53 protein-coding genes (2 of these 53 running past the window's edge) are annotated in these 55,641 nt (G+C 70.7%); 23 read left to right on the forward strand and 30 right to left on the reverse strand.

Going from position 1 to position 55,641, the window contains the following annotated elements; genetic code table 11:
• From ABD366_RS25330 to ABD366_RS25345, 4 genes are all read left to right on the forward strand, one after another.
• Positions 1–1,702, forward strand: the 3' portion of a protein-coding gene (locus ABD366_RS25330; RefSeq protein WP_324775238.1) for a nitrate- and nitrite sensing domain-containing protein. 1,517 nt of this gene lie to the left of the window's left edge; the window shows 1,702 of its 3,219 coding nt (coding positions 1,518–3,219); its start codon lies off the left edge, out of view; its stop codon occupies positions 1,700–1,702.
• Positions 1,703–1,785: 83 nt separating this feature from the next.
• A complete protein-coding gene (locus tag ABD366_RS25335) occupies positions 1,786–2,199 on the forward strand; it encodes a roadblock/LC7 domain-containing protein (RefSeq protein ID WP_026057603.1) in 414 nt (137 codons plus the stop codon).
• 93 nt (positions 2,200–2,292) lie between these two features.
• Entirely contained in the window at positions 2,293–2,871 is a 579-nt protein-coding gene (locus ABD366_RS25340) for a DUF742 domain-containing protein (RefSeq protein ID WP_324775242.1), read from the forward strand.
• On the forward strand, positions 2,852–3,442 hold the full coding sequence (locus tag ABD366_RS25345; protein ID WP_324775244.1) for a GTP-binding protein: 591 nt from the start codon (positions 2,852–2,854) through the stop codon (positions 3,440–3,442). Before ABD366_RS25340 ends, ABD366_RS25345 begins: the two co-directional genes overlap by 20 nt.
• A gap of 722 nt (positions 3,443–4,164) precedes the next feature.
• Here ABD366_RS25345 and ABD366_RS25350 read toward each other — a convergent pair.
• Complete coding sequence (locus tag ABD366_RS25350) at positions 4,165–4,602, reverse strand: ATP-binding protein (RefSeq protein ID WP_324775246.1); 438 nt, start codon at positions 4,600–4,602, stop codon at positions 4,165–4,167.
• Positions 4,603–4,775: 173 nt separating this feature from the next.
• Here ABD366_RS25350 and ABD366_RS25355 point away from each other — a divergent pair, with 173 nt between their 5' ends.
• Genes ABD366_RS25355 through ABD366_RS25365 form a run of 3 tightly spaced genes read left to right on the forward strand, consistent with a single transcriptional unit; the run spans position 4,776 to position 6,117 of the window.
• Positions 4,776–5,633 carry a helix-turn-helix domain-containing protein gene (locus ABD366_RS25355; protein WP_324775248.1) on the forward strand — a complete coding sequence of 286 codons (858 nt, stop codon included), beginning with the start codon at positions 4,776–4,778 and terminating at the stop codon, positions 5,631–5,633.
• A complete protein-coding gene (locus ABD366_RS25360) occupies positions 5,633–5,863 on the forward strand; it encodes a DUF397 domain-containing protein (protein ID WP_324775301.1) in 231 nt (76 codons plus the stop codon). Before ABD366_RS25355 ends, ABD366_RS25360 begins: the two co-directional genes overlap by 1 nt.
• Positions 5,860–6,117 carry a DUF397 domain-containing protein gene (locus ABD366_RS25365; RefSeq protein WP_324775250.1) on the forward strand — a complete coding sequence of 86 codons (258 nt, stop codon included), beginning with the start codon at positions 5,860–5,862 and terminating at the stop codon, positions 6,115–6,117. The genes ABD366_RS25360 and ABD366_RS25365 overlap by 4 nt, the downstream gene beginning before the upstream one ends.
• A gap of 143 nt (positions 6,118–6,260) precedes the next feature.
• On the opposite strand, the gene ABD366_RS25370 is transcribed toward ABD366_RS25365, so the two are convergent.
• The 3 genes from ABD366_RS25370 to eno form a co-directional block, all read right to left on the reverse strand.
• Positions 6,261–6,452 carry an acyl-CoA carboxylase subunit epsilon gene (locus ABD366_RS25370; protein WP_324775252.1) on the reverse strand — a complete coding sequence of 64 codons (192 nt, stop codon included), beginning with the start codon at positions 6,450–6,452 and terminating at the stop codon, positions 6,261–6,263.
• A 28-nt stretch (positions 6,453–6,480) separates the two neighbouring features.
• A complete protein-coding gene (locus ABD366_RS25375; protein WP_324775254.1) occupies positions 6,481–8,076 on the reverse strand; it encodes an acyl-CoA carboxylase subunit beta in 1,596 nt (531 codons plus the stop codon).
• 170 nt (positions 8,077–8,246) lie between these two features.
• Complete coding sequence (gene eno, locus ABD366_RS25380; RefSeq protein WP_324775256.1) at positions 8,247–9,542, reverse strand: phosphopyruvate hydratase; 1,296 nt, start codon at positions 9,540–9,542, stop codon at positions 8,247–8,249.
• Between the two features lie 190 nt (positions 9,543–9,732).
• On the opposite strand from eno, the gene ABD366_RS25385 reads away from it, so the two are divergent.
• Positions 9,733–10,155 (forward strand): MarR family winged helix-turn-helix transcriptional regulator, encoded by a 423-nt coding sequence (locus tag ABD366_RS25385; protein ID WP_324775258.1) that lies wholly within the window; start codon positions 9,733–9,735, stop codon positions 10,153–10,155.
• Between the two features lie 18 nt (positions 10,156–10,173).
• On the opposite strand, the gene ABD366_RS25390 is transcribed toward ABD366_RS25385, so the two are convergent.
• On the reverse strand, positions 10,174–10,683 hold the full coding sequence (locus ABD366_RS25390) for a hypothetical protein (RefSeq protein WP_324775260.1): 510 nt from the start codon (positions 10,681–10,683) through the stop codon (positions 10,174–10,176).
• A 253-nt stretch (positions 10,684–10,936) separates the two neighbouring features.
• Between ABD366_RS25390 and ABD366_RS25395 the strand changes: the two genes are divergently transcribed.
• Positions 10,937–11,563, forward strand: coding sequence for a YceI family protein (locus ABD366_RS25395; protein ID WP_324775262.1), 627 nt, complete (start codon positions 10,937–10,939; stop codon positions 11,561–11,563).
• A gap of 73 nt (positions 11,564–11,636) precedes the next feature.
• Here ABD366_RS25395 and ABD366_RS25400 read toward each other — a convergent pair whose 3' ends face one another.
• Genes ABD366_RS25400 through ABD366_RS25415 form a run of 4 tightly spaced genes read right to left on the reverse strand, consistent with a single transcriptional unit; the run spans position 11,637 to position 14,441 of the window.
• Positions 11,637–12,068, reverse strand: coding sequence for a lasso peptide biosynthesis B2 protein (locus ABD366_RS25400; protein ID WP_324775264.1), 432 nt, complete (start codon positions 12,066–12,068; stop codon positions 11,637–11,639).
• Positions 12,065–12,316, reverse strand: coding sequence for a lasso peptide biosynthesis PqqD family chaperone (locus ABD366_RS25405; RefSeq protein ID WP_324775266.1), 252 nt, complete (start codon positions 12,314–12,316; stop codon positions 12,065–12,067). Before ABD366_RS25405 ends, ABD366_RS25400 begins: the two co-directional genes overlap by 4 nt.
• Positions 12,313–14,250, reverse strand: coding sequence for an asparagine synthase-related protein (locus ABD366_RS25410; RefSeq protein WP_324775268.1), 1,938 nt, complete (start codon positions 14,248–14,250; stop codon positions 12,313–12,315). The genes ABD366_RS25405 and ABD366_RS25410 overlap by 4 nt, the downstream gene beginning before the upstream one ends.
• A 47-nt stretch (positions 14,251–14,297) precedes the next feature.
• Positions 14,298–14,441: a keywimysin-related RiPP gene (locus ABD366_RS25415; protein WP_324775270.1), complete on the reverse strand. Its 144-nt coding sequence runs from the start codon at positions 14,439–14,441 to the stop codon at positions 14,298–14,300.
• A 334-nt stretch (positions 14,442–14,775) separates the two neighbouring features.
• On the opposite strand from ABD366_RS25415, the gene qcrB reads away from it, so the two are divergent.
• Positions 14,776–16,377 (forward strand): cytochrome bc1 complex cytochrome b subunit, encoded by a 1,602-nt coding sequence (gene qcrB / locus ABD366_RS25420; RefSeq protein ID WP_324775271.1) that lies wholly within the window; start codon positions 14,776–14,778, stop codon positions 16,375–16,377.
• Here the strand turns inward: qcrB and ABD366_RS25425 are convergent.
• Positions 16,371–16,766, reverse strand: a complete 396-nt coding sequence (locus ABD366_RS25425; RefSeq protein ID WP_324775303.1) for an ATP-binding protein — start codon at positions 16,764–16,766, stop codon at positions 16,371–16,373. The two genes, qcrB and ABD366_RS25425, sit on opposite strands and share 7 nt — an antisense overlap.
• Positions 16,767–16,878: 112 nt before the next feature.
• Here ABD366_RS25425 and ABD366_RS25430 point away from each other — a divergent pair, with 112 nt between their 5' ends.
• Genes ABD366_RS25430 through ABD366_RS25440 form a run of 3 tightly spaced genes read left to right on the forward strand, consistent with a single transcriptional unit; the run spans position 16,879 to position 19,302 of the window.
• On the forward strand, positions 16,879–17,685 hold the full coding sequence (locus ABD366_RS25430; RefSeq protein ID WP_324775273.1) for a helix-turn-helix domain-containing protein: 807 nt from the start codon (positions 16,879–16,881) through the stop codon (positions 17,683–17,685).
• Positions 17,682–17,945, forward strand: a complete 264-nt coding sequence (locus ABD366_RS25435; RefSeq protein WP_324775275.1) for a DUF397 domain-containing protein — start codon at positions 17,682–17,684, stop codon at positions 17,943–17,945. Before ABD366_RS25430 ends, ABD366_RS25435 begins: the two co-directional genes overlap by 4 nt.
• On the forward strand, positions 17,929–19,302 hold the full coding sequence (locus ABD366_RS25440; RefSeq protein ID WP_324775277.1) for an oxidoreductase: 1,374 nt from the start codon (positions 17,929–17,931) through the stop codon (positions 19,300–19,302). The genes ABD366_RS25435 and ABD366_RS25440 overlap by 17 nt, the downstream gene beginning before the upstream one ends.
• Before the next feature lie 84 nt (positions 19,303–19,386).
• On the opposite strand, the gene ABD366_RS25445 is transcribed toward ABD366_RS25440, so the two are convergent.
• The 3 genes from ABD366_RS25445 to ABD366_RS25455 all read right to left on the reverse strand — a co-directional run bounded on the left by ABD366_RS25445 (position 19,387) and on the right by ABD366_RS25455 (position 23,686).
• Entirely contained in the window at positions 19,387–20,490 is a 1,104-nt protein-coding gene (locus tag ABD366_RS25445) for a cobalamin B12-binding domain-containing protein (RefSeq protein WP_324775279.1), read from the reverse strand.
• Between the two features lie 5 nt (positions 20,491–20,495).
• Positions 20,496–22,100: a PP2C family protein-serine/threonine phosphatase gene (locus ABD366_RS25450; RefSeq protein WP_324775281.1), complete on the reverse strand. Its 1,605-nt coding sequence runs from the start codon at positions 22,098–22,100 to the stop codon at positions 20,496–20,498.
• Between the two features lie 227 nt (positions 22,101–22,327).
• The gene (locus ABD366_RS25455) at positions 22,328–23,686 is read right to left on the reverse strand and encodes a hypothetical protein (RefSeq protein ID WP_324775283.1); all 1,359 of its coding nucleotides are present in this window, start codon (positions 23,684–23,686) and stop codon (positions 22,328–22,330) included.
• 108 nt (positions 23,687–23,794) lie between these two features.
• Between ABD366_RS25455 and ABD366_RS25460 the strand changes: the two genes are divergently transcribed.
• Entirely contained in the window at positions 23,795–25,708 is a 1,914-nt protein-coding gene (locus tag ABD366_RS25460; protein WP_411293868.1) for a ricin-type beta-trefoil lectin domain protein, read from the forward strand.
• Between the two features lie 102 nt (positions 25,709–25,810).
• On the opposite strand, the gene cimA is transcribed toward ABD366_RS25460, so the two are convergent.
• The 6 genes from cimA to ABD366_RS25490 all read right to left on the reverse strand — a co-directional run bounded on the left by cimA (position 25,811) and on the right by ABD366_RS25490 (position 33,029).
• Positions 25,811–27,448, reverse strand: a complete 1,638-nt coding sequence (gene cimA / locus ABD366_RS25465; RefSeq protein ID WP_324775287.1) for a citramalate synthase — start codon at positions 27,446–27,448, stop codon at positions 25,811–25,813.
• A 327-nt stretch (positions 27,449–27,775) separates the two neighbouring features.
• Entirely contained in the window at positions 27,776–29,089 is a 1,314-nt protein-coding gene (locus tag ABD366_RS25470) for an MFS transporter (protein ID WP_324775289.1), read from the reverse strand.
• 107 nt (positions 29,090–29,196) lie between these two features.
• Complete coding sequence (locus tag ABD366_RS25475) at positions 29,197–30,168, reverse strand: DUF2891 domain-containing protein (protein ID WP_324775290.1); 972 nt, start codon at positions 30,166–30,168, stop codon at positions 29,197–29,199.
• Between the two features lie 468 nt (positions 30,169–30,636).
• Positions 30,637–31,281, reverse strand: coding sequence for a pyroglutamyl-peptidase I (pcp, locus tag ABD366_RS25480; protein ID WP_324775292.1), 645 nt, complete (start codon positions 31,279–31,281; stop codon positions 30,637–30,639).
• A 42-nt stretch (positions 31,282–31,323) separates the two neighbouring features.
• Positions 31,324–32,289 carry a DUF979 domain-containing protein gene (locus tag ABD366_RS25485; RefSeq protein WP_324775294.1) on the reverse strand — a complete coding sequence of 322 codons (966 nt, stop codon included), beginning with the start codon at positions 32,287–32,289 and terminating at the stop codon, positions 31,324–31,326.
• Complete coding sequence (locus ABD366_RS25490; RefSeq protein WP_324775296.1) at positions 32,286–33,029, reverse strand: DUF969 domain-containing protein; 744 nt, start codon at positions 33,027–33,029, stop codon at positions 32,286–32,288. Before ABD366_RS25490 ends, ABD366_RS25485 begins: the two co-directional genes overlap by 4 nt.
• Before the next feature lie 255 nt (positions 33,030–33,284).
• Here ABD366_RS25490 and ABD366_RS25495 point away from each other — a divergent pair, with 255 nt between their 5' ends.
• The 3 genes from ABD366_RS25495 to ABD366_RS25505 are packed head-to-tail and all read left to right on the forward strand — an operon-like array spanning position 33,285 to position 35,607.
• Positions 33,285–34,034: a LamB/YcsF family protein gene (locus ABD366_RS25495; protein ID WP_324775305.1), complete on the forward strand. Its 750-nt coding sequence runs from the start codon at positions 33,285–33,287 to the stop codon at positions 34,032–34,034.
• Positions 34,031–34,753 carry a 5-oxoprolinase subunit B family protein gene (locus ABD366_RS25500; protein WP_324775298.1) on the forward strand — a complete coding sequence of 241 codons (723 nt, stop codon included), beginning with the start codon at positions 34,031–34,033 and terminating at the stop codon, positions 34,751–34,753. Before ABD366_RS25495 ends, ABD366_RS25500 begins: the two co-directional genes overlap by 4 nt.
• A complete protein-coding gene (locus tag ABD366_RS25505; protein WP_344442525.1) occupies positions 34,750–35,607 on the forward strand; it encodes a 5-oxoprolinase subunit C family protein in 858 nt (285 codons plus the stop codon). The genes ABD366_RS25500 and ABD366_RS25505 overlap by 4 nt, the downstream gene beginning before the upstream one ends.
• Before the next feature lie 55 nt (positions 35,608–35,662).
• Here the strand turns inward: ABD366_RS25505 and ABD366_RS25510 are convergent, their stop codons facing one another.
• From ABD366_RS25510 to ureA, 4 genes are read right to left on the reverse strand one after another with little or no spacing between them, the layout of a single operon-like run.
• Positions 35,663–36,208, reverse strand: coding sequence for a TetR/AcrR family transcriptional regulator (locus ABD366_RS25510; RefSeq protein WP_324769586.1), 546 nt, complete (start codon positions 36,206–36,208; stop codon positions 35,663–35,665).
• A gap of 55 nt (positions 36,209–36,263) precedes the next feature.
• Complete coding sequence (locus ABD366_RS25515) at positions 36,264–37,289, reverse strand: agmatine deiminase family protein (RefSeq protein WP_324769499.1); 1,026 nt, start codon at positions 37,287–37,289, stop codon at positions 36,264–36,266.
• A 7-nt stretch (positions 37,290–37,296) separates the two neighbouring features.
• On the reverse strand, positions 37,297–39,009 hold the full coding sequence (locus tag ABD366_RS25520; protein WP_324769500.1) for an urease subunit alpha: 1,713 nt from the start codon (positions 39,007–39,009) through the stop codon (positions 37,297–37,299).
• Complete coding sequence (gene ureA / locus ABD366_RS25525; protein ID WP_324769501.1) at positions 39,006–39,701, reverse strand: urease subunit gamma; 696 nt, start codon at positions 39,699–39,701, stop codon at positions 39,006–39,008. Before ureA ends, ABD366_RS25520 begins: the two co-directional genes overlap by 4 nt.
• 103 nt (positions 39,702–39,804) lie before the next feature.
• Here ureA and ABD366_RS25530 point away from each other — a divergent pair, with 103 nt between their 5' ends.
• Positions 39,805–40,512 (forward strand): TetR/AcrR family transcriptional regulator, encoded by a 708-nt coding sequence (locus ABD366_RS25530; RefSeq protein ID WP_324769502.1) that lies wholly within the window; start codon positions 39,805–39,807, stop codon positions 40,510–40,512.
• Between the two features lie 104 nt (positions 40,513–40,616).
• On the forward strand, positions 40,617–41,786 hold the full coding sequence (locus ABD366_RS25535; RefSeq protein ID WP_324769503.1) for an FAD-dependent oxidoreductase: 1,170 nt from the start codon (positions 40,617–40,619) through the stop codon (positions 41,784–41,786).
• Between the two features lie 37 nt (positions 41,787–41,823).
• Here ABD366_RS25535 and ABD366_RS25540 read toward each other — a convergent pair whose 3' ends face one another.
• Both ABD366_RS25540 and ABD366_RS25545 read right to left on the reverse strand, forming a co-directional pair.
• Entirely contained in the window at positions 41,824–42,912 is a 1,089-nt protein-coding gene (locus ABD366_RS25540; RefSeq protein ID WP_324769504.1) for a branched-chain amino acid aminotransferase, read from the reverse strand.
• 433 nt (positions 42,913–43,345) lie between these two features.
• Positions 43,346–44,386, reverse strand: coding sequence for a 3-isopropylmalate dehydrogenase (locus ABD366_RS25545; RefSeq protein ID WP_324769505.1), 1,041 nt, complete (start codon positions 44,384–44,386; stop codon positions 43,346–43,348).
• Positions 44,387–44,516: 130 nt separating this feature from the next.
• Here ABD366_RS25545 and ABD366_RS25550 point away from each other — a divergent pair, with 130 nt between their 5' ends.
• The gene (locus ABD366_RS25550) at positions 44,517–46,115 is read left to right on the forward strand and encodes a purple acid phosphatase family protein (RefSeq protein WP_324769507.1); all 1,599 of its coding nucleotides are present in this window, start codon (positions 44,517–44,519) and stop codon (positions 46,113–46,115) included.
• 16 nt (positions 46,116–46,131) lie between these two features.
• On the opposite strand, the gene ABD366_RS25555 is transcribed toward ABD366_RS25550, so the two are convergent.
• The 4 genes from ABD366_RS25555 to ABD366_RS25570 all read right to left on the reverse strand — a co-directional run bounded on the left by ABD366_RS25555 (position 46,132) and on the right by ABD366_RS25570 (position 49,784).
• Complete coding sequence (locus tag ABD366_RS25555; protein WP_324769508.1) at positions 46,132–46,275, reverse strand: hypothetical protein; 144 nt, start codon at positions 46,273–46,275, stop codon at positions 46,132–46,134.
• Positions 46,276–46,505: 230 nt separating this feature from the next.
• Positions 46,506–47,063, reverse strand: coding sequence for a GNAT family N-acetyltransferase (locus ABD366_RS25560; RefSeq protein ID WP_411293717.1), 558 nt, complete (start codon positions 47,061–47,063; stop codon positions 46,506–46,508).
• 82 nt (positions 47,064–47,145) lie between these two features.
• Positions 47,146–48,777, reverse strand: coding sequence for an L-glutamate gamma-semialdehyde dehydrogenase (gene pruA, locus ABD366_RS25565; protein WP_324769587.1), 1,632 nt, complete (start codon positions 48,775–48,777; stop codon positions 47,146–47,148).
• An 80-nt stretch (positions 48,778–48,857) separates the two neighbouring features.
• Complete coding sequence (locus ABD366_RS25570) at positions 48,858–49,784, reverse strand: proline dehydrogenase family protein (RefSeq protein WP_324769511.1); 927 nt, start codon at positions 49,782–49,784, stop codon at positions 48,858–48,860.
• Positions 49,785–49,969: 185 nt separating this feature from the next.
• Here ABD366_RS25570 and ABD366_RS25575 point away from each other — a divergent pair, with 185 nt between their 5' ends.
• Positions 49,970–51,142: a PucR family transcriptional regulator gene (locus tag ABD366_RS25575; RefSeq protein ID WP_324769512.1), complete on the forward strand. Its 1,173-nt coding sequence runs from the start codon at positions 49,970–49,972 to the stop codon at positions 51,140–51,142.
• Positions 51,143–51,154: 12 nt separating this feature from the next.
• On the opposite strand, the gene ABD366_RS25580 is transcribed toward ABD366_RS25575, so the two are convergent.
• A complete protein-coding gene (locus tag ABD366_RS25580; RefSeq protein WP_324769514.1) occupies positions 51,155–51,736 on the reverse strand; it encodes a TetR/AcrR family transcriptional regulator in 582 nt (193 codons plus the stop codon).
• Positions 51,737–51,819: 83 nt separating this feature from the next.
• On the opposite strand from ABD366_RS25580, the gene ABD366_RS25585 reads away from it, so the two are divergent.
• Positions 51,820–53,388 (forward strand): MFS transporter, encoded by a 1,569-nt coding sequence (locus ABD366_RS25585; RefSeq protein ID WP_324769515.1) that lies wholly within the window; start codon positions 51,820–51,822, stop codon positions 53,386–53,388.
• A 72-nt stretch (positions 53,389–53,460) separates the two neighbouring features.
• Positions 53,461–55,641, forward strand: partial view of a helix-turn-helix transcriptional regulator gene (locus ABD366_RS25590; RefSeq protein ID WP_324769516.1) — the 5' portion only. 780 nt of this gene lie beyond the right edge of the window; the window shows 2,181 of its 2,961 coding nt (coding positions 1–2,181); the start codon lies at positions 53,461–53,463; its stop codon lies off the right edge, out of view.

Raw genomic sequence — 55,641 nt, forward strand, 5'->3', positions numbered from 1 at the left:
CAACGAGGCGGACCCGGACCAGCTGGAGAACCTCTTCCGCCTGGACCACCTCGCGACCCGTATGCGCCGCAACGGCGAGAACCTGCTGGTCCTCGCCGGCGAGGAGCCCGGCCGCCGCTGGGACCAGCCGGTCCCGCTGGTCGACGTGCTCCGTGCCGCCTCCTCCGAGGTGGAGCAGTACGAGCGCGTCGAACTGTCCGGCGTGCCCGAGGCCGACATCCACGGCCGCGCGGTCACCGACCTCGTGCACGCGCTCGCCGAGCTGCTCGAGAACGCCACGACGTTCTCCTCCCCGCAGACCAAGGTCCGCGTCACCGCGACCCGTCTCCCCGACGGCCGCATCATGATCGAGATCCACGACAAGGGCATCGGCCTCACCGCCGAGGACTTCGCGGACATCAACCACAAGCTGGCCAACCCGCCGACCGTGGACGCCGCGATCTCCCAGCGCATGGGCCTGTTCGTGGTCGGCCGCCTCGCCGACCGGCACGGCATCCGCGTGCAGCTGCGCCCCTCGGGCGAGCAGGCGGGCACGACCTCGCTGGTCATGCTCCCGGAGAACATCACCCACGGTGGCGGCGGTCAGCAGGGCAACACCGACTTCGACCAGTTCACCGTCTCCACGATGATTCCGCAGCAGCCCGCCTTCGAGAAGGAGCCGCTGCGCACCGCGGCCGAGCTCGGCTTCGACGACAGCCGCTACGACGTCCCGGACGACGCGCGCGAACTGGACCCGGTCGGCCGCTCCCTGATGCGCGAGGAGCGTCGCGCGGCGCTCGAGGCGCAGACGACCGGCCAGGAGGGCGAGGGCGACCGCCCGCTGTTCCGCGACGAGATCGCGCAGCGGCAGTCCCAGCCCCACCAGCCTCACCAGGCGGACCAGTCACATCAGCCCCAGCAGTCGGGCTTCGCAGACCAGTCCGCGTACGACGGACAGCAGCACGGCTACGACCCGCAGCAGCAGATTTCCTACGACAATCAGGGTCAGGGCGTCTACGGCGACCAGCAGCAGGGCGCGTACGACGACCGGCAGCAGAACGGGTACGACGGCTTCGCCCCGGCGCAGTCCGCCTTCAACCCGGGTCAGCCGGCCGCCTACGAGTCGGACTACGCCCCCCAGAACGGCTATGCGGAGTCCCCCCGGGACTCCTACAACGCCTTCGAGGAGCCCGTCCGCCAGGCCGACTGGCAGGGATCGGACGGCTACCAGGGTGACTTCCGGGCTCCCTTCGCACCCGAAGCGGAATCCGCGCAGGGCACTGACGCCGCGGACCGGGAGAGCGTAGGCTTCGAACCGGGTACCCCCGCCGGTGCAGGCCTCGCGGCCGGCCCCTCCCCCTCCGTCACGCACGATCTGACCGACGCGGGCCTTCCGCGCCGCGGCCCCAGCGCCCCCCAACGCCAGGAGCCGGCCCAGGACCAGGCCGCGGAGGCCACTCCCAAAGACACCAGCTGGCGCTCGGCCAACGACGAGCGCTGGGGGCGCGCGGAGCGGCTGAAGCAGCCGAAGGCGGGCGGGGTCACCTCGTCCGGTCTGCCGCGCCGGGTGCCCAAGGCCAACCTGGTCGAGGGCACCGCGGAGTCGACGCCGCAGGGCGGCCCCCAGATCTCCCGGGCCCCCGAGGACGTACGGGGCAGACTGAGCAATCTGCGCCGGGGCGTGCAGCGCGGGCGCAGTGAAGGCAGTAGTGACCAGCAGTGACCGTAGTGACGATGAACGGCCAGGACAGCGGGTATCCCGGTGGCCCTGAAGCACCTACTTCCAGGAGCGTTAGTGTGAGCCCGATGAGCCAGGCGGCACAGAACCTGAACTGGTTGATCACGAACTTCGTGGACAACACCCCCGGGGTGTCCCACACCGTGGTGGTCTCCGCCGACGGACTCCTTCTGGCGATGTCCGAAGGGTTCCCCCGCGACCGTGCCGACCAGCTGGCGGCCGTCGCATCGGGACTGACCTCGCTGACCGCGGGCGCGTCCCGCATCTTCGAGGGCGGCGCGGTGAACCAGACGGTTGTGGAGATGGAGCGGGGATTCCTCTTCATCATGTCCATCTCCGACGGTTCTTCTCTTGCCGTCCTTGCACACCCCGAGGCGGACATTGGTCTCGTTGGGTACGAGATGGCACTTCTTGTCGACCGCGCGGGCACGGTTCTCACGCCCGACCTGCGTGCGGAGCTCCAGGGAAGCCTTCTCAACTGACAGACGGACGGTGCGTTTTCGCGTCCCGTGGCCGTAAAGTTTCGGGACGCGGCTCCACAGTGATGGTGCCCAGCGCAGTCGGAGGAGGAGTACGTGTCTGGTTCAGCAACACCCCCGAGCGGTTCGTCGGCCCACTGGCCGCCCTACGGCCCTGTCCAGGGTCAGGGCCAGCCAGGCGCGGGTGACGGCTCGCAGAACCGGTACAACTTCCCTTCCACGCCGAGCCACGCCCGGCCGACCCGGCAGCCCGGTCCCTACGACCAGCCGCCGGCGCCCCGGATCCAGCCTGTGCAGCCGCAGCCGCGTCCTGACGCGAGGCCCGCCGCCGCGAACAATCCCCTGGTGCGCCCGTACGCCATGACGGGCGGCCGCACCAGGCCGCGCTACCAGCTCGCCATCGAGGCGCTGGTGCACACCACCGCGCAGCCGCACCAGTTGCAGGGCCAACTGCCCGAGCATCAGCGGATCTGCCACCTCTGCCGAGAGATCAAGTCGGTGGCCGAGATCTCGGCCCTGCTCTCCATCCCCCTCGGCGTGGCCAGGATTCTCGTCGCCGACTTGGCGGAAGCGGGCCTGGTCGCCATCCATCAGCCCGGCGGCGACGAGAGCGCCGGCGGCCAGCCAGACGTGACACTGCTCGAAAGGGTGCTCAGTGGACTTCGCAAGCTCTAGCGGAGGGCCGGCAACTCCAAGTCGTTCCACCACGTCCGCGAAGATCGTGGTGGCCGGCGGGTTCGGCGTCGGCAAGACGACCTTCGTGGGCGCCGTGTCGGAGATCAACCCGCTGCGCACCGAGGCCGTCATGACGTCCGCGTCCGCGGGCATCGACGACCTCACCCACACCGGGGACAAGACGACCACGACGGTCGCCATGGACTTCGGCCGCATCACGCTCGACCAGGACCTGATCCTGTACCTGTTCGGCACGCCCGGCCAGGACCGCTTCTGGTTCATGTGGGACGACCTGGTGCGCGGCGCGATCGGCGCCGTCGTCCTCGTGGACACGCGCCGCCTCGCCGACTGCTTCCCGGCCGTCGACTACTTCGAGAACTCCGGCCTGCCGTTCGTCATCGCCCTCAACGGCTTCGACGGCAACCAGCCCTACGGACCCGACGAGGTCCGTGAGGCACTGCAGATCGGGCCCGACACCCCGATCATCACGACGGACGCCCGGCACCGCGCCGACGCCAAGTCGTCGCTCATCACCTTGGTCGAGCACGCTCTGATGGCGCGCCTGCGCTAGCCGGAACACGGTTCGCCCGGTACTTTCGCCCCGCTGGCACATACCGGCGGGGCGTTGTCGTTCTCGTAGGGGCGTGTTCACGGCCCGGAACACGCCGCGTCTCTCGGCCATGATGATGCGGCCCTTGCCCGACCGCCTCCACATAGCCCTCACATGCGGGTTGTCCCTCCGCACCTGCACGTACGCGCAGTAACACCTTTGGCTAAAGGTTGACTACGCCCGAGATGTCCGGCCGTGCATCTGACCGGAACCGGATACCTGCCGCTGTAATGATTTCGTTTGCACTCGCGCTCCCCTGGCCGGGGCGGGACCATATGCGATGGCCCCACTGCGGGCTGGGTGAGAGCGGACCGCACAACCGATGGCGGACCGCACCCCCCGACCGGCACGGCGGCGTCCCGCACCAAGGGCGCTCCGACCGCCCCAGGGAACTCCTGGCGGCCCATCAGCCGCCGAGGAGCCCCTCACCACCTTCCGCTCTACGTGGAAGGCGCGCCCAGGCCCCCGGCGCGGACGCACCCACCGGACATCTGGCTCGACCGAGCCGGCACACCTGTGTCCACCGGGGAGCGTCCACATCAGCGCGCCCATGGACGACCACGCAGAGGATTCGAATGCATACGCACAGACACACGGCAACGCCACCGTCGCTGCCGCCCCGAAGGACAGCTGCGGCGGTGGCGTCCCGTCCCCCCAGGGGGACCTGGGGAGCTCCGGCTTCGTCAGCCGGACACGTCCGTGTCGACGTCCGCGAGCGACAGCTCGGCCCACACGACCTTTCCGGCGGGCGTCGGGGTCATACCGACAGCGGAGGCCTGGGCGGCGACCAGGTACAGGCCGCGCCCTCCGGTCGCGAAGAGGTCCGGCGGCTCGGTGGGGATGACCACGAGCTCCGGCGACGTGTCCGCCACCTCGAGGCGGACGCCGTCCTCGGTACGGCGGATGACGAACTCGAACGTGTTGTCGCCGCAGTGCCGCACATTGCTGCACAACTCCGTCGCCACGAACGAGGTGTCGTACACCAACTTCTGCAGCCCCCAGCAGCGCAGGCGGGCGCCCACGATCCGGCGGATCTGCTCCAGGCGATGCGGGCTGTACTCCATACGGATCGCACACGGCCGATCGATCAGGTCGATCTCGTCCGTTGGCTGGTCCGGCATTACCCCTCCGGGGGTCGCGTGGCGGTCAACTCGCTTGCAGGCAAAGGGCGTTGCTCGAGCATCATGGAGCGAAAGTATTCGTTAGGCAAGTATTACGCGGAAGTACTGTGCCGGCACAGGGGGGCAGGCATATGACAGTTGTGTGGCCGGAAGGCGCGGGACATCATGTGGCCATGTCCCAGAGCGAGATGCCCACCATGCGCAGCCGCCGCCTCGGTGCCGAGCTGCGTCGACTGCGCACTGATGCCGGTCTGAAGGTCAACGACGCGGCCCTGGCACTCGAGTGCGGACAGCCGAAAATAAGTCAGATCGAGACCGGAAAACGCGGTATCCGACAGCTCGACCTGACGACCCTGCTTAATCTGTACAAGGTCACGGACGAGCAGCAGCGGGCCAACCTCAAGCGGTTGGCCAGGGATGTCCACCAGGTCGACTGGTGGTCCGGCCAAGGCCCGCTTCTCAGCGACGACTTGCGCGATTATTTGACCTTGGAATCAGATTCCTCGCTCGTACGGTCTTTCGAGCCGTGCGTGCTGCCGGGACTGCTCCAGACAGAGGCATATATGCGTGCGATATTCACCGCAGGAGCGGAAGCGGATCGGGTCGATACCCTTGTGAAGACTCGACTGAAGCGCAAGGATCTGCTCAGCGGGACAGCAGAATTCCGCCTGAGAGTGGTCATCGACACACCCGCACTGCACCGGATCCCCGGGCCGCGGGCGTTGATCCGTGAGCAGTTCGAAACCCTGATGGAAACGGGTGAGTTGCCCAATGTCACGATCCAGGTCCTGCCCCTGGACATAGCTCTGCCCCTAGCGCAGTACGCTCCGTACACGCTCTTCACCATGCGCGGAGAACCTCAGGTGCAGGTGGCATGGCTGGAGCATATGACCGGGGGCACGCTCCTCGAGCAACGCCCCGATGTGGAGATGTACACCAAGGCATGGGACGACCTGACGGCTGCCGCGCTTTCGCCGGCAGAGTCCCGCCGGTACATCAGTGACCGAATCAAGCAAGAAAGCGGGTCGTGATGCCCCCCACTTTGGCCCCCACCGCCACACTCCTCGAAATCAGGTCAGCGGTGTGGCACAAAAGCACTTTCAGCGGCGCATCCAACGGATGTGTCGAACACGCCGAACTCTCGTCGAACCGGCGGGCGATCCGCGACACGAAAACTCGTGAATCCGGCGCGATCGTCTTCGAATCCCCAGCCTGGCGAGCATTTGTCGCAGGCGTCAATTCGGGAGCTTTGCCTCTATGAGCATGCGTCTTAAGGACAGCCCCTCCTCCGGTATCGACCGGGAAAAGGAGCTGCTGTACTCCCTGGACCTCTCCGGCGTTCAATGGAGAAGCGCCCCGGGAAGCCCCGTGAACGGCCCTGTGGAGGTCGCCGCGCTCGGCGACGGCGGAGTGGCCATGCGTAATCCCGCGGACCCGCGTGGCCTGGTTCTGCGCTTCACCTCCCGGGAGTGGGAAGCGTTCAAACTCGGTGCGCTGCACGGGGAGTTCGACTGACTTCGGCTGCATTCGGCTCGGTCCGACAGGACCGAGCCGAGTGATTTGCGGCACACATGCCGTGGCAATACATGCCGCGGCACGCATGGCTGAGCCCCGCCCTCCCGGAAGGAGAGCGGGGCCTCGTTACGTACGGCGAGGGCTCAGCGCCAGCTGTGCGGCGCGCGGAAGCCGGGCTCGCGCTCCAGGCGGCGCCAGCCGGCCCGGTTCTGCCGGACCCGGTGGGCCGGGGCCTGCGGGGCGGAGGCGGCGCGTGCCAGGAGGATCGCGGTGATGGCCGCGACCTCCTCGGGGTCGGCGTGGCCCTTCTCGACACGGATGTCAGGCGTGGACATGTGGCAGGTCTCCTACGACTAGGTGCCGCTACTGCGGCGGGTTGCCGTGCTTGCGGGAGGGCAGGTCGGCGTGCTTGGTACGGAGCATCGCCAGGGAGCGGATGAGCACCTCGCGGGTCTCGGCGGGGTCGATGACGTCGTCGACCAGGCCACGCTCGGCCGCGTAGTAGGGGTGCATCAGCTCGGACTTGTACTCCTTGACCATGCGGGCGCGCATGGTCTCGGGGTCCTCGGCCTCGGCGATCTGCCGGCGGAAGATCACGTTGGCCGCGCCCTCGGCGCCCATCACGGCGATCTCGTTGGTCGGCCAGGCGTAGGTGAGGTCGGCGCCGATGGACTGGGAGTCCATGACGATGTAGGCACCTCCGTACGCCTTGCGCAGGATCAGCGAGATCCGCGGCACGGTGGCGTTGCAGTACGCGTAGAGCAGCTTGGCGCCGTGCCGGATGATCCCGCCGTGCTCCTGGTCCACACCCGGAAGGAAGCCGGGGACGTCGAGGAGCGTCACGATGGGAATATTGAAAGCGTCGCACATCTGGACGAAGCGGGCAGCCTTTTCGCTGGCCTCGATGTCCAGGACGCCGGCGAGGGCCTGCGGCTGGTTGGCGACGATGCCGACGACCTGGCCGTCGAGGCGGGCGAGCGCGCAGATGATGTTGCGGGCCCAGCGCTCGTGGATCTCCAGGTAGTCGCCGTCGTCGACGAGCTCCTCGATGACCTTGGTCATGTCGTAGGGGCGGTTGCCGTCGGCCGGGACCAGGTCGAGCAGGACGTCGCCGCGGCGGTCCGCGGGGTCGTCGCAGGCGACGGTCGGCGGGTTCTCGCGGTTGTTCTGCGGGAGCAGCGAGATGAGGTAGCGGACCTCGGCGATGCAGGTCTCTTCGTCGTCGTAGGCGAAGTGGCAGACGCCGCTCGTCTCGGCGTGCACGTCGGCGCCGCCCAGGCCGTTCTGGGTGATCTCCTCGCCGGTCACCGCCTTGACCACGTCGGGTCCGGTGATGAACATCTGCGAGGTCTCACGGACCATGAACACGAAGTCGGTCAGCGCCGGGCTGTAGGCCGCCCCGCCCGCGCACGGGCCGAGCATCACGCTGATCTGCGGGATGACGCCCGAGGCCTTGGTGTTGCGCTGGAAGATGCCGCCATAGCCGGCGAGCGCCGAGACGCCCTCCTGGATCCGGGCGCCCGCGCCGTCGTTCAGCGAGACCAGCGGGGCACCGGCCGCGATGGCCATGTCCATGATCTTGTGGATCTTCGTGGCGTGGGCCTCGCCCAAAGCGCCGCCGAAGATCCGGAAGTCGTGCGCGTAGACGAAGACCGTGCGGCCCTCGACCGTGCCCCAGCCGGTGATCACACCGTCCGTGTACGGCTTCTTCGCCTCCAGGCCGAACCCGACCGCCCGGTGCCGGCGCAGCTGCTCGACCTCGTTGAACGATCCCTCGTCGAGCAGCAGCTCGATCCGCTCGCGGGCCGTCAGCTTGCCCTTGGCGTGCTGGGCCGCGGTCGCCTTGTCGCTCGGTCCGCGCAGGGCCTGCTCACGGATCGCGTGCAGCTCGGCCACCCGCCCGCGGGCGTCGGTGGGCTCGTCCCCAGGTGCGGAGGCGGTGTCGTCCAAAACGGTCATGTAGTGACCTTACGAAGCCGACCAAGGAAAACGGACCGTCGACTTCGCACAGTCTCCGGCTCGTTTTCCTGGTAGCCCTGAACAGAACCTGGTCCGTATGCGGCCGAAGGTACTGCTCAGGGCCCCTCCCGCTTGTAGAGGTCGCACAAAGGCGGGGCGTGAGAGTCCTGTCACACTCCGCTGTGGGGGCGCCCCGCGTAGACGGCGGTCGCGCCCAGTTCCTCCTCGATGCGGATCAGCTGGTTGTACTTGGCCGTGCGGTCGGAGCGGGAGAGGGAACCCGTCTTGATCTGGCCGCAGCCCGTGGCGACCGCCAGGTCCGCGATCGTCGTGTCCTCCGTCTCGCCCGAGCGGTGCGAGATGACCGTGGCCCAGCCGGCCCGCCGGGCGGCCGCGACCGTGCCGAGCGCCTCGGTCAGGGTGCCGATCTGGTTGACCTTGACCAGCACCGCGTTGCCGACGCCCGTCCTGATGCCCTCCCTGACCAGTGCCTCGTTCGTGCAGAACACGTCGTCGCCGGTGAGCTGGCAGCGGTCCCCCACCCGGGCGGTCAGCTCCCGCCAGCCGTCGAGGTCGGTCTCCGCCATCGGGTCCTCGACGGACACCACGGGGTAGGAGTCGATCAGCTTGGCCAGGTAGTCGACCTGCTCGGCGGAGGTGCGGCGGACCCCTTCGCCGGTGTACATGTACAGCCCGTCGCGGTAGAACTCGGAGGACGCCGGGTCCATGATCAGCCCGATGTCCGTACCCGGCCGGTACCCAGTGCGTTCGATGGCGGCCATGACGAAGTCGAGCGCTTCCTCGGCCGTGCGCAGCGCGGGCGCGAAGCCGCCCTCGTCGCCGACGCCGGTGGAGTGACCGGCGGCGAGCAGGTCGCGGCGCAGGGTGTGGAAGACCTCGGAGCCCATCCGGACGGCCTCGGCGAAGGTCGCCGCGCCGACCGGCGCGATCATGAACTCCTGGAAGTCCAGCGGATTGTCGGCGTGTGCGCCGCCGTTGACGATGTTCATCATCGGCATGGGCAGGACGCGGGCGTCCGCGCCGCCGAGGTAGCGGTACAGGGGCAGGCCGTGCGCGGTGGCGGCGGCCTTGGCGGCGGCGAGGGAGACACCGAGCAGCGCGTTGGCGCCGAGCCGGGATTTGGCGGGCGTGCCGTCGAGTGCGACCAGGGCGGCGTCGAGACCCGCCTGGTCGTCGGCGTCGCGCCCGGTGACGGCGGCCGCGATCTCGCCCCGCACGTGCGCCACGGCGCGGTCGACGCCCTTGCCGTGCCAGCGCCGGGGGTCGTCGTCGCGCAGTTCGACGGCTTCCCGGGCGCCGGTGGAGGCTCCGGAGGGGACGGCGGCGCGGCCCAGGGATCCGTCGGCGAGGACGACGTCGACCTCGACGGTGGGGTTGCCCCGGCTGTCGAGAACGGCGCGGGCTGTGACGGTACGGATGGTGGGGTCGACTACCGATGCGGGCATGGGTGTTCCTTCGCCTCGTCGCGTGCCGGGCCCCGGCTGCGACGACGCTGGCGCTGAGCCCGACGCGAAAAACTCTACAGCACTGCTGTTCAGTTCAGCTGTTCAGTTGCGCTGTTCAGTTGTGCTGTTCACCCGGGCCCCGCAGGTCAGCCGCGCGGTCCCGCCGGAAACCGCCGGGTTAAAGTTCCGTATGCCCACCCCGGAATCCGCCGCCGTCGCCGCCGAACTGCGTACCGCGATGGGCAAGCTCACGCGGCGCGTGAAGCACGAGGACCGGATTCCGCTCGGGCAGGTCGCCGTGCTCGGCGTCCTGGACCGCGACGGCGCCATGACCACCAGTGACCTCGCCACGGACCAGCGCGTGCGCCCCCAGTCGATGGCCCGCGCCGTGGGCCTGCTGATGGAGCAGGGCCTGATCACGCGCCGCCCCCACCCGACGGACGGCCGGAAGTCCCTGGTGGAGCTCACCGACGCCGGGCGCGCCGCACTCGAGACGGAGCGCGGCCGCCGGGCGGGCTGGCTCGCCCAGGCCATCGAGGCTGAACTCACCGCCGAGGAACGGGAGTTGCTGGCGCGCGGCGCCGCACTGCTGGAGCGCCTCGCCGCGCGCTAGCCCTGCCCGCCGAAGTACCTAGCAGCCGCCGCAGTTGTAGTAGAGGACGTCCCAGTGGTTGCCCTCGTCGGCGTAGATGTTGCCTGAGCCGGACTTGTACTGGGGAGCGCCGTCACCGCGCAGCCCTATGTAGGTGAAGGTGTTCTTTATGTAGTTCGTGACGCAGGTGTTCTTGCCGTAGTCGAGCTTGTATCCGTTCCAGTGCGAGTACGTGCCGCTCGCGTGGCCGGTCTCGGTGCCGCCGGTGATGTTGAGGGCGCAGCCGGTGGCGCGCTTGAGGGTCTGCGCGCCCTGGGCGGTGGCCAGGTTGAGCTGGTCGAAGGACGTACAGGTGCTGTTGTTGCGGTTCGAGCAGCCGCCGGAGGACGACCAGGTGACGCCGACCGAGCTGAACATCGAGGTGGCGGTGGTGTGACTGATCTTCGTGGCGGCGGAGGCGGCGGTCGCGGTGGTGAGGACACCGAAACCGGGGGCGACGAGTGCGCCGGTGGCGAGCGCGAGCGCGGTGAGCGCCGAGCGGATGCGCATGGGGGGATTCCCTTCCTGCTGTTGACCGTGCTGACGGTGAGACGCCTGGTGCAGGTGGAGCAGGTAGATGGTCCCCGGTTCTACGCGCGTCCGGAAGAGTGCACGCGTAATCTACTCGGCGTAATTGCTTGAACACGTAGCGCTTGATGTTGAAAGTTGAACATTATCGCGCTACAGTCGGATCCAGTTGATGGTTCAACGTTCAACATAACCGTCGGCACCCACCGTGCCGACCGTCCCCAAGGAGCACGTCATGGGCATCTTCGGCCGCAAGAACGAGACCGACACCACCGCAGCGACCGCTGCCACCACCGGCGCCCCCGCCGTGGTCGACCCCGGCCTGGCCGCTGTCACCGGCGACTACACCGTCGACCCGGCGCACACGACCCTCGGCTTCGTCGCCCGGCACGCGATGGTGACGAACGTGAAGGGCGGGTTCACCGACTTCACCGGCGAGCTGCACCTGGACGGCGCGGACCCGGCCAAGTCCACGGCCTCGTTCGACGTGCAGATGGCCAGCATCGACACGGGCAACGCCGACCGCGACGGCCACCTCAAGAGCGCCGACTTCTTCAAGATCGACGAGTTCCCGACGATGACGTTCCGCTCGACGTCCGTCGAGTCGCTGGGCGGCACCGACTACCGGATCACGGGTGACCTGTCGATCCTGGGCACCACCAAGCCGCTCACCATCGACCTGGAGTACAACGGCTCCGCGAAGGACCCGTTCGGCAACGAGCGCGCCGGGTTCGAGGGCAAGGCCGAGATCCTGCGCTCCGCGTGGGGCCTGTCGTGGAACGCCGCGCTGGAGACCGGCGGCGTCCTCGTCTCCGACAAGATCAAGCTGAACTTCGACATCTCGGCGATCAAGAACGCCTGACCAGTCGGAACCGGGGTGTGCGGCAGCGAGTTGAGGCGGTCACGGTTTACGTGGCCGCCAACTCGTCGTGCGGTCAGCCCTCGGAGCGCGGCGGCACCGTGATCAGCGGCCGGTACTCCTCGGGCTGTGCCCCCTCCCCCACGATCCGGTCCTCGGCCTGTACCCAGGCGTGCGGGGCGAACGGTGGGGCGGCGCGGACGCCCGCGTGCCAGGTGGGCCAGGTGCCCGACATGCGGCACAGCAGCGCGACCGCGACCGAGCGCGGCAGGCAGCCGTACCAGCCGGCGCAGCGGCGGCTGGTGGCGACGACCGACTCGTAGGCGGCGAGCGCGGTCTCGTACGGGGCGGGGCGGGCGCCGCGCCCGACGAGGGTGAGCAGGCGCCGCAGCCGGTCGGGGCGCAGCCGCGCGACGAGCAGGGCGGCGCCGACCGCGGCCCGCACCTTCAAGCCGCCCCGCATACCGGGCCTCGTGCGCGGTCCCGGCATGGTCATCTCGGTGCTCATGGGGTGGCCATCCTGGCGTCGACGAGCTGCCGGGTGAGTTCGGCGACGTCGGCCTCGGCCTGGGCGCGGTCCACGTCGAAGGCGGCGACGAGCCGCTCGACGGCTTCCTGCGTTCCCAGCCCGTCGGCGAGGGCGGTGACGACGACGGTGCCGGATTCGTTCAACTGCCAGTAGGTACCGGCGCGTTGGTCGAGCAGTACACCGCCGAAGTCGGTACTGGTGACCGCGATGCCGTCTCTGAGTCTCACGGGGTCAGGGCCTCTCTGTGCGCGGGGGCGGCGGCGCGCAGCCACATCTCGCAGGCGACCGCCGAGTCGATGGAGTGCCGGGTGTGCAGCGGCGAGTACGGGTCGGCGGCCAGCGCGTCCAGCTGCCGTACGTCCACGAGGCCGAGGGCGGCCAGGCGGGACGCGCCCGCGTCCCACAACTCCCGCAGCTCGTCCGCGTGTTGGACGAGGCCCTGGGTGTGGTCGCCGTTCATGTGGTCCTTGGTGGTGCGGGCGAGCAGCGGCGCGGGCACGGTGTCCCGGACGGCCTCGGCGAGCAGCGGCTTGTAGCGCGCGGGGTCGATGCGGTCCGCGAGGCGTACGGCGAGGGTGGCCTCGATGACGTGGTCGGCGTACAGGGGCGCGGCCACGGGCAGCCCGAGGCCGAGCCCGTACGTCTCCATGGCCTGGAAGTGGCGGGCGCCGATGTGGACGGTGTCGAGGTCGAGATGGCGGCCGGGGCGCGGGGCGAGCGGTTCGGCCCCTTCGGCCGCCGCCGAGCGGAACGCGGAGCGTACGAGGGCGCGCGCGTCCGGGGTCAGCCAGGGCGGCAGGGTCTGCCGGACGCCCCAGGACAGTTGCGGGGTCCGGGCGGTCGGCGCGGCCTCGTCGGTCACGGCGCCGGCCAGCCAGCGGGCGAACGAGGGCCGGGTGAGCAGGGCGCGGGTGGTCGCGGCGAGGGGCCAGCCCAGTTGATGGCGGACGGCGCCGATCCGGTTCCAGGCCGCTAGCGGGTGGCGGGGGAAGAGGTCGCCGGAGGCGGCGGGCAGGCCCATGAAGAGTTCGTCGCCGCCGTAGCCGGTGAGGTGGCATTCGGAGCCGGCGGCCGCTGCGCGGGCGAGGAGCAGCCGGGCGCGGGCGCGGGCGGGCGCGACGGGCAGCGGCTCGTCGGTGAGCGCGTCGCCGGGGGCGGCGGGGGTGCTGACGCCCGCGTAGAAGAGGGGTGCCTCGTCGGCGGGGACGATGTCGTGTGTGAGCCTCGCCGGGCCGGATTCCGGATCAGGTCCCGTTTCGGCGCGGGCGAGTTCGGCGGCGTGGCGGGCCCAGGTCTCGTCCTCCGCGTGGCGCTCCCGGGAGGCGACGGTCAGCAGGGCGAGCCGTTCGGGTTGCGTGCGCCGGGCGAGGAAGGTGAGGGACGTCGAGTCGAGCCCGCCGGAGAGCTCGCAGCTGATGCGGGACCGCCCCGCGAGATGAGCACGGACGGAGCGGTCGAGCGCGTCGGCGAGGTGTGACGCCCCTTCGCTCAACGGCAGTTCGGCGCCGGGCGCATGCCACCAGCGGCGGGTCGTGGACGTTCCGTCGGCGCGCAGGACGAGTGCGTAGGCCGGATTGGTCTCGGTGATGCCGTGCCACACGGGCCGCGCGCCGAGCGGATGCGGCAGGAAGTCGAGGAGGCGCAGGGCGAGTGCCGCCTCGTCGAGCGCGGCGCCGGTGAGGCGGGCGAGTACGCCGGGCCGGTCGGAGATCAGGCGGGGCCCGGACCCGGTGGTGACGTACACCCGGCGCAGTCCGGAGGCGGTGCCGCGTACCCAAGTCTCCTTCCCCGTATGGGATGTACGGGATATGACGTGATGGAGGCCCGGGAGGCGGCGGGCCAGACGGCCGTGGAGCCCGGCGTCGTCGCGCGCGGCGCGCAGATCGGCGGCGAGCTCGCTTTCGGGTATCGCGTCGGGCCCGATGAGTACGACGGCGCGGTCCGGCCCGGCGGTGGCGGCGCTGACCCGGCGCAGCGGGGTACGGACGAGCAGCCAGGGGCGCCCGGACGGGTACCGGAACACCTGGACCCCACCGGGACCGTGACCGTCGCGGCGGAGAAGAGGTCCGGCCGCCGCCCGGCCCGCATCGGTGTCGGGCAGGACGACGAAGCAGTCGCGCTCGTGGTGCGGCGGCGCGGGCGGTGCGGGGCGGCCGGACATCTTCACTCTTCCTCGGTCGTGCGGGGCTTTCGCGGTGCTCGGACCCGTCAGGTGAAACGGCGGGTGATCCACTCCGAGTAGGCGCCGACGAAGTACCCGGCCGTGGTCTTGGTGAAGTCGCCCTGCTCGACCATGGCGGGCTTGGCGTAGCTCTTCTTCGTGTCGTGCGTCTGCTGCGTCTGCTTCTTCATGAGGCCTCTCCCTGGCGTGTACGTAACGGATGTGACTGGTGTTCAGCGTGTGCAGCGTGTGAACACCACGCCCATACATAGCCAGTTCGTGAGCAGGCATACGCGGGGAGCGACCGATTCGGATCTTTGACCTGATCACTTCAAGGTCGAATCGGACTTGTCACGACGGGACGCCGGAAGTCGGGCCGGGTAACCGCCGGTAAGACCGGCATTCGGGCCAGCGGTTGAACCCGGAACGGTCGATTCGGGTGACGTGGCTCACAAAGCGCGCCCCCGATGTCACATTTCAGCCCTCCCCGACTGTCTCGATGGTGAGCACTCACGGGAGGCAGTCATGTCCGACAGCACCACCGGCGCCGGGCGGCAGCAGGCGCCCGCGGCGGGCGAGCGGGTCGCCGGCTGGGTCGACGGGCGGCTGGGGATCTACGGCCTGGGCCGCAAGTACCTGCGGAAGGTCTTCCCCGACCACTGGTCGTTCCTGCTGGGCGAGGTCTGCCTCTACACGTTCATCATCCTGATCCTGACCGGCGTCTATCTGACGCTCTTCTTCCATCCCTCCATGAACGAGGTGGAGTATCACGGCAGTTACGTGCCGCTGAGCGGCGTGCGCATGTCGGAGGCGTACTCCTCGACGCTCGACATCAGCTTCGACGTACGCGGCGGCCTGCTCATCCGGCAGATCCACCACTGGGCGGCGCTGATCTTCGTCGCGGCGATGTTCGTGCACATGATGCGGCACTTCTTCACCGGCTCGTTCCGCAAGCCCCGCGAGCTGAACTGGGTCTTCGGCTGGCTGCTGCTCTTCCTCGCCCTGTTCGAGGGCCTGCTGGGGTACTCGCTTCCCGACGATCTGCTGTCCGGCGCGGGCATGCGGCTGATCGAGGGCATGACGCTCTCCGTCCCGATCGTCGGGACGTACCTGGTGTTCTTCCTCTTCGGCGGCGAGTTCCCGGGCGACGACATCGTGGCCCGTTTCTACTCCATCCACGTCCTGCTGCTGCCCGGCATCATGGCGGCCCTCGCCGTGACCCACCTGATCCTCGTCGTCTACCACAAGCACACCCAGTTCCCCGGGCCCGGAAAGACCGAGCGCAACGTCGTGGGCCCGCCGTTCTTCCCCGTCTACGTCGCCAAGGCCGGCGGTTTCTTCTTCCTCGTCTTCGGGGTCGTGACGGTGATCGCGGCCATCGCGTCGATCAACCCCGTCTGGGTCTACGGGCCCTACCGCCCCGACCAGGTCTCCACGGGCGCCCAGCCCGACTGGTACCTCGGCTTCGCCGAGGGGCTCGTCCGCGTCATGCCGGGCTGGGAGATCACGTTCGGCGGCCACACTCTCGTGCTCGGCGTCCTCATCCCGCTGATCGCCTTCCCGCTCTGGCTCATCCTGATCGGCGTCTATCCGTTCATCGAGTCCTGGATCACCGGAGACCGCCGCGAACACCATCTCCTGGACCGGCCTCGCAACCGGCCCGTCCGCACGGCACTCGGCGCCGCCTGGCTGACCGGCTTCTTCGTGGCCCTCGGCGCCGGCGGCAACGACATCCTGGCCACGCACTTCCATCTCTCCGTGAACACCATCACCTGGTTCGCCCGGATCGCGCTCGTCGTCGGCCCTGTCCTCGCCTTCATCGTCACCAAGCGGATCTGCCTCGGCCTCCAGCTGCGGGACCGCGACAAGGTGTTGCACGGGCGCGAGACCGGTCGCATCAAGCGGTTGCCGCACGGCGAGTACGTGGAGGTCCACGAGCCGCTCCCCGAAGGGGAGTTGTTCCGGCTGACCCAGCACGAGGAGCCAGCCGCGCTTGAGGCCCTGCCCGAGGACGAGGGGGTGCGACGTCGGGTGCGGGTCGCTCTGTCGCGGTGGATGTACGGCGAGGGGACGCGGATCCCCAAGCCCCAGCGGGAGGAACTGGAGTCCGGGTCCTCGCGTCATTGAACCCCGAACTCGCACCACACGCTCTTCCCGGGATCCCGCTCCCCCACGCCCCACTTGTCCGCCAGCGCGGCGACGAGATGCAGCCCGCGGCCTCCTTCGGCCTCGGGCTGCGGCATGTTCCGCGCGACCGTGCCGCCGCCACTGTCGTGCACCTCTATCCGGACGACCCGGTCCTCACACATCCCGATGTGCAACCGGAAACCCCGCCCAGGCGGTGCGCCGTGCAGCAGCGCGTTGGTCGCCAGCTCGCTTACGCACAGAAGTACATCGTCGAGGCGTTCGATTGCATGCCAGTCATGCAGGGCCCAGGCTGTGAACGCGCGAGCCGCGGGGATCGATTTGCGTTCGCGTCGATAGAACGCCTCGCGTTCGTATGGCAGTTGCTCCATGCGGCGACTGTCGTACGGGTGCGCTTCATGGGGGCAGCGCGACAGGTCGTACATCTGCATTTGTACGAGTCCCTGCCGGTCGGGGTGGGTTGAGGAGGGGAACGGTCCGCGTATGAAGAAGCAAGTGACTTCCTGGCATGCCATTGGGGCTCAGATCGCCAACTATCGGAAGTTCGCCGGGATGACGCAGGTCGATCTGGCTGACCGGATGCGCGTGAGCCAGGACAAGATGGCGTCCATCGAGCAGGGAAGGCGACCGGTGAGCCTGGCGTTGGCTGAGGCCCTCGACGAGCTCTTCGAGACCCGGGGGACGTTGCTGGTCGCGGTGGCCAAGATCCCGGCTCGGGAGAAGTTCCCGCTGCTCGTAGCGGACCTGGTGGAACTGGAGCAGAAGGCTCGCGCGATCCAGACCTACGAGACCCAGGTCGTGCCCGGGCTCTTGCAGACACCGGAGTACATGCGTGCTGTATTCGACTCCTGCTATCCGCCCATCGAGGACGAGACGCTGGAGGACTGGCTCGCCGGGCGTTTGGAGCGGCAGGCTCTTTGGGAGCGCGAGCACCCACCCTGGTGCAATTTCATCATCGAGGAGGTCGCGTTCCAGCGGCCCGTCGGCGACCCGGAGGTGATGAGGGCGCAGGTCCGTCGAGTTCTGGAACTCGGTGAACTCCACTGCATGGGCATCCAGATCATGCCTACTGTGCGGCGGCCGCACGCCGGACTCAGCGGCCCGATCGTGCTGGTCGAGACTGTCGACCACGACAGCGTGGCCTACCTGGAGGACCAGTGCATCAGCGGCCTCGTCGAGGACGCGGACGAGGTGCGGACGCTCCAGCTCAAGTATGGAATGCTGCGGTCACAGGCACTATCTCCAGCAGAGAGCGCACGATTGCTGGACACACTGCTAGGAGCCTCATGAACACCGCAGCACCCATGGAACTCGGCTGGTTCAAGTCCAGCTACAGCGGCGACAACGGCGGCAACTGCCTCGAAGTCGCCTGCGACTGGCGGAAGTCGACGTACAGCAGCAGCGAGGGCGGCAACTGCCTGGAGGTCGCCACCCATCCCACCGCCATCCACATCCGCGACTCCAAGAACAACCCCTCCACCGGAGCCGTGCTCACCGTCACCCCCGACACCTGGACCGCGTTCCTGCGCACCCATGTCGCCCGCCCCTGAGCGGAGCGTAGACGCCGATGTCGTCAGACGGGAGCTTCTCGATCCGGACGCCGGGTCCGACCCGTACATACTGACCGGCGTCCACATCCGCGGAGCGCTCGCCCTGGACGGGGCCGAGATCAGGCGGCTCGTGCGGTTCGAGGAGTGCCGGTTCGACGGGCCGATGACGCTGGAGGGCGCGAACACGCTCGCGTTCTCCGTGACGGACTGCGAGCTGCCCGGCTTCGTGGCGCCGACCGCGCAGATCGGCGGGCGGCTCGACCTGCGCGGGTCCACGATCACCGGCGGACCCCGGGGCGCCGTGAACGTCACGCTCACGCACATAGCGGGCGGGCTGATACTCGACCGGGCCCGTCTCGTGGCGACCGAGGGCATCGCCCTGCACGCGGGCGGGCTCGTCATGCAGGGCGGCGTCTTCTGCAAGAACGGGTTCGTCGCGCATGGCCAAGTGCTGTTTCCTGGAGCTGAGTTGCCCGGCGGGCTGTGGATGGACGGGGCGCGGATCACGGTGCCCGACCCGGCGGAGATCGCCTTCAACGGAGATGCGCTGCGGGCGTCGACGGTCCGGCTGCATCAGGGGTTCCGGGCCGAGGGGCGGGTGCGGTTGCGCGGGGCGCGGATCGACGACCTGCTGTCGTTCCATGAGGCCGAACTCAGTGGCGTAGGTACGTCATTGATGGCGGTCGGGGCTCAGGTGGAGGCGCTCGACCTGCGGTTCGCGCGGCAGCCCGCGGGCGGTGTGAACCTGAGCAACGCGCGGGCGACCCGCATCCAGGACCGGTCGGCCACCTGGCGCGCGCCGCTGGGTCTGGACGGGCTGCTGTACGACTGGATGGAGATGTCGGCGGCCACCCAGCGCGAGGACACGGCGAACCGGCTGGCGTGGCTGCGGTTGCAGTCGGCGTTCACACCGCAGCCGTACGAACAACTGGCCGCGTACTACCGCAGGTTGGGGCACGAGGACGAGGCGCGCCGGGTCCTGCTCGTGCGGGAACGCAGGCGGCGGAACACCCAGCGCCCCCTCGGCCGTGTATGGGGCTGGCTGCTCGAAGCGACCGTCGGGTACGGCTACCGGCCCTGGATCGCGGGGGTCTGGCTGGTCGTGCTCACCCTGCTGGGCTCGGTGGTCTTCCACACCCACACACCCCTGCCCAACAAGCCGGGCGAGGGCGCGCCGTTCAATCCGGTCGCGTACACCCTGGACCTGCTGATCCCCGTCGGCGGGCTCGGCCAGCGGGAAGGCTGGCACTGGGCCGAGGCCGGTGTCCAGGGGCTCGCGTACGTGATGATCGCCCTCGGCTGGGTGCTGACCACGACCGTGCTGGCCGGCGTGACACGGGCACTCAGCCGCGCCTAGGACCTGTCTTCAAACTCCCGTCTGCCCCGCGACGCCTGCCGGGCGACGACGGGAGTTTGAAGACAGGTCCTAGGCGTCAGGGCGTCAAGGGGTCACCAGGCCGTGGGCGGCGGTGAGGATGCCGACCACGCGAGGGAAGTCCTTGAGCTGGCTCAGGAGCGAGTCCAGCGCGGGAAGCAGGCACCGCGGCGGGACGTCGCGGGCCGCCAGGATGCCGGCGGTCCACGTGACGAACCTGTGGAACAGGGGCGGGTCGTCGACGTACACGGCCGTGGCGAGGTAGCTGACGATGAACTCGATGTCCTCGACGGTGCGATCCAGCTGGAATTCGCTGTACCCACCCATCTCGGGGAAGCCCATCTCGACGTCGGCGAGGGTCTGCTTGGTCAACTGCAGCCTGGACCGGCGGATCATGGTGTACTCCTGGTCGCCCAGGTGCGGCAGGTCCAGGTCGGGCGGGCGGGCCGCGGGTGCACCGGCCGCCGTCAGGTTCCTGCCGAGCACGGTGGCCGCGCCAGACGCGTCCTCGGCCCACTCGGCGCGCATCAACCGCGCATAGCGGCCCTGCGGACCGAACGCGGCTCCTCCGGCGATCACCGGCACACCGATGCCCTGACATGCGGTGATCGCGTTGTGGGCGCCGGGCAGCAGCGTCGGGATGGACGAGGACAGCAGCACCGCCTGTGCACCGGTGTGCCGCGCATGCGCGACCAGATGCTCGGTGGGCACGTGCGCCCCGAGATAGTCGACCCGCCAGCCACGCAGCCGCAGCACCTCGCTGACCAGACGCGCGGGCAGGGCATGCCACTCCCCGTCGACACACGCCACCAGGACCCGGCCGACGAACGGGCCGGACGTTGCGGTCGCGGCGGCAGCGGCGACCGCTGCGATGCACCGCTCACTGATCGCCGTGGCAGCGTGTTCCTGCCCCACCGTGATCTCGTTGGCCGCCCAGGCCAGTCCCACCCGCTCCTGGGCCGGTCCGATCAGTTCGAGCAGGACGCGCTCGCCCGCCGCACGTGTCCCTTCCGCAGCCGAAGTGCCACCGGCGGGCGCCGATCCGGGTTCTGCCGTGTCGAGCGCGCGACGCACGACGGCGACGGCTCGGGTCTCGTCGCACTCGCCGAGCGCTTGCCACAGTTGGTCACTCAACTCGGCCATGGGGTTGGTGTCGTTGCCACCGTTCACGCCGTTCACCTTCTAGGGGTCGACTCGTTCACAGTTGTCAGTCGGTTGTCATGGGGCGCGCCGATCGCCAGAACGGCCATGTCGTCATGCCGCCCCTCACCCACCCACTGGGCGACGATCATCTGCACGCGTTCGGTGACCACCTCGGCCGGCATCCCGGCACACTGGGCCAGCACGGTGCGCAGCCGGTCCTCGCCGAACATCACGTTCCCCAGCGGCCCACCACGCGCCTCGGTGATCCCGTCGGAGAACAGCAGGCAGACATCGCCCGGTTGCAGGGCGACCTCGGCGGTCTTGAACTCGATGTCGGCGAACACGCCGATCAGAGTTCCGGCGGTCCGGGCCTCTTCGACCTGGCCGGTGGCGCGCACGATGAGCGGGGCGGGGTGGCCCGCGCTCGACACGCGCAGCCGTACCCGTGCCTCCTCGCGTACGGCGGTGGCCAGGACCAGTGTCACGAAGGGCGACCGGTCCGAGGACAGCAGCACGCCGTTGAGGAGGGTCAGTAAGCGGGTGTGATCGGCGGCGAACGGCAGCAGCGCCTGAAGTGCGACGCGCATCTTGCCGGCGGTGACCGCGGCTTCCAGTCCCTTGCCGCACACGTCACCCAGCACCGCGACGGTCTCGCCTCCCGGCGTGGCGGCGGGGTACAGATCGTAGAAGTCGCCGCCGACACGTTCGCCTGCCACCGAGGCGCGGTAGCGGGCGGAGAAGCAGATGCCGTCCACCCGTCCGAGGTCGGGGGGCAGCAGGTCGTGCATCAGCACCTCGGTGATGTGCGCCTGGAGGGCGTGGCTGCGGGCGATGGACAGGGCGGCGCCGGCGCGCGCGGCGAACAGCCGGGCGAAGGACTCCTCGCCGGGGGTGAACGTCGCCTGCTGCCGGCGGCGCAGCAATATGAGGCAGCCGACCGGCACACCGTGCCCCGGCAACGGCACCACGACCACCGACCCGACATCGGCGGCGTCGTCCACGAAACCGTCGGGCATCGCCCAGGACGGCACCTGCTGGGGATCGATCCAGCGGGAGGACACCGCTGGAAGCCCCAGCAACGCCTCGGCCAGGCCGGGCAGTTGTCCGGGGTTCAGGGCGATCCGCTCCTGCTCCACCGGCCCGTGGGCGGTGCACCGCGTCACCGGGAAACTTCGTCCGTCGCCCGTACCGACGATGACCGCCGCGTCCGCCAGATTCCGCGCCGCCCGCTGCACGGTCACCGCCGTGCACCGCTCGACGTTCATCGAGGCGAGCAGATCTGAGGTGAGCTCCTGCAGCAGACCGGCTCTCGCCCGCTCGCGCGCCAGCTCCTGCGCGGCGCCCGCCGGAGCGCTGTCACCGACCAGCCACCAGGTCACCTCGCCGTCCACGACCGGCCCCGCGAGCGCCTTCACACGGCGCCCGCCGATCTGGCCGGCCGCCCACGCCGACGATCTCTCCCCCGCACCGCTGACATGCCGCAGGTGAGCCTCGACCAGCCAGGTGGGCGCGATCCCGGCCAGCTCGGCACCGACGGCTATCCGCGCCAGCACCCCACCTGCCTGGTCGTTGTGGCATACCACGATGCCGACCGCATCCACTGTCACCACTGGATACGGGTCGCCGTGCTGCGCCACGGTTCTTACACCACAGGGGCTTTTCTGCTCCGGCAAGGAGACCATCGATATGGGACCCACGGGCGCGGGATCCGCACCACCTATCCGCTCGAAGGCAGGTAAGTGCCACTTTACCGACGGCATATGACTATGGGCAGTACTTCGTCATTCCTCTGACATCCTCGGCCTGACTGCTGCACAATCCGCCCAGCACAACAGCCGCCGCCGGTACCCGGTGACGGTTCCGGTCAGAAACCGCCGCCGCCGAAGTCGCCTCCGCCGCCGCCCCCGCCGAAGTCACCGCCGCCGCCTCCGTCGCCGAACCCGCCGCCGAAGTCCGACGAGTCGAAGTCCGCCCCGGAGTAGTCGCCGCCACCGAAGTCGCTGCCGCCGCCGAAGTCGCCGTATCCGGAGCCGTAGTCCGCCGCGTAGGCCGGGCCCGCCATCATCGAGCCCAGCAGGGTGCCGACCAGCAGGCCGGGCAGGATGCCGCCGCCGAAGTAGCCGCCGGCCCAGGGTCCGTACATCGGGCCCGCGTCGTAGTACGGGCGGCGCTCGCCCGCCCCCGCGTCGACCGTGCGGACCATCGGCTCGACCCCGTCGCGCAGCCGGGTCGCGTCCGCCGCGCACACCGGGACCTCGCGGGGCGCTCCGCCGGCCGGGGTCCACTCGGCGTCCTCGACCGACGGGCCGTGGCGCGGGTCGAAGAAGCAGGGGGCCCGGCGCTCGGGCAGCGGGCGGCCCTCGCGGCGAGCGGCCAGCAGCGCGAGGGAGAACCGGCCGTCCTCCAGCGCCTGCGTGACACCCCGTACGTCCTCCGGCCGCCGGGCCGCGGCCATGTACTGCTTGGCCTTCTCGTACGAGTCGAGCGCCCGCTCGTAGTCCGCGCGCATCGCGTCGTCGGCGCCCGCCTCCGCCGGATGGAAGTCGAGCCGGTCCAGTTCCTCGCCGAACGCCGTGATGTCCTCGTCGACCACGACCCGCAGCCGGTCGAGGGCCCGGCGCTGCTCCTCCTCCTTGCGGCGCCGGTTGCGGCGGGCCAGGGCGTACGCGCCCGCGCCGCCGGCCACGACGACCGCGCCGATGCCGATCAGCGGGCCCGCGGAGACCCCGTCGTCCGTACCGCCCGCACCGTCCCAGGACGAGGGCGCCGAACCGCGGGCCGTGCGGACCGCGGTGGAGACGAAGTCGTCGAGCTGCTGCCGTCCCGACTCGCCGCGCACGCTCGTCGTCAGGTTGTGAACGGCGTCGTTGGACATGACCTGGTGGTCGGCGCGAGCGTCGAAGGCGTCACCGAGCCGCACCCCGTACACGCCGACGATCCCCGTCTTCGTACGCAGGTCGTTGAAGAGGTTCTGTTTCGGGAAGTCGGAGGGCAGGACCGCCACCATCACCGGCTTGCCCGCGTCCTTGATCCTTTTTTCGAGCGCGTCGACGTCGGCCGAGGTCAGATCCCCGGCCACGGCCGGATCGACGTACACCGGACTCTTCTCCAGGGCGTCCGCCACGGTCGAGACGTCCGACGCGGCGAAGGCGGGGGGCGTGACGGCGAACGTCGCGGCGAGAGCGAGCAGCGGAGCGGCGAGGGCCGCGAGGGAGGGCCTCATACCTCGACGCTAACCCAGGCGGGGTGTGAATGACGGGTCGGGGTGTTCGCGACGTGAAGTCTTGACGCCGCCATGGAACGCCCTTTAACTCACGTCTTGAACTAAGCCATGAGAGTTGACTGTTGGGACACAGGAGGCATCGTGCGCACCCCCACAAGACGCACCACCGTGCTTCGGCTGCTGCTGGCCGGAGCCCTGACCACCGCCGGACTCGCCGGAGCCGGCGTCACCACGGCCCATGCCGCGGGCGAGCAGGTCACCGTGTATCTGACCACCACCGACGACAGCGGCGGCCGCCATGTCACGCGGGGGCTGCAACAGCAGGCCCCGGTCTCGTTCCAGGCGGGGAACGGCGGCAGCGGTACCGCGATCACCGTCGACGAGAACACCCGCTATCAGACGTTCACGGGCGGCGGCGCGTCCTTCACGGACACCGCGGCCTGGCTGATGAACAGCAGCGGCGCCCTGTCCGGGGCCACCCGTGACGCCACGATGAAGAAGCTGTTCTCGCCGAGCGACGGCATCGGGCTCTCCTTCATCCGCAACCCCATGGGCGGCTCGGACCTCGCCCGCTTCGGATACACGTATGACGACGTACCGGCCGGGCAGACCGACCCGTCCCTGGCGAAGTTCTCGATCGCGCACGACCAGGCCGACGTGCTCCCCCTGACCAAGCAGGCCAAGCAGCTCAACCCGGCCGCCACCGTGATGGCCTCGCCGTGGACCGCGCCCGCCTGGATGAAGGACAACGGGCAGCTCAACGGCGGCTGGCTGAAGGCCGAGAACTACGGCGCCTACGCGAACTACTTCGTGAAGTACGTCCAGGCGTACCAGGCGGCCGGTGTCCCCATCGACTACGTCACCGCGCAGAACGAGCCGACGTGCTGCTCCGGCTATCCCTCGATGAGCTGGAACGGTTCCGGGCTCGCCTACTTCACCAAGAGCGAGCTGCTGCCGAAGCTGGCCGGCGCGAACCTGAAGACCAAGGTCATGGCCCACGACTGGAACTGGGACACCTACGACGCCTACGCGGCGCCGACCGTGGACGACGCGGCCGTGCGCTCCCACCCGAACTTCGGCGGGATCGCCTGGCACGGCTACGGCGGCGACATCGCCAAGCAGACCGAGATCCACAACAAGTACCCGCAGCTGGACGCCTTCCAGACCGAGCACTCCGGCGGCACCTGGATCGCCAACCAGCAGCGCGAGGACATGATGAACATCATCGACTACACCCGCAACTGGGCGAAGTCGGTGACGAAGTGGTCGCTGGCCGTCGACCAGAACCGGGGGCCGCACAACGGCGGCTGCGGGACGTGCGACGGGCTCATCACCGTCCACAATGGTGACTCGCGCAGTGGGCAGGTCGACTACAACATCGAGTACTACACGATGGGCCATCTGACGAAGTTCGTCCGGCCGGGGGCTTCGCGGATCGCCTCGACGGGGTCGAGCGCCGTGCCGAACGTCGCCTGGCGCAACACGGACGGGGCGAAGGCGGTCATCGCCTACAACGACGCGTCCGGTGCGAAGGACGTCACCCTCAACTGGGGCGGGCAGCACCTGACTTACTCCCTGCCGGGTAAGACGTCGGCGACGTTCACGTGGAGCGGGACGCAGGCCGGGGGCACGGACCGGGTGGGTGCCTTCCGTGGGCTCGGCGGGAAGTGCCTTGACGTACGGGACGGTTCCACGGCGAACGGAGCCGTCGCCCAGATCTGGTCCTGCGTCTCCGGCTCCGCGAACCAGGCATGGACCGTGAAGGCCGACGGGTCCGTGCGGGCGCTCGGCAAATGCCTTGACGTGAGCGGGGGGTCGACCGCCGACGGGGCGAAGGTGCAGCTCTACGACTGCAACGGGAGTGCGGCGCAGCAGTGGCGGTACGAGTCGTCCTCCGGGGACCTGGTCAATGTCGGTGCCGACAAGTGCCTTGATGTGACCGGGAATTCGAGCGCGGACGGGGTTGCTACGCAGGTCTGGTCGTGCACGGGGGCCGGTAACCAGAAGTGGACGCTGTCCTAGCTCAGGACACGGGACTCTGCCCCGGACCCCGCTCCTCAATCGCCGGAGGGGCTAGATTTGGGGGCTTGATCTGAGCCCGAGCCCCTCCGGCAATCTCAGCTACTACTCGACCGGCTCGACGCCCGCGCGGAGCAGGCCGTAGGTGTACGCGTCCTCCAGGGCGCCCCACGACGCGGCGATGACGTTCTCGGCGACGCCCACCGTGGCCCATTCACCGGCGCCGTCCGTCGTGGAGATCAGGACGCGGGTCGTGGAGGACGTGCCGTGCTTGCCCTCCAGGATGCGGACCTTGTAGTCGACCAGTTCCATCTTGGCGAGCTGGGGGTAGATGCGCTCCAGGCCGACGCGCAGGGCGCGGTCCAGGGCGTTGACCGGGCCGTTGCCCTCCGCCGTGGCGACGATGCGCTCGCCCTTGGCCCACAGCTTCACCGTCGCCTCGTTGGCGTGGGTGCCGTCGGGGCGGTCCTCGACGATGGCCCGCCAGGACTCGACGCGGAAGTAGCGGCGGGCCCGGCCCTCGGCCTCCTCGCGCAGGAGGAGTTCGAAGGAGGCGTCGGCGGCCTCGTACGTGTACCCCTTGAGCTCGCGCTCCTTTACGCGCTCGACGACGCGGCCGACCAGCTCGCGGTCGCCGGAGATGTCGACGCCGAGCTCCTTGCCCTTGAGCTCGATGGAGGCGCGGCCGGCCATGTCGGAGACCAGCATGCGGATGCGGTTGCCGACGAGGTCGGGGTCGATGTGCTGGTACAGGTCCGGGTCGACCTTGATCGCGGAGGCGTGCAGGCCCGCCTTGTGGGCGAACGCGGAGACGCCGACGTAGGGCTGGTGCGTCGACGGGGTGAGGTTCACGACCTCGGCGATGGCGTGCGAGATACGCGTCATCTCGCTCAGCGCGCCGTCGGGGAGGACCTTCTTGCCGTACTTGAGCTCCAGGGCCGCGACGACCGGGAAGAGGTTGGAGTTGCCGACGCGCTCGCCGTAACCGTTGGCCGTGCACTGCACGTGCGTGGCGCCCGCGTCGACGGCGGCGAGCGTGTTGGCGACGGCGCAGCCCGTGTCGTCCTGGGCGTGGATGCCGAGCCGGGCCCCGGTGTCGTCGAGGACGGTGTGCACGATCGCCTGGACCTGGGCGGGCAGCATGCCGCCGTTGGTGTCGCAGAGCACGACGACGGAGGCGCCCGCCTCGTGCGCGGTGCGTACGACCGACTTCGCGTAGGCCGGGTTGGCGCGGTAGCCGTCGAAGAAGTGCTCGCAGTCGACGAAGACCCGGCGGCCCTGGGCGACGAGGTGGGAGACCGTGTCGCGGACCATCTCCAGGTTCTCGTCGAGGGTGGTGCGCAGGGCCAGTTCGACGTGCCGGTCGTGGGACTTGGCGACCAGGCAGATCACCGGAGCACCGGAGTTGAGAAGCGCCTTGACCTGCGGGTCCTCCGAGGCCTTGGCGCCGGCGCGGCGTGTCGCGCCGAAGGCCACGAGCTGCGCGTGCCGGAAGTCGATCTCTTCCTGCGCGCGGGCGAAGAACTCCGTGTCGCGGGGGTTTGCGCCGGGCCAGCCGCCCTCGATGAAGCCCACGCCGAAGTCGTCCAGGTGCCGTGCGATGGTCAGCTTGTCCGCGACGGTGAGGTTGATGCCCTCGCGCTGCGCGCCGTCGCGCAGCGTGGTGTCGAAGACGTGGAATGAGTCGTCGAGTACGCCGGTGCGTTCGCGTTCGTCGGTACGTTCGCTGGGGCTGCTGCTCATGCTGATCTGGCTCCTGTATGGGATCTCGGTCTACCGGAATGACCGGTTCCACCGTCCGGCTATGATCCCGCGCGCGCTCTCCGCCTGGCATGGGGTGGGCCAGAAACGAGAAAAACCTCTCGCGGGTGCGAGAGGTCTGCGCGCGGGTCGAGGACGACGGTGTCCGCCCGTACGTGGTCGTACGAGACGGTCACTGCGGACCGGCGCGCCTGCTGCCAATAATCATTGCCAACGAGAGCACGCCCGCAGTCTGCCACAGCCCGGACGGGGCCCGGACCGTGGTCTCACGATGCGAACAGTGGATCTCAGCGAGCCCCGGGCAGGCTCTCAGACGGCGGGCTCCATGGTGGCGGCCTCCTGCGACTTCACCCGGTTGAGGTCGATGTCGCGGGTCTCGCGCATGCTCAGGTAGACGATCAGCGACACGGCCGCGCAGCCGGCGACGTACCAGTAGAAGCCGGACTCCATGCCGCCGTCCTTGAACCACAGGGCGACGTACTCGGCGGTCCCGCCGAACAGGGCGTTGGCGATGGCGTACGGGAGCGCGACGCCGAGGGCGCGGATGCCGGTCGGGAAGAGCTCGGCCTTCACGCACGCGTTGATGGACGTGTAGCCGGTGACGATGACGAGCGCCAGCAGCGACAGGCCGAGCGCCGGCCAGAACGAACCCGCGTGCTGCAACAACGTCATGATCGGCACCGTCAGGAAGGTCGAGCCGACGGCGAAGGTGATCAGGAGGGGGCGGCGGCCGATGCGGTCCGACAGCGCGCCCGCGAGCGGCTGGAGGCAGGCGAAGACGATGAGCGCGCAGAACGAGACGAGGGTCGCCGTCTGCTTGCTGAGCCCGGCGGAGTTGGACAGGTACTTGGTGAGGTAGGTCGTGTACGTGTAGTACGCCACGGTGCCGCCCATGGTGAGCGCGATGACGAGGAACGCCTCGCGCCTGTGCGCCCACAGGGCCTTCATGCTGCCCTTGTCGTCACCGGTCACGGGGCCGTCGTCGGCGGACTCCTCGTAGACCTCGGTCTCCAGCATGTTGCGGCGCAGATAGAAGATGACCGCCGCGCCGAGCGCGCCGACGATGAACGGGATGCGCCAGCCCCAGCCGTGCAGGGCGTCGTCGGACAGGGTGCGTTGCAGGATGATCAGGAGCCCGAGGCCGACGATCTGACCCGCCGTCATGGACACGTACTGGAAGCTGGAGGCGAAGCCGCGCCGCTTCGGGTCGGAGGCCTCGGTGAGGTAGGTGGCGCTGGCCGCGTACTCGCCGCCGACCGACAGTCCTTGCAGGAGCCGGGCGACGAGGAGTACGGCGGCGCCGCCGTACCCGGCGACCGCGTAGGTCGGCGCGATCGCGATGAGGACCGCGGACGCCGACATCAGCGTCACCGTCAGGGTCAGCGCCGCCTTGCGGCCCTTGCGGTCACCGACCCGGCCCAGCAGCCAGCCGCCGACCGGGCGCATGAAGAAGCCGACGGCGAAGATGCCCGCGGTGTTCATCAGCTGCGCGGTCGGGTTCCCGTCGGGGAAGAAGGCCCCCGCGAAGTACGTCGCGAAGCTCGCGTACACGAACCAGTCGAACCACTCGACCATGTTCCCGGCCGATCCGACCAGGACTTTCTTCCATTGCTCTCGTCCCATGGGGGGCCACGATGGGGGGTCGCCGCGGGGCGTGACAAGGGTGTACCGCGCAACGATCGCGCGTACTTGCGTTCATTGCGTTCACGGCCGGGGGTGTGCTTCTGGTGTCAGGCGGGGCGGGCCAGCTCCGCGAACGTGGCCAGCCAGTGGTCCGTGGTGAAGTCGCCGCTGTCCACGGCGGGGAGACCCGCCGCGAGGTGGGCGTCGGCGGCCTCGGTGAGACGGGTCCGCACGGGACCGTCCGGGAGGGCTCCCGCGATCGAGCGCAGGGCGGCTGCGCGGGACAGGGCCAGGCCCAGGAGGTGGCCGATCCACGGGTCGGCGTGGTCGGAGACGACCGGCACGTCGAGCAGGGCGCAGGGGGCGCCGGTGCGCAGCCCGGGCAGGAACCGGTCGAGCCAGCGCTCGAACTCCGGCGCGTCCAGGACCCTGCGCATCGCGTCGGCCTCGCTCAGCGCCGGCGACAGGAAGTCCTGGCCCGAGGGCTCCCAGTGGGCGGGCGCGTCGTGGTCGTCGGCGAACCAGGTCCGCAGGCGGTCGCGGACGCGGTCGAGGGTGGCGTCCTTCAGGCCCGCCACCGCACCCGTGTCCAGGATCAGGCCGAGGGAGAACGCGCTGTTGGTGTGGATGCCGTGCCGTACGGGATACGTGGCCTTCGGCAGCCAGTCCGTGAGCAGGCGCTCCACGGCGTCCACGGCCGGCCCGAACGCGGGGCCCCACGGGGTGTTCCGGGTCTCGGCGGCGAGCGCGGTCAGCCAGGCCCAGCCGTAGGGGCGCTCGAAACCGGGCCTGTCCAGGAGGTAGGCGGCCTCTGTGGCGAGGTTTGCGGGGGTCAGGTGCCGGTCCAGTACGGCGGTGTACGTCTTCGCCGACGCGGCGGGGAGGTTCGGGAGGGTCCGTACGAGCAGCCAGTGCATGTGTACGGAGGAGTGCCAGTCGTAGGCGCCGTAGAAGGCGGGGTGCAAAGTGCTGGGGCGGGTGTTCTCGGTGGCGGCGGTCACCAGGTGGGCGGGGAAGTTCGGGAACTCCCGGGTCACGTTGGCTGCGGCCAGCGTGGCGGTTTCCTCCGGGGTGAGCATGTGCGTGCCTCTCGGGTGGCGGGATGGGAGTACGGGGGGGTAGGGGGGCGGGCCTCTATAACCTGTCGCGCAGTTCCCCGCGCCCCTGGATGGGTTACTTACATGTGCGGCCCGGTGGGGGCTGGTCGCGCAGTTCCCCGCGCCCCTTAATAGGTCCGTTCACACGTGCGAGTCCGTCGTGGTTGCTCGCGCCGTTCCCCGCGCCCCTTATCGACCGCTCCGCCGGTGCAGGTCTCGTCGTGGCTGGTCGCGCCGTTCCCCGCGCCCCTGAAGCTTGCGGCTTCGCCTCAGCTTCATAGGCCGCGTCGCGCGTCGCTTGAGATGGCGCACGAAGTGCGCATCTCAGGGGCGCGGGGAACTGCGCGAGTGAGCCCCACCGGCCCGCAGGCGATGGAACGCCTCAGCAGGGGCGCGGACAACTGCGCAGGCTGTTCGGGGGCGCGCCCCGTTGCCCGCCTGCCCCCACGGCTAGTGAGTCGCCCCTTCGGTAACCCGCACATCCGTCACAGTCGTCGCCGCCGCAGACAGCAGGGCCCGGACTCCGACCGCCACGACCTCCGCCGGGACGGACGCCGCGGAACCGTCCGGGACCTGGGCGGGGGCCCAGGGGACGTGGACGAAGCCGCCCCGGACGCCCGGGAACTCGGTGGCGAGGAGGTGCCCGAGCCCGTACGCGACGTGGTTGCAGACGAACGTGCCGGCCGTGTTGGAGAGCGCCGTAGGAACCCCGGCCTCCCGCATCGCCGCCACGCACGCCTTCACGGGCAGCGAGGAGAAGTACGCCGCCGGGCCATCGGGAACGACGGGCTCGTCGATCGGCTGGGCACCCGCGTTGTCCGGGATCCGCGCGTCGTCGACGTTGATCGCGACGCGTTCGACGGTGACGCCGGGGCGCCCGCCCGCCTGCCCGAGGCAGACCACGAGTTCGGGCCGCACCCGCTCGACGGCAGCCCGCAGGGCGGCAAGCGACTCCCCGAAGACGCACGGGAGCTGCACCGCGGTGACGGCGAGTCCCTCCGGCGGCGCGGCGGCGACGAGCTCCGCCGCCTGCCAGGACGGGTTCACCGTCTCCCCGCCGAACGGTTCGAAGCCGGTGACCAGTACGCGGGTCATGGCTGCTCCTTCCCAGAGGTTCCAGTGGCTGCTAGATGGCTGCTAGACCGCGAAAACGGCCATGATCACGATGTTGCAGACGAGCAGCGCGAGCGCCGTCGGCAGCTGTGCCTTGATCGGCCCGTACTGATCCTTCAGTTCGAGCAGCGACGCGGGAACGATGTTGAAGTTGGCCGCCATCGGCGTGCAGAGCGTGCCGGCGAACCCGGCGAGCATGCCGATGGCGAGGACTCCGGCCTCGTTGCCGTGCATCTGCTGGATGAGCACCGGCCAGCCGATCGCCGCGGTCATCACGGGGAACGCCGCGAACGCGTTGCCCATGATCACGGTGAACAGGAACATGCCGACGCAGTAGGCGATCACGGCGAAGTACTTGGAGTTGTCGGGCAGGACATCGTTGACGATGTTGCCGACCTGGGTGCCGACCCCGGCGACCGCGAAGATCGAGCCGAGCACGGAGAGCAGCTGGGGCAGCAGCAGGGCGGAGCCCATCGCCTCCAGCATCGAGCGGCCGGAGTGGATCGGGACGGAGACCTTGCGCTCGCCCGTCACCAGCATGCCGACGATCAGCGCCACGATGCAGCCGAGGCCGAGCCCGATGAGCGTGGCCTTGCCGGTCTCGAAGAGGCCCGACTCGTCGAGGAAGGACGCGCAGATGATGGCGACGATCGGAATGGTGACGGCCGGGATGAAGAGCTTGTTCCCCAGCCGGGCAGCGGAGACCTCACGCTGTTCCTGCGTCGTCGTGACGGGGACGCCCTTGCCGATGAAGTTGAACCCGGCGAGCACGATCAGCCCGAGGACGGCGACGCCGAGCGGTTCGGCGGGCAGGGACCAGCTCGCACCGCCCTCGACGACTCCGGTGCCGTAGGGGAAGGTCAGTCCGAGCAGTCCCCAGAACGCGGCGGACGTCCACCGCTTGGGGTTGCTGGCGTCCCGCGCCATCTGGACGGCCATGACGACGAAGACGAGACCGATGAGCCAGTAGAGCCATTCGACCTTGATCACTTGGCGGACTCCTCACGGCTCTGGCCCGGCGTCTGCGGCGGCAGCGGCAGGTCGTTCTCGGCGGCGGCCAGCGCCATCTCGCGCTCCAGCTGCTTGTCGAGCAGCAGCAGGCGGGCGCCGTGGATGACGAAGGCGCAGACGGCCAACGGGATGGCCCACAGGGCGAGTTGGGTCGGCTCGAGCTGCTCGTGGTAGGTGGAGTTCACGAAGCCGGTGATCAGCAGGATCGAGCCGATCGCGATGAAGCAGTCCTCGCCGAAGAAGAGACCGACGGTGTCGGCGGAGGAGGAGTAGGAGCGGACCTTCTCACGCATCTTGTCGGGGAGCTTCGCCCCGGCGGTGCGCTCGGCGGCGGCCTCCGCCATGGGTGCGACGAGGGGGCGCACGGTCTGCGCCGGGCCGCCCAGGTTGTTCAGGCCGAAGGCGGCCGTGACCTGGCGGACCAGCAGGTAGACGGTGAGGAAGCGGCCGGCGCTGAGCTTGCCGAGCTTCCCGATGAGGGTGCGGGCCTGCTCGCGCAGTCCGTAGCGCTCGAGGAGGCCGATCACCGGCAGCACGATGGCGAAGACGGTGACGGACCGGCTGTCGGCGAACGCCTTGCCGAAGGCGGCGAGGATCTCCTGCGGGTCCATCTTGCCGAGCAGTCCGGTGGCGATGCCGGCGACACCGACCACCAGGACGGGATTGCGGCGCGTGACGAATCCGAGGATCACCACGAGCACGCCGAGAAGCACGATCATGCGGCTGCCTTCTAGAGGAGGGCACTGGAAGCACTGGGCGGCATGGAAGCGGAGAGTCCTCTTCTTCCATGGGGGATGCACGGACCCTAGGTGATCGTTGAACGATCGAACAAGAGGTTGTGGCGCATCACCCATCAAATCGGCCCCTTGTCGGATTGTTGAACGATCGCTTACGTTGAGCGGGTGATGCAGGAGATCCAAGACGACACCCCAGGCGCGAACGACCTTCCCGGCGCGAACGGCCTGCCGGGCGTCATCGACCTCAACGCCGACCTCGGCGAAGGCTTCGGCCGCTGGTCCCTCACCGACGACGAGGCCCTCCTCTCCGTGGTGACCAGCGCCAACGTCGCCTGCGGCTTCCACGCAGGCGACCCCTCCGTGATGCGCAGGGTCTGTGACCTGGCCGCCGAGCGCGGCGTGCGGATCGGTGCGCAGGTCTCCTACCAGGACCTCGCAGGGTTCGGCCGCCGCGCCATGGACGTACCGCCGGACGAGCTGGCCGCCGAGGTGGCGTACCAGATCGGGGCGCTGCGGGTCTTCGCCCAGGCGGCCGGGGCCGAGGTGACGTACGTGAAACCGCACGGCGCGCTCTACAACCGGACGGTGCACGACGACGCGCAGGCGCACGCCGTGGTGGCCGGGGTCCAGCTCGCGGGCGGCGCCCTTCCGGTGCTCGGCCTCCCCGGTTCGAAGCTGCTCGCCGCGGCGGAAGAAGCGGGCCTGGACCCGGTACGGGAAGCCTTCGCCGACCGCGCCTACACCCCTCAGGGCACGCTGGTGTCGCGCCGCGAACCGGGTGCGGTCGTCGAGGACGCGGACGCCGTGGTGCGCCGGGCCGTCGGCTTCGCCGTGGACGGCGGGGTCGACGCGATCGACGGCACGCGCGTCACGGTCGCGGCCCGCTCGCTGTGCGTGCACGGCGACACCCCGGGCGCGGCCCGGATCGCCGCGCGGGTCCGGGCGGCCCTGGCGGAGGCCGGTGTCACGGTGGGTGCGTTCACGTGAGCGCGGGCCTCGTGGCGCGTCCGGCCGGGCGGCACGCACTCCTCGTCGAACTGCCGGACGCCGAGCGCACCGGCGCCTTCCACGCGGAGCTGCTGCGTCGCCGGGCGGCGGGCACGCTGCCGCCGGTCACCGAGATCGTGCCCGGCGCCTGCACGGTACTGCTCGACGGAGTTCCCGACCCCGCCGCGCTGGCCCGGCGGCTCACCACCTGGGAACTCCCCTCGACGCCGCCGGCCGACGGCGACGTGGTGACGATCCCGGTCGAGTACGACGGCCCCGACCTCGCCGAGGTGGCCGAGCTGTGGGGCGTGTCCGAGGACGAGGTGGCGGCCCGCCACGCCTCGTACACCTACCGCGTCGCGTTCTGCGGCTTCGCCCCCGGCTTCGGCTATCTGACCGGCCTGCCGCCGGAACTGCACGTCCCGCGCCGCGCCACCCCGCGCACCCGGGTCCCGGCGGGCGCGCTGGCCCTCGCGGGCCCGTACTCGGCGGTGTACCCGAGGGCGACCCCGGGCGGCTGGCAGATAATCGGCACGATGCCGGACCCGTCCCGTCTGTGGGACACGGAGAGGGAGCAAGCGGCCCTCCTCACCCCTGGAACACGGGTGAGATTCACCCCGCCAGGGGCGCGGGGAACGGCGCGAGCAACCACACACAACGATCAGTCGGCGTCCGACGGGACCCGCCACGGCACCCAGCCGAAACCGAACGAGCGATGACGACAAAACTGCAGGTCACCCGTCCCGGCGCCCTCACCACGATCCAGGACGCCGGCCGAACCGGCCACGCCCACCTGGGGGTCCCCCGTTCAGGCGCCCTGGACGCCCCTGCGATGGACCTGGCCAACAGACTGGTCGGCAACCCGCAGGGCACCGCCGTACTGGAGACGACCCTGACGGGCTGCGCCCTGCGCCCCGACACGGACGTCACCCTCATCGTCGGCGGCGCCCCGTGCCCGGTCACCGTGGACGGCCGGCCGGCCCCCTGGGGCACCCCGGTCCACGTCCGGGCGGGAGCCACTTTGGACGCGGGCCCGGCGACATCCGGCATCCGCTCCTACGTGGCCGTCGCCGGGGGCCTGGCCGTCCCGCCCGTGCTGGGCAGCCGCTCCACCGACCTCCTCTCGGGCCTCGGCCCGGCCCCGCTCGCGCAGGGCGACCTGATCCCCGTCGGCCGGGCCGCCGAGGCCCCGGCGCTCCCCGTCGCGCCGCCCTGGCCCGCGCCGCCCGCCGAACTGGTCCTCCCGGCCCGGCTCGGCCCCCGCTCCGAGTGGTTCACCGCGGCGGCCCTGCGCACCTTCCTGACCGCCACGTACACGGTCTCGGTGCACAGCAACCGCATCGGCCTGCGGACCGAGGGCCCGGCCCTGGAACGGGCGTCGGAGGGTGAGCTGCCCAGCGAGGGCATGGTGCTCGGCGCGGTGCAGGTGCCGCCGGACGGCCGCCCGGTGGTCTTCCTGCACGACCACCCGACGACCGGCGGCTACCCGGTGATCGCCGTGGTCGCCGAGGAGGCCCTGGCCGCCGCGGCCCAGGCCGTCCCCGGCACCCCGGTGCGCTTCACCCGCGGCTGAGCCGCCTCCTCTCGTTTCAGGAGCGCTGGTTTCCGGAACCCTGGTTTCAGGAGCCCTAAGAAACCAGCCCGTCGGCCAGGAACTCCCGTACATGGACGAGGACTTGCTCCCGGTCGGCGCCGCGCAGGCCGATCGCCACGTGGATGGAGAACCCGTCGAGCAGCGCCCGCAGCCGCGCCGCGAACCGGTCCGGGTCGACCGCGCGGAACTCGCCGCGCGCGATGCCGTCGGCGAGCAGAGCCACGAGGTCACGGTGCCAGGCGTGCTCGATGGCGGACTGGCGGGCGCGGGCGGAGGTGTCGGCGGCGGCGCTCTGCGAGCGGTTCCACACCTCCAGCCAGAGCGTCCAGTGCGGGTCGCGGTGCCCGTCGGGCACGTACAGGCCGACGTAGGCGTCGAGACGCTCGCGCGCGCGCTCCTCCCGGGCGAACAACTGCCGCCGCTCCTCGCCGAGTTGCCCTTCGCTCCACTCCAGTGTCCGCAGCAGCAGTTCGTCCTTGGACCCGAAGTGGTACGCGAGATGCCCGCTGCTCATGCCGACCTCGCGGCCGAGCGCGGCCATGGTGAGCCGCTCCAGGCCGCTGTCGGCGATCATCGCCATGGTCGCGGCGAGCACGGTGTCGAGCGGCGGGGCGGGGGTGCGGCGACGGTTCACGTCAGAACCCTGCCACGGGCTGCTGCTGCGTGATGCAGTGGATGCCGCCGCCGCCCGCGAAGATCGCCCGCGCGTCGACGACGGTGACCGTGCGGGACGGGAACAGGCGGCGGAAGAGCGCCGCGGCCTCCGCGTCGCGCGGGTCGTCGAAGCCGCACAGGACGACGCCGTCGTTGCAGAGGTAGTGGTTGATGTAGGAGTGGTCGAGCCAGCCCTCGTCGTCCGCCAGCACGGTCGGGGCCGGGACCTCGACGATCTCCAGGGGCCTCCCCTGCGCGTCGGTCTGCCCGGTGAGCAGGCCGATGATCTCGCGGCTCACCTCGAAGTCCGGGTGCGCCGGGTCGCGCTGCGCGTGCACGAGCACCACACCGGGCGCGGCGAACGCGGCGACGATGTCGACGTGGCCCCGGGTGCCGAACTCGCCGTAGTCACCGGTCAGCCCGCGCGGCAGCCAGATCGCCTTCGAGGTGCCGATCCGGGCGTGGATCTCGGCCTCGACCTGCTCCTTCGTCCAGCCCGGGTTGCGGTCCGGGTCGAGCTGCACCGTCTCGGTGAGCAGGACCGTGCCCTCGCCGTCGACGTGGATGCCGCCGCCCTCGTTGACAAGGGGCGAGGAGTGCGCGGGTACACCGGTGAGGTCGGCGATGTGTCGGGCGATCTTGGAGTCGTGCTCCCAGCGGGCCCAGCCCTGGGCGCCCCAGCCGTTGAACGTCCAGTCCACGGCCGCCAGTTCACCACTGCCCCGGTCCTTCACGAAGGTCGGGCCGATGTCGCGCATCCACGCGTCGTCGAGGTCGCGCTCCACCAACTCGATGCCGGCGGCGCGGAGTTCGCGGGCCGAGTCGAGCCGGCCCGTGCCGACGACCATCGTCAGCGGCTCGTACCGGCGTACGGCGCGGGCGACCGCGGCCCAGGCGGCGCGCGCCTCGGCCAGCTCCCGTTCGTCGGCGAAGGTGGGGTTGGGGCCCGGCCACGCCATCCAGGTGCGCTCGTGCGGCGCCCACTCGGCCGGCATCAGATACGTCATGGGGTCCTCAGAGGAAGTAGAGACGGTTGAGGGAGACGGAGTCGGCGGGCTCGGAGCGCAGCGGTTCGCCGTCGAGGGTGACGAGGCCGGTGCGCTGGTCCACGTCGACCGCTCCGGTACGGGAGTTGCGGCGCAGGTCGGCCGGGCCGATGCTCCGGGTGCCGCGCACGGCGACGCGGCGCCTGCGCGTCGGCATCCCGTCGTTGCCCCGGTCGACGGCGGCCTGCGCCACGAACGCGACGGACAGCTCGGCGGCGGTGGCGCCGTAGGCCCCGAACTGGGGGCCTATGACGAGGGGTTCGCAGGTGTCGGTGGCCGCGTTCGGGTCGCCGACGACGCCGTACGCGGGGAACCCGGACTTCAGCACGAGCTGCGGCTTCGCGCCGAAGAACTCGGGGCGCCACAGCACGATGTCGGCCATCTTGCCGACCTCGACCGACCCGATCTCGTGCGAGAGGCCATGGGCGATGGCGGGGTTGATGGTCAGCTTGGCGATGTAGCGCAGGACGCGCTCGTTGTCGTGGCCGAGGCCCGGGTCGCCCAGCTCGGCCTTCATCTTCCCGGCCATCGCGAACGTACGGCGGACGGTCTCGCCCGCCCGGCCCATGCCCTGCGCGTCGGACGAGGTGATGCCGATGGCGCCCAGGTCGTGCAGGACGTCCTCGGCGCCCATCGTCCCGGCCCGGATCCGGTCGCGGGCCATGGCCGCGTCGCCGGGCAGGTCGGTCTTGAGGTCGTGAACGGAGACGATCATGCCGTAGTGCTCGGCCACGGCGTCCCGGCCGAAGGGCAGGGTGGGGTTGGTGGAGGACCCGATGACGTTCGGGACGCCCGCCATCTTCAGCACGTTCGGTACGTGACCGCCGCCGCACCCCTCGATGTGGAAGGCGTGGATGGTCCGCCCCTCAAGGACTCTCAGGGTGTCCTCGACCGACAGGCACTCGTTCAACCCGTCGCTGTGCAGGGCGACTTGGACGTCGTACTCCTCGGCGACGCGCAGCGCGGTGTCCAGCGCGCGGGTGTGCGCGCCCATGTCCTCGTGCACCTTGAACCCGCAGGCCCCGCCCTCGGCGAGCGCCTCCACCAGCGGCGCCTCGTGCGAGGACGAACCCCGGCCCAGGAAGCCGATGTTGACCGGCCAGGCGTCGAAGGCGGAGAAGGCGTGTCCGAGCGCCCAGGGCGAGTTGACGCCGACGCCCCAGACCGGGCCGAACTCCTGGCCGATGATCGTGGTGACCCCGGAGGCGAGCGAGGCCTCCATGATGCGCGGGGACAGCAGGTGGACGTGGGTGTCGACGGCGCCCGCGGTGGCGATGAGCCCTTCGCCGGAGACGATCGAGGTGCCTGTACCGACGACGACGTCCACTGCGTCGAGCGTGTCCGGGTTCCCGGCGCGGCCGATCGCGTGGATGCGGCCCTCGCGGATCCCGATGGACACCTTGCGGATGCCGAGCGCGGCGTCGATGACGACGACGTTGCTGATGACGACGTCACAGGTCTCGCGGACGGCGGCCGCCTTCAGGTGCAGCCCGTCGCGCGCGGTCTTCCCGAACCCCGCGAGGAACTCGTCCCCGTACGCCTGGGAGTCGGACTCCACCTCGATGGTGAGCCCGGAGTCGCCGAGGCGGAGCCGGTCGCCCGCGCGGGGCCCGTGCGTGCCCGCGTACTCGTACGGGGTGAGGCGGCGGGGTTCGGCGGGGTGCCCTCCGGGGCGGCTCATCGGTCTGCCTCCTTGTCCCGCACGCCCAGATAGCCGCAGGCCGCGGCGCGGCGCAGTGCCTCTTCGCGGGCGCCGGGGGCGTCCAGCGGACCGTCCACGAGCCCGGCGAAACCGATCGCGACCCGGGCGCCGCCGATCGGCACGAGCCCCACCTCGTGGCTCTCCCCCGGCCCGAACCGCACCGACGAACCGGCGGGCACCGCGAGCCGCATCCCGTACGCGGCGGCGCGCGGGAAGTCGAGGCGCGGGTTGGCCTCGAAGAAGTGGAAGTGCGAGGTGACGGAGACCGGGACGGTCGCGGTGTTGGTGACACTGAGCGTCGACTGCGGTGCGGGATCGGCGTGTTCGGGGCCGGGCAGCAACGCGCCGGGCGCCAGGTCGCCGAGACCGGCGCCGATCGGATCGCTGACCACCGCGAGCCGCGAACCGTCGTCGAAGACGGCCTCCACATGCACCTCGGTGACGACATCGGCGACCCCGGGCAGCACATCGTCCGGGCCGAGCACGGAGCGCGCCGCCTCGATCGCCTCGGCGAGCCGCCTGCCGTCCCGGGCCGCTTCGCAGACGGTGTCCGCTATCAGCGCGGTCGCCTCGGGCACGTTGAGCCGCAGCCCGCGCGCTCTGCGGGCCCTGGCCAGCTCGGCCGCGCCGAACAGCAGCAGCCGGTCGCGCTCGGTGGGGGTCAGTCGCACGCCGCGCACCTCCTCATGGTTCCAACGGTTGATTTGAACGGCGTTCTAAAAGTTTGAACGCCACTCTAAACACCTGTCCCGCGCGGCGGCTACCGTGGCCCCCGTGAACAGCGCCGACCCGACCGCCGCCCCGACCCCCGCTCCGCGCAGCCGCCGCGAGCGGCCCGCGAAACCCGCCCTGAGCAGGGACGGCATCGTCGCCGCCGCCGTGCACATCCTGCGGACCGAGGGGCTCGGCAAGGTGACCATGCGCCGCCTCGCCCGCGAGCTCGACACAGGCCCCGCCTCGCTGTACGTGTACGTCCGCAACACCGACGAGCTGCACGCCGCGGTCCTCGACGCGCTTCTCGCCGAGGTGGATCTCGCACCGGCGCGGGACACGTCGGCGCCCTGGCAGGACCGGCTGACCGCGCTGCTGACCTCGTATCTGGACATGCTGTTCCGCCACCCGTCGCTGGCCCGGTCGGCGCTGACCGTGCGCCCCGAGGGCGAGCACTATCTCGATCTGGTGGAGGCGGTGCTCTCGCTGCTCATCGCGGGCGGCGTCCCCGACGCGCGCGCCGCCTGGGGCGTGGATCTGCTCCTGATGTACGCGACGGCCACCGCGGCCGAGCACGCGGGCGGCGAGGCCGACCACATGGACGCCACCGCCGCGGCGCTCGCCACCGCCTCCCCCGCCCGGCACCCGGAGCTGGCCCGCCTCTCCTCGACGCTCGTCGCCGGCGCCCCGCAGGCGCGGCTGAGCTGGGGATTCGCCGCTCTGATAGCGGGCATCGCGGCCGCGCCCGAGCCACCCACAGCCACCTCCTGAGAGCAGCCACCGGAGACTCCCGAGCCTTCACACCGTCCAACGAACTTGTTCGTTACGAACATGTTCGTTACGGTTGAGGGACACCATGGACCGAGGAGGCCACCATGAACACCGCCGCGAACACCCCCACCCCGCACCACCCCATCGCCGTCATCGGCGCCGGACTCGGCGGCCTCACGCTCGCCCGGGTCCTGCACGTGAACGGCGTCTCCTGCACCCTCTTCGACCTCGACGCCTCGGCCGACGCCCGCCACCAGGGCGGCATGCTCGACCTGCACGAGGAGACGGCGCAGGCCGCTCTGCGCGCGGCCGGCCTGTACGAGGAGTTCCGCGCGATCGTCCTGCCCGGCGGCGAGGAGAGCCGGATGATCGACCCGGACGGCACGCTGCGCCGGCACGACACGGACGACGGCGAGGGCGGGCGCCCCGAGGTCAACCGCGCCGACCTGCGCCGCATCCTGCTCGACTCACTGCCCGAGGGCACGATCCGCTGGGGCGCGAAGGTCACCGCCGCCGAGCCCGCGGACATTCCCGGCCGCCATCTGGTCACGCTCGCCGACGGCAGCCGCTTCACCACGGACCTGCTGATCGGCGCCGACGGGGCCTGGTCCCGGGTGCGGCCGCTGCTCACCGGCGCCCGGCCCGCGTACACCGGCATCTCGTTCGTGGAGACCGACGTCATGCCGGGCACGGAGCGCTACGAGGAGCTGGCCGCGTTCATCGGCGGCGGCAGCTCCTTCACCCTCGGCGACGGCAAGGGCCTGCTCACGCACCGCGAGGGCGACGGCCGCATCCACACCTACGTCGCGGTGAAGGCACCCGAGGAGTGGCTCGGCACCCTCGACTTCACCGGCACCGGGGCCGCGCGCGCCGCCGTGCTCGCGCTCTTCGACGGCTGGGACGAGCGGCTGCGCGCGCTGATCGCGGACGCCGCGGGAGAGCTGACGCCGCGCCTGATCCACGCGCTGCCGGTCGGCGCCGACTGGGACCGGGTGCCGGGTGTCACGCTGCTCGGTGACGCGGCGCATCTGATGTCGCCGTTCGCGGGCGAGGGCGCCAACCTCGCCATGTTCGACGGCGCCGAGCTGGCCCGCGCGATCGTCGAACACCCCGGCGACCCGGAGGCGGCGCTCGCCTCGTACGAGAAGGAGCTGTTCCCGCGCGCCGCGGAGACGGCGGCCGATTCGGCGGACAACCTCACGCTGATGTTCGGCCCCGACGCGCAGCGGAAGCTGCACGACATGTTCGCGGGGTTCGACGCCGCGCAGGCCTGAGAGCCGGACTCGCAGGCCTGCGCGGCGACGGGACGGTTCAGCCCAGCTGGTGCATCCAGCCGTGCGGGTCCTTCGCCGTGCCGCGCTGGATGTCCAGGAGCGCGTTGCGCAGCTTCATGGTGACCTCGCCGGCCTCGCCGCCCGACTGCTGCCACTCGGCGCCCGCGCGCTTGACCGTACCGACGGGCGTGATGACGGCGGCCGTGCCGCAGGCGAAGACCTCGGTGAGCTCACCCGAGGCGGAGTCGGCCTGCCACTGCTCGATGGAGACGCGGCCCTCCTCGGACTTGTAGCCGAGGTCCTCGGCGACCGCGAGGAGCGAGTCGCGGGTGACGCCCGCGAGGAGCGATCCCGTGAGGCCCGGCGTGATGATGCGGTCCCCGTACACGAAGTACAGGTTCATGCCGCCCAGTTCCTCGACCCACTTGTGCTCGACGGCGTCGAGGTAGGCGACCTGGTCGCAGCCCTTGGCGGCGGCCTCGGCCTGCGCGAGCAGGGACGCGGCGTAGTTGCCGCCGGTCTTGGCGTCGCCGACGCCGCCGGGGACGGCGCGGACGCGGTCCTCGGAGAGCCAGATGGAGACGGGCTTCACGCCGCCGGGGAAGTACGCGCCGGCCGGGGAGGCGATGACGATGAAGAGGTACTCGTTCGCGGGCTTCACGCCGAGGCCCACCTCGGTCGCGATCATGAACGGGCGCAGGTAGAGGGACTCCTCGCCGCCGTGCGCGGGGACCCAGTCGCGGTCCTGCTGGACGAGGAGGTCACAGGCCTCGACGAAGGTCTCGACCGGCAGCTCGGGCATGCCCAGGCGCCAGGCCGAGTGCTGGAAGCGCTTGGCGTTCATGTCGGGGCGGAACGTGGCGACGGTGCCGTCGGGCTGGCGGTATGCCTTGAGTCCCTCGAAGATCTCCTGCGCGTAGTGCAGGACGTTCGTCGCCGGGTCGAGGGAGAGCGGACCGTAGGGCACGAGCTGCCCGTCGTGCCAGCCGCGGCCCTCGGTCCAGCGGACCGTCACCATGTGATCGGTGAAGTGGCGGCCGAATCCCGGGTTGGCCAGGATCGCCTCGCGCTCCGCGGCGGACAGCGGGGTGGCAGTGGGCTTGAGCTCGATCGTGGGCGTCGTCATGGTTGCGTGTCCTTCACCGTTGGTTGTGACGGACCGCGCTCACGCCTGCACTCCCTGTACTAGGACGTCCGAGCTTTTCTACGTACTTCGCGGCCCCACGTTCGATTATCGCGCGTGGGACGGTGTGCTCGAAACGGGCCTGGTGGGTGCGGTGTGGTGCGGCCCGGGGTCTGTCGTCCCACTCCCGTCGTCGCCCGGAGGGCGGCCCCGCGGGATCTGGTGCGTGCGACCGCAAGGCGCCGGAAAGTTCTCGTAGCGGAGCTACTAGGGCTTTTCGGCAACGCCGCGAGCGCGCGTGCCAGGTCCCGCGGGGCGGACGGGAGTGGGACGACAGACCTCATGGGCTGATAGTGGCACCCGGACCGCCAATGCAGAAGCCGCCGGGTGCGTGATGCGACCCGGCGGCTTCTGCTGTAGAGAGGTGAGCGCCGGGTCAGCCGGCTACTCGGCCGGCGAGCGCGTCGCCGATCTCCGTGGTGGAGCGGACTGCGGTGCCGCGCTCGCCGAGGTCGGCGGAGACGGCCGTCTCGATGCGCGCGGCCTCGGACTCGTAGCCGAGGTGACGCAGGAGCAGCGCGACGGACAGGACGGTGGCCGTGGGGTCGGCCTTGCCCTGGCCCGCGATGTCCGGGGCCGAGCCGTGCACGGGCTCGAACATCGAGGGGAACTCGCGGCTCGGGTTGATGTTCCCGGAGGCCGCGACTCCGATGCCGCCGGAGACGGCCGCGGCGAGGTCGGTGATGATGTCGCCGAAGAGGTTGTCGGTGACGATCACGTCGAAGCGGGCGGGGTCGGTGACCAGGAAGATCGTCGCCGCGTCCACGTGGATGTAGTCGGTGGTGACCTCGGGGAACTCCTGCGCCACCTTGTTGAAGACGTTCGTCCACAGGTGGCCCGCGAAGGTCAGCACGTTGTTCTTGTGGACCAGCGTGAGCTTCTTGCGGGGGCGGGCCTGGGCGCGGGCGAAGGCGTCCCGGACCACGCGCTCGACACCGAAGGCGGTGTTGACGGAGACCTCGGTGGCGACCTCGTGCTCGGTGCCCTTGCGGATCGTGCCGCCGTTGCCCGTGTACGGACCCTCGGTGCCCTCGCGGACGACGACGAAGTCGATCTCCGGCTGGCCCGCGAGCGGCGTCGCGACACCCGGGAGCAGCTTGCTCGGGCGCAGGTTCACGTGGTGGTCGAAGGCGAAGCGGAGCTTGAGCAGGAAGCCGCGCTCCAGGACGCCGGACGGCACGCTCGGGTCGCCGATGGCGCCGAGCAGGATGGCGTCGTGCTTCTTGAGGGCGTCGAGGTCGGCGTCGGTGAGCGTCTCACCCGTCGCGTGGTACCGCTTGGCGCCGAAGTCGAACTCCTCGGTCTCCAGCTTCACATCCTGCGGAAGCACGGCGGAGAGGACCTTCAGACCCTGGGCCACGACCTCCTGGCCGATGCCGTCACCGGGGATCACTGCGAGATTGATGCTGCGAGACATGTCGGCACCGTATCCCCTTGTCCCATGGGATGACACAACGTGTCCAGAATGCGGACAGGTCGACGCGCCGCCGTGTTCTGTTCACCCTTACGTACGACGGGTGTTGGGTCTCAGCGGGAAACAACCCTTCATGAGTCCTGCCCACGACACCCCCGATGTCGGCATCCCGGAGCCGCTCGCCCGCCGGCTGAGCATGCCCGAGCAGCACGAGTACCTCCGTACGAAGTTCAGCAGGCGGCGCGCCCTGTCCGGGGCGGCGGCCACAGTGGGCGGGGCGGCGCTGCTCGGCGGCGGCGCGGCGGCGTCCCCGGTCCGGGCGGCGCCGTCCGTGCACCGGTCCGCGGTGCGGGTGGACGGGTCGATGGTCGCTCCGTTCGGGCGGCATCTGGCCTTCGGCGCCGATCCGCGGAGCCAGATGCGGGTCTCCTGGCAGGTGCCGCTCGCCGTGCGCCGCCCGTATCTGCGCGTGGGGCTGAAGCCGTGGGAGCTGAGCCGCAAGATCGAGGCGGAGGTGCGCTCCCTGCACACGCCGTCGCTGTCGAAGAAGCTGCCGGCGGTCGAGCAGCACTATCTGCATGTCGCCCTGGACGGTCTGCGACCTGGCACGACGTACTACTACGGCGTCGGCCACGACGGCTTCGACCCGGCGAGCCCCGAACGGTTCGGCACCCTCGGCACGTTCCGCACCGCCCCCGCCACCCCCGAGACGTTCGTCTTCACCGCCTTCGGCGACCAGGGCGTGAGCTATGACGCGCTCGCCAACGACCAGGTGATCCTGGGCCAGAACCCCTCGTTCCATCTGCACGCGGGCGACATCTGCTACGCGGACAGCTCGGGCCACGGCAAGGAGGCGGACACCTACGACGCGCGCGTGTGGGACCAGTTCCTCGCGCAGACGGAGACGGTCGCGAAGTCCGTGCCGTGGATGGTGACGACCGGCAACCACGACATGGAGGCCTGGTACTCGCCGAACGGGTACGGCGGACAGAGCGCCCGCTGGACGCTGCCGGACAACGGGCCCGACCCGCACGGCGCCCCGGGCGTCTACTCGTTCGTCTACGGGAACCTGGGCGTGGTCGCGCTGGACGCGAACGACGTCTCGTACGAGATCCCCGCCAACAAGGGCTGCACGGACGGGAAGCAGACCGCCTGGCTCGACCGGCGGCTCGGGGAGCTGCGGGCGCGCGACGGCATCGACTTCGTCGTCGTCTTCTTCCACCACTGCGCGTACTCGACGTCCCGGCACGCCTCGGACGGCGGGGTGCGCGACGCGTGGGTGCCGCTGTTCGCCCGGCACCAGGTGGATCTGGTGATCAACGGACACAACCACGTGTACGAGCGCACGGACGCGATCCGGGGCGCGGGCGGAGAGGTCGGCAGGCCGGTGCCGGTCGGCGCGTCGACCGATCCGACGCGCGACGGCATCGTGTACGTCACCGCGGGCGGCGCCGGCAAGGACCTCTACGGCTTCGGACCGGGCGTGCCGGACAGCTACGAAGGCCACGAACGCGAGCGCGACGCGATCGACACCTTCCGCTGGACGGCGTCACACCAGCGCGACGCGTCGGCTCCTGTCGAGGAGGTCGTGGAGTGGTCCCGGGTGCGCTACACCGGCTTCTCGTTCCTCGCGGTGGAGGTGGAGGCCGGGGCGGCTCCCCGGATGACGGTCTCCGCGCTCGCCGAGAACGGCACGCGCATCGACCATTTCGAGGTACGGCGGGGTGTCTGACGGGGTGGCGAGCCGGTCAGTGACCGGTCTCTCCCCCGTTGTCCCTGCGGTCCAGGGAACGCTGGAGGGCTGCGGCGGCGATCTTGGCGGCCTGCCGGTCGGCTTCGCTCGACGGGGAGACGTGGCGGACGCGGCGGCGGACGGGCGTAGCAGTGGCCATGACGGATCGACTCCTTGAGATCATGGGGATTTCTCAGGGCCGGAAGGGGCGGAGAGCGGGAAGCTGCAGGGGTTGCCTGCGGGGTGCTCCGGCTCGCGACCGCCATTCGCCAGGTAAGCGATTCGTTCGGCTCCTACAAAGTTAGGACAGGTCGCTGCTTCTGTCTCCACAATTACTCGGACTTCCTACTATCTGAGACGGCTTTCTGTCCGTGCCCCTCGGGGCGCAGCTCAGAGCAGGTCCCCCTCGCGCCAGTCGAAGAGCAGCTCGAAGGCCGGATCGAGGCCCCGGGCGGCCAGTGCGGGGAACAGGAACGGCGGGTCCTCGTCGGCGGGCAGCCGGATGGTCCCGCTCGGGCCGTAGGCCGCGAACGGGCCGGTCCACGCGGTCCAGCCGCGCGCCAGGTACAGCTCCTCGCCGTCGGAGGACGCGGAGAGCGCGCCGAGGTCGTACGCGCCGACGATCACCCGCTCCAGGGCGCCCATCACCCGGCCGCCGAGCCCGGTGCGGCGCACGTCCGCACGGACCGCGACGGCCTCCACGTATCCGACGCGCAGCGTGTGCCCGTCGTGGACCGCGCGACGCTGGGCCACGGAGCCGTGGGCGAGCAGCGCACCGGAGTCGTCGTGCACCAGGGCGTGGACGCCGCCGAGGCCGTGGGCCCAGTCGGCGTCGGAGAAATCACCGTCGAAGGCGTCGTCCAACAGGGCGCGGGCGGCGGCCAGTTCGGCCACGGTGAGGTCTGCGGTCTGGGCGGTACGCAACGTGGTCACCCGGCCACGGTACAAAAAACAACACCGCCCTCGGCCGGGGTGGGGCCCGTGGCCGAGGGCGGGGTCAGGGGGTGGACAGGAGCCCACCGGGCGGGCGTCAGCCCATGTGCGGGTACGCGTAGTCCGTCGGCGGGACCAGCGTCTCCTTGATGGCGCGGGTCAGCGTCCAGCGCATCAGGTTCTGCGGGGCGCCGGCCTTGTCGTTGGTGCCGGAGGCGCGGCCGCCGCCGAAGGGCTGCTGGCCGACGACGGCGCCGGTCGACTTGTCGTTGATGTAGAAGTTGCCCGCGGCGTAGCGGAGCTTCTCCATCGTGTACGCGGCGGCGGCGCGGTCGTTGGAGATGACCGAACCGGTGAGCGCGTAGTCGGACGCCGACTCCATCTGCTCCAGCATGGCGTCGTACTGGTCGTCCTCGTAGACGTGGATCGCGAGGATCGGGCCGAAGTACTCGGTCGTGAAGACCTCGTTGGCCGGGTCGGTGCACTCGATGACGGTCGGGCGCACGAAGTAGCCGGTCGAGTCGTCGTACGTGCCGCCCGCGACGATCGTGCAGGAGTCGTCGCCCTTGGCACGGTCGATCGCGGCCTTGTTCTTGGCGAAGGACCGCTCGTCGATGACGGCGCCGATGAAGTGCGACAGGTCGGTGACGTCACCCATGGTGATGCCGTCGACCTCGGCCGCGAACTCCTCCTTGAAGCCGTCGTTCCAGATGGAGGCCGGGATGTAGGCGCGCGAGGACGCGGAGCACTTCTGGCCCTGGTACTCGAAGGAGCCGCGGGTCAGCGCCGTCTTGAGGACGGCACGGTCGGCGCTCGGGTGGGCGACGACGAAGTCCTTGCCGCCGGTCTCGCCGACGAGGCGCGGGTACGTGCGGTACTTCTCGATGTTGTTGCCGACCGTCTTCCACAGGTGCTGGAAGGTCTTGGTCGAGCCGGTGAAGTGGATGCCGGCGAGGTCGCGGTGGTTGAGGGCGACCTCGGAGACGGCGAGGCCGTCACCGGTGACGAGGTTGATGACGCCCTTGGGCAGACCGGCCTCCTCCAGGAGCTGGAGGAGCAGGACGGCGGCGTGCGTCTGCGTCGGGGACGGCTTCCAGACCACCACGTTGCCCATGAGGGCGGGGGCGGTGGGCAGGTTGCCCGCGATGGCCGTGAAGTTGAACGGCGTGATCGCGTAGACGAAGCCCTCCAGCGGGCGGTGGTCCATGCGGTTCCACACGCCCGTGGAGTTGGCCGGCGGCTGCTCGGCGAGCAGGTTGCGGGCGTAGTGGACGTTGAAGCGCCAGAAGTCGACCAGCTCACAGGGAGTGTCGATCTCGGCCTGCTGCGCGGTCTTCGACTGGCCCAGCATGGTGGAGGCGGCCAGCGTCTCGCGCCACGTGGTGGAGAGCAGCTCGGCGGCGCGCAGGATGATCGCGGCGCGGTCGTCGAAGGCCATCGCGCGCCAGGCCGGGGCGGCGGCCAGGGCGGCGTCGACCGCGTCCTGGGCGTCCTGCTCGGTGGCGTTGGCGTACGTACCGATGACGGCCTTGTGGTTGTGCGGCTGCACGACGTCGAAGCGCTCGCCGCCGCCCATCCGACGCACACCGCCGATGGTGCAGGGCAGGTCGATCGGGTTCTCGGCCAGCTCCTTGAGCTTGGCCTCCAGGCGGGCGCGCTCCGGCGAACCGGGGGCGTAGCCGTGCACCGGCTCGTTGACCGGGGCGGGGACTCGGGTCACGGCGTCCAGCGTCATGGGTCCGTATCTCCTTCGAGGGGTCGGGGAGTTGTCGGGAAGTCGGGGGCCCTGCGAAAGGCCGAGCGGGCCGCTCAGTCCTTGGTGAGGATCGAGCGGGCGAAGAAGAGCAGGTTGGCGGGCTTCTCCGCGAGGCGGCGCATGAAGTACCCGTACCAGTCGGTGCCGTACGCGGTGTAGACACGCATCCGGTGTCCTTCGGCGGCGAGGCGCAGGTGCTCGTCACTGCGGATGCCGTACAGCATCTGGAACTCGTACTCGTCCAGCTTGCGCCCCGCGGTCCGGGCGAGCTCCTGTGCGATGGAGATCAGGCGCGGGTCGTGGGACCCGATCATCGGGTAGCCGGAGCCCTCCATGAGGATGCGCATGATCCGCACGTACGCCTTGTCGGTCTCGGCCTTGTCCTGGTACGCGACCTCGGCGGGCTCCTTGTAGGCGCCCTTCACGATGCGGACGCGGCTGCCGGCGGCGGCGAGGCGGCGGGCGTCGGCCTCGGTGCGGAAGAGGTAGGCCTGGATGACGCAGCCGGTCTGCGGGAAGTCCTTCCGCAGCTCCTCGTGGATGGCGAACATCGAGTCGAGGGTGGTGTGGTCCTCGGCGTCCAGGGTGACCGTGGTGCCGATGGCGGCGGCGGCCTCGACGACGGGCCGCACGTTGGCGAGCGCCAGCTCATGCCCGTCGGCGAGCGCCTGGCCGAACATCGAGAGCTTCACGGACATCTCGGCCTTCGTGCCGAGGCCGAGCTCCTTCAGACGGCCGATCAGCTCCAGGTAGGCGTCGCGTGCGGCGTGCGACTGCTCGACGGTGGTGATGTCCTCACCGACGACGTCGAGGGTGACCTCGAGCCCCTTGGCGGCCGCGTCCTCGATCACCGGCACGACCTGGTCGACGCTCTCACCGGCGATGAAGCGGTCGACGACCTGTTTGGTGCCCGGCGCCGCCGACACGAACGAGCGCATCTTGTCACTGCGCGACGCGGCGAGGATCAGGGGAGCCAGCACGGGGCACCTCCACGGAGCATGAGTTGAGGAGTGGCCGAACCACCACAAAGGGGGAACGGCACGGGGAACCACCGTGAAATCTAAGGATCCCTCCGATCCTGTGCCATCGACAGCTGTCACGCATCTGTGGTCGCCACCTCAGACACCTGTATGAAGAAACGTGTGGGGTGCGGGAGAATGGCGGGGTGAAAGGCGACTATCAGGAACTGGTCGACGAGATCTCGGCGCTGCTCGGCGCCCCCGCGACCCTGGAGAACCGCGACTTCCGGCTGATCGCGTTCGGCGCGCAGCTCAGCGACGGGGACGCCGACACGGAGTTCGACGCGTCGGCGCTCGACCCGGTCCGCACGCGGTCGATCCTGACGCGCAGCTCCACGGCGGCCGTCCGCACCTGGTTCGAGGGCTTCGGCATCGCCCGCGCGACGGAGCCGGTCCGCATCCCGGCGACCCCGGAGGCCGGGGTCTACCGCGGCCGCGTCTGCCTCCCCGTACGCCACAGGGGCATCGTCCTCGGTTACGTATGGCTGCTCGACGACGATCCGGGGCCCACCCAGGAGCAGCTGGACGCGGCGATGGAGGTGGCCGGGCGGATCGGCGCGCAGCTCGCGGACGAGGCGCAGGCGGGGGCCGATCTGACCCGCGAGTTCCACTCCGTCCTGACGGCCGAGCGCGGCTGGCAGCGGGACATGGCGGTGGCCGCGCTGCGCACGGCGCTCGGCAGCCGCGCGGACGGACTGCACGCGGTGGTCTGCGTCGCGCCCTGGCCGTCCGCAAACCCGGACGACGCGCCCTCAGTCCGATCCCTCCCGGCGGCGGACGCACTGTGCACGGTGCCGTGGGGAGTGACGGGCCAGTGCCTGGCGCTCCTGGTACGGCTGCGCTCGGCGGAGGTCCTCGCCCCGGCGCTCAACGCGGCGGCGAAACTGCGGGCGCGGGCCGGCACCGATCCGGTCGCGGCGGGCATCGGCGCTCCCCGCAACGACCTCGCCGAGCTGGGGGCGGCCTGGCAGGAGGCGACGGCGGCGGCGCGCACGGCCCTGGCCAACCCGCGGCTCGGCCCCGATACGCAGTGGTCGGCGATCGGCCCGTACCGGCTGCTCACCGCGCTGCCCGCGGAGGCCGCGCACGACCCGGCGGTGGCCCCGCTGCTCGCCCCCGCGCACCGGCAGCTGGCACGCACCGCGGAAACGTTTCTCGACTGCGCCGGCCAGGCAGGACGTACAGCAGCGGCGCTCGGCATCCACCGACAGACCCTCTACTACCGCCTCTCCCGGGTCGAGCAGCTCACCGGCCTCGATCTGGACGAGGGCGAGGACCGGCTGCTGCTGCACATGGGGCTGAAGGCGGCGCGGCTGTGACGGTGCCGCTTTTCAGGGCGACGGCTGCGCCGCTGCCAGCAACCGCCGCAGCCCCTCGGTGAGTTCCTCCGCGCTCGGCGAGAACTCCGCGTCGAAGGTGTGCTGGGCGATCAGCCCGAGGACCAGTACCGAGAAGAACTTGCCCAGGGTGTCCACGCTCGGATCGTCGGCGGGCGGCTCCGCTCCCCCCATGATCATGCCGATGAAGCCGCGGCCCGCCTCGCGCTGAGCCGCCGCCAAGTGCTCCCGTACGGCCGGGAGCTTGTCCCCCATCGTCACGAGCTCGATGCTCAGGTGCCAGATGGAGCCGGGCTTGCCGAGGCTGTCGGTGATGCCCGCCATGACGGCGCCGAAGCGCTCCAACGAGCCGTCTGCGCCCGGCAGTTCCTGCGGCTCGCCCCACTCCTCCGCGGCGTTCTCGGCGAGCGCCACGTACGCCTGCGCGAGCAGCGTGTCCTTCGAGCCGTAGTGGTAGCCGATGGACGCCAGGTTCGTCCCCGACTCCCTGACGATGTCGCGCGCGGTCGTGCGCACGAACCCCTTCTCCAGAAGGCAGCGCTTGGCGCCTTCGAGCAGATCCTCGCGATGTCCCATGACCCCACCCTACCCAGGATCCAGACGTCTGTCTTATACGGCCGTACTAGACAAGCGTTTAAGACGCTCGTACAGTTCCTGCCATGACGAACCCGCCGAGCTCCACCCCACCGCTCGACTCCCGTGCCGGGCGCCGCGAATGGACCGCCCTGGGCGTGCTGATGCTGCCGCTGCTCCTGGTGTCGATGGACGTCTCCGTCCTCTACTTCGCGGTCCCCGCGATCAGCGCGGACCTGGCGCCGAGCGGCACCCAGCAACTGTGGATCTTCGACATCTACGCGTTCGTGCTCGCAGGGCTGCTGATGACCATGGGCTCGCTCGGCGACCGGATCGGCCGCCGCAAACTGCTCCTGATCGGCGCCGCCGCCTTCGGCACCGCCTCCGTGCTGGCCGCCTACGCCGACAGCGCGGAGACGCTCATCGCCGCCCGCGCGCTCCTCGGGATCGGCGGCGCCACCCTCATGCCGTCCACCATGGGCCTCATCCGCACGATGTTCACCGACCCCGGCCAGCGCGCGAAGGCGATCGGCCTGTGGTCGGGCGTCATGACCGGCGGCATCGCGCTCGGCTCGGTGATGAGCGGCGTCCTCGTCGAGTACTTCTGGTGGGGCTCGGTCTTCCTGATCAACCTGCCCGCGATGGTGCTGCTGCTGGTCCTCGGCCCCCTCCTGCTGCCCGAGTCCAGGAACCCCGAGCCCGGCCGCTTCGACCTGATCAGCGTGCCGCTGTCGCTGGCCGCCGTACTGCCCGTGATCTACGGCATCAAGGAGATCCCGTCCGAGGGCTGGAACGTGCGGTACGTCGTCTCGATCACCGTGGGCCTGCTGTTCGCCGCCCTGTTCGTGCACCGCCAGCGCACCGCGAAGTCCCCGCTGATCACCCCCGCCCTGTTCCGCGGCAGGGGGTTCGCGCCCGCCGTCGTCCTGAACCTCGTCTCGTCGTTCGGCATGATGGGCTCGGCGTTCTTCACCACGCAGTACCTCCAGTCCGTACTCGGCAAGAGCTCCATGGCCGCCGCGCTCTGGTCGTTGCTCCCGACCGTCATGGTCGGAGTGGCGGCGCCCGTCTCCGCGCAGCTCGTCGAGAAGGGCGTGCACCGCGCCCATGTCGTCGCCGGCGGCTTCACCGTCGCCGCCTGCGGATACGCCCTGCTGGCCTTCACCGGCACCGACTCGCTCTGGCTGGTACTGGCCGGCGCCGGTGTCCTCGCCTCCGGGATCGTCACCGTGATGTCCCAGATGATGGACCTGGCTCTGGGCACCGTCCCGGTCCGCCACTCGGGCTCCGCCGCGTCCCTCCTGGAGACGGGCGCCGAGCTGGGCGGCGCCCTCGGCATGGCCGTCCTGGGCTCCATCGGCACGGCGGTCTACCGCCACGACATCCCGGCCGGCGCCCCGGCCGCGGCCCACGAGACGCTGGGCGGCGCCCTCGCGGTCGCGGCCGAGCTGCCGGGCGACGCGGGCCGCGCCCTGACGGCCGCCGCACGGGAGGCCTTCACCCACGGCATGCAGGCGGCGGCGATCGCCGGGACGGTCCTGCTGCTGGGCGCCGCGGTTCTCGCCGCGCTGACCCTGCGCAAGGCAGTACAGCGCGACCCCGCGACGGCAACGGCTCCTGAGTGCCTGTCTTCTTCCGACGCGGCCAAGGCCTGACCTCCTGGGTCCGGGCTCCCGCCGGAGCCCGGACCCACGGGCGACCCCGGCCGCGCGTGCCAGGATGGCCGCGTGGCACAGACATTCGACACGCCGTTCATCGGCCGGGCGGGCGAACTCGCCCAACTCACCGGCGTTCTCGAACGGGCCGCGGCCGGCGATCCGCGCGCCGTCCTGATCGCCGGGGACGCCGGCGTCGGCAAGACCCGGACGCTGACCGAGGCCGCGGCACACGCCGCGGCCACCGGCATGACCGTCCTGACCGGCCACTGCGTGGACCTCGGCGACGTGGGCCTGCCCTACCTCCCCTTCACGGAGATCCTCGCCGCGGCCGCCGCCGACGAGCGGCTCGCGCCGGCCTTCGCCGGGCGCCCCGCCGTGGACCGCCTGATCGGCAGAGCCCCGGGCACCGGCCCCGAGACCGGCAGCCGCCTCCAGCTCTTCGAGGGCGTCGCGGGACTCCTCGCCGACCTGGCCGCACTGACCCCGCTCCTCCTGGTCATCGAGGACCTCCACTGGGCGGACCAGTCCTCCCGGGACCTGCTCCGCTTCCTGCTCAGCCGGGGCGTCCTCCAACGGCCCACGCCCGGCGGCCCGCCGCACCCCCTCGCGGTCCTCGCCTCGTACCGCGCGGACGACCTGCACCGCCGCCACCCCCTGCGGCCCCTGCTCGCCGAGCTGGTCCGGCTGCCCGCCGTCGACCGGCTCGAACTGCGCCCGCTGGCCGACGCGGACGTGGCCCGGCTCGTCCGCGCGCAGCGCACCGGCCCCGTCCCCGACAGCACGGTCCGCCGCATCGTCGACCGCGCCGAGGGCAACGCCTTCTACGCCGAGGAACTGCTCGCCGCACTGCCCGGCGACGACGGCCCCGGCTCCCCCGCCATGCCCAGCGGCCTCGCGGACGTCCTGCTCATCCGCATCGAGCAGCTGACCGAGACCGCCCAGCAGGTCCTGCGCACGGCGGCCGTCGCAGGGCGCCGGGTCGGGCACGATCTGCTGCGGGACGCCGTCCAACTGCCCGAGGAGGAACTGGAGTCGGCGCTGCGCGAAGCGGTCGGACGTCAGCTGCTGCTGCCCGGCGACGACGCGACGTACTCGTTCCGGCACGCCCTCACCCGCGAGGCCGTGTACGCGGATCTGCTGCCCGGCGAGCGGGTCCGGCTGCACGGCCTCTTCGCCCGGCTCCTCGCGGCGGAAGGCCGCTCGCCGGGCAGCGCCGCTGAGCGCGCGCATCACTCGCGCGAGAGCCACGACCTGGCCGACGCCCTGGCCGCCTCCCTCGAAGCCGCCGACCACGCCCAGCGCGTCGGCGCCCCCGCCGAGGAGCTGCGCCATCTGGAGGCCGCACTCGAACTGTGGGCCGTCGTCGACTCCGCCGCCCGCCCCGAGAGCGGCAACACGATCACCCTCACGCTGCGCGCCTCGGCCGCCGCCGCCCGCGCGGGCGAGCCCCACCGAGCCGTCCAGCTCACCCGCTCCGCGCTCGCACGGGCCGGCTCGGACGCCGACTCCGAACTCGCCGCACGGGTCCGCTACACCCTGGCCGGCAACCTGATGCGGATCGACGACCTGGAGGCCGCGTTCACGTACAGCAGCGAGGCGCTCGCACTGATCCCGGCCGAACCGCCCTCGCCCACCTGGGTGTGGGCCGCCGCGACCCACGTCATGGCCGCCCGGTACGTCGGACGCGACGAGGACGCCGAACGCGTCGCCCGGCAGGCCCTGGGCGTCGCCGAACGGCTCGGACTCACCGACGCCCAGGCCGATCTGGCGATCTCACTGGTCGGCCTCGAAGCGCACAACCGGCGTACGGCACAGGGCCGCGAGCGCCTGGTGCACGCCCGCGAACTGGCCTCCGCCGCCGGAAACCTCGCGGTCGAGATGCGGGCCCTCTACAACCTGGGGCTCGGCTGCTACGAGTCCGGTGACCTGGACGCGAGTCTGACCTGGCTCGCCGACGGCCTCGACCGCGCCCGCCGCGCCGGGCTCCTCTCCTCCCCGTACGCCCTGGAACTGCGCTACCTCCAATCCGTCCTGCTCTACACGCTGGGCCGCTGGGACGAGTGCGCGCGAGCGGCCACCTCCGACGCCGAACTGCTCCCGGCCGCGGTCGCGTTCACGACCGCGCCCGCGCTGTACGTCGCCCTGGCGCGCGGCGCGTACGAGACGGCCGTCGCCGGGGCCCGCGCGCTGCTCGGCCCTTCCGCCGACTGGATGGCGGCGCTCGTCGCCAGCCTCGTACTGACCGACGAG

The sequence above is a fragment of the Streptomyces kunmingensis genome (assembly GCF_039533535.1).
GTDB classification, from domain to species: Bacteria; Actinomycetota; Actinomycetes; order Streptomycetales; family Streptomycetaceae; genus Streptomyces; species Streptomyces kunmingensis.

Bases quoted from the DNA above. Each gene is read 5' to 3' on its own strand.
- ABD366_RS25545 (WP_324769505.1), bottom strand. From the start codon at position 44,386: ATGTCTCGCAGCATCAATCTCGCAGTGATCCCCGGTGACGGCATCGGC.
- ABD366_RS25515 (WP_324769499.1), bottom strand. From the start codon at position 37,289: ATGACGTATCTGATGCCGGCCGAGTGGGCGCCGCACGAGCGCACCTGG.
- ABD366_RS25555 (WP_324769508.1), bottom strand. From the start codon at position 46,275: ATGGCCACTGCTACGCCCGTCCGCCGCCGCGTCCGCCACGTCTCCCCG.
- ABD366_RS25375 (WP_324775254.1), bottom strand. From the start codon at position 8,076: ATGACCGTTTTGGACGACACCGCCTCCGCACCTGGGGACGAGCCCACC.
- cimA (WP_324775287.1), bottom strand. From the start codon at position 27,448: ATGAGCAGCAGCCCCAGCGAACGTACCGACGAACGCGAACGCACCGGC.
- ABD366_RS25490 (WP_324775296.1), bottom strand. From the start codon at position 33,029: ATGATCGTGCTTCTCGGCGTGCTCGTGGTGATCCTCGGATTCGTCACG.
- ABD366_RS25390 (WP_324775260.1), bottom strand. From the start codon at position 10,683: ATGCGCATCCGCTCGGCGCTCACCGCGCTCGCGCTCGCCACCGGCGCA.
- ABD366_RS25425 (WP_324775303.1), bottom strand. From the start codon at position 16,766: ATGGAGCAACTGCCATACGAACGCGAGGCGTTCTATCGACGCGAACGC.
- ABD366_RS25415 (WP_324775270.1), bottom strand. From the start codon at position 14,441: ATGAAGAAGCAGACGCAGCAGACGCACGACACGAAGAAGAGCTACGCC.
- ABD366_RS25510 (WP_324769586.1), bottom strand. From the start codon at position 36,208: ATGGCGATGATCGCCGACAGCGGCCTGGAGCGGCTCACCATGGCCGCG.
- ABD366_RS25370 (WP_324775252.1), bottom strand. From the start codon at position 6,452: ATGTCCACGCCTGACATCCGTGTCGAGAAGGGCCACGCCGACCCCGAG.
- ABD366_RS25520 (WP_324769500.1), bottom strand. From the start codon at position 39,009: ATGAGCCGCCCCGGAGGGCACCCCGCCGAACCCCGCCGCCTCACCCCG.
- ABD366_RS25365 (WP_324775250.1), top strand. From the start codon at position 5,860: ATGAGCATGCGTCTTAAGGACAGCCCCTCCTCCGGTATCGACCGGGAA.
- ABD366_RS25350 (WP_324775246.1), bottom strand. From the start codon at position 4,602: ATGCCGGACCAGCCAACGGACGAGATCGACCTGATCGATCGGCCGTGT.
- ABD366_RS25455 (WP_324775283.1), bottom strand. From the start codon at position 23,686: ATGAGGCCCTCCCTCGCGGCCCTCGCCGCTCCGCTGCTCGCTCTCGCC.
- ABD366_RS25335 (WP_026057603.1), top strand. From the start codon at position 1,786: ATGAGCCAGGCGGCACAGAACCTGAACTGGTTGATCACGAACTTCGTG.
- ABD366_RS25475 (WP_324775290.1), bottom strand. From the start codon at position 30,168: ATGCTCACCCCGGAGGAAACCGCCACGCTGGCCGCAGCCAACGTGACC.
- ABD366_RS25470 (WP_324775289.1), bottom strand. From the start codon at position 29,089: ATGGGACGAGAGCAATGGAAGAAAGTCCTGGTCGGATCGGCCGGGAAC.
- ABD366_RS25400 (WP_324775264.1), bottom strand. From the start codon at position 12,068: ATGAGCACCGAGATGACCATGCCGGGACCGCGCACGAGGCCCGGTATG.
- ABD366_RS25540 (WP_324769504.1), bottom strand. From the start codon at position 42,912: ATGACGACGCCCACGATCGAGCTCAAGCCCACTGCCACCCCGCTGTCC.
- ABD366_RS25585 (WP_324769515.1), top strand. From the start codon at position 51,820: ATGACGAACCCGCCGAGCTCCACCCCACCGCTCGACTCCCGTGCCGGG.
- ABD366_RS25360 (WP_324775301.1), top strand. From the start codon at position 5,633: ATGCCCCCCACTTTGGCCCCCACCGCCACACTCCTCGAAATCAGGTCA.
- ABD366_RS25435 (WP_324775275.1), top strand. From the start codon at position 17,682: ATGAACACCGCAGCACCCATGGAACTCGGCTGGTTCAAGTCCAGCTAC.
- ABD366_RS25395 (WP_324775262.1), top strand. From the start codon at position 10,937: ATGGGCATCTTCGGCCGCAAGAACGAGACCGACACCACCGCAGCGACC.
- ABD366_RS25410 (WP_324775268.1), bottom strand. From the start codon at position 14,250: ATGTCCGGCCGCCCCGCACCGCCCGCGCCGCCGCACCACGAGCGCGAC.
- qcrB (WP_324775271.1), top strand. From the start codon at position 14,776: ATGTCCGACAGCACCACCGGCGCCGGGCGGCAGCAGGCGCCCGCGGCG.
- ABD366_RS25440 (WP_324775277.1), top strand. From the start codon at position 17,929: ATGTCGCCCGCCCCTGAGCGGAGCGTAGACGCCGATGTCGTCAGACGG.
- ABD366_RS25385 (WP_324775258.1), top strand. From the start codon at position 9,733: ATGCCCACCCCGGAATCCGCCGCCGTCGCCGCCGAACTGCGTACCGCG.
- pcp (WP_324775292.1), bottom strand. From the start codon at position 31,281: ATGACCCGCGTACTGGTCACCGGCTTCGAACCGTTCGGCGGGGAGACG.
- eno (WP_324775256.1), bottom strand. From the start codon at position 9,542: ATGCCCGCATCGGTAGTCGACCCCACCATCCGTACCGTCACAGCCCGC.
- ABD366_RS25580 (WP_324769514.1), bottom strand. From the start codon at position 51,736: ATGGGACATCGCGAGGATCTGCTCGAAGGCGCCAAGCGCTGCCTTCTG.
- ABD366_RS25430 (WP_324775273.1), top strand. From the start codon at position 16,879: ATGAAGAAGCAAGTGACTTCCTGGCATGCCATTGGGGCTCAGATCGCC.
- ABD366_RS25535 (WP_324769503.1), top strand. From the start codon at position 40,617: ATGAACACCGCCGCGAACACCCCCACCCCGCACCACCCCATCGCCGTC.
- ABD366_RS25550 (WP_324769507.1), top strand. From the start codon at position 44,517: ATGAGTCCTGCCCACGACACCCCCGATGTCGGCATCCCGGAGCCGCTC.
- ABD366_RS25505 (WP_344442525.1), top strand. From the start codon at position 34,750: ATGACGACAAAACTGCAGGTCACCCGTCCCGGCGCCCTCACCACGATC.
- ABD366_RS25355 (WP_324775248.1), top strand. From the start codon at position 4,776: ATGTCCCAGAGCGAGATGCCCACCATGCGCAGCCGCCGCCTCGGTGCC.
- ABD366_RS25460 (WP_411293868.1), top strand. From the start codon at position 23,795: ATGAGAGTTGACTGTTGGGACACAGGAGGCATCGTGCGCACCCCCACA.